Annotated in this window: 51 protein-coding genes (1 of these 51 running past the window's edge); 24 read left to right on the top strand and 27 right to left on the bottom strand. The window is 59.0% G+C overall.

The annotated features are described in order from the left end of the window. From NHU87_RS21215 to rpsU, 4 genes are all read right to left on the bottom strand, one after another. Positions 1-1,795, bottom strand: the start of a protein-coding gene (locus NHU87_RS21215; protein WP_253552253.1) for a bifunctional diguanylate cyclase/phosphodiesterase. 1,952 nt of this gene lie to the left of the window's left edge; only the first 1,795 of its 3,747 coding nucleotides appear in the window; its start codon is at positions 1,793-1,795; its stop codon lies off the left edge, out of view. A gap of 123 nt (positions 1,796-1,918) precedes the next feature. Beyond that, positions 1,919-3,766 carry an RNA polymerase sigma factor RpoD gene (rpoD, locus tag NHU87_RS21210; RefSeq protein ID WP_253552252.1) on the bottom strand — a complete coding sequence of 616 codons (1,848 nt, stop codon included), beginning with the start codon at positions 3,764-3,766 and terminating at the stop codon, positions 1,919-1,921. A 67-nt stretch (positions 3,767-3,833) separates the two neighbouring features. Continuing rightward, the gene (gene dnaG, locus NHU87_RS21205) at positions 3,834-5,807 is read right to left on the bottom strand and encodes a DNA primase (protein WP_253552251.1); all 1,974 of its coding nucleotides are present in this window, start codon (positions 5,805-5,807) and stop codon (positions 3,834-3,836) included. Positions 5,808-6,289: 482 nt separating this feature from the next. Next, the gene (gene rpsU / locus NHU87_RS21200) at positions 6,290-6,505 is read right to left on the bottom strand and encodes a 30S ribosomal protein S21 (RefSeq protein ID WP_002551877.1); all 216 of its coding nucleotides are present in this window, start codon (positions 6,503-6,505) and stop codon (positions 6,290-6,292) included. Positions 6,506-6,704: 199 nt separating this feature from the next. On the opposite strand from rpsU, the gene tsaD reads away from it, so the two are divergent. Further along, positions 6,705-7,730 (top strand): tRNA (adenosine(37)-N6)-threonylcarbamoyltransferase complex transferase subunit TsaD, encoded by a 1,026-nt coding sequence (gene tsaD, locus NHU87_RS21195; RefSeq protein WP_007904246.1) that lies wholly within the window; start codon positions 6,705-6,707, stop codon positions 7,728-7,730. A 23-nt stretch (positions 7,731-7,753) separates the two neighbouring features. On the opposite strand, the gene plsY is transcribed toward tsaD, so the two are convergent. Then, entirely contained in the window at positions 7,754-8,323 is a 570-nt protein-coding gene (gene plsY / locus NHU87_RS21190) for a glycerol-3-phosphate 1-O-acyltransferase PlsY (RefSeq protein ID WP_253552250.1), read from the bottom strand. Between the two features lie 74 nt (positions 8,324-8,397). On the opposite strand from plsY, the gene folB reads away from it, so the two are divergent. Beyond that, entirely contained in the window at positions 8,398-8,751 is a 354-nt protein-coding gene (gene folB / locus NHU87_RS21185) for a dihydroneopterin aldolase (protein WP_253552248.1), read from the top strand. Next, complete coding sequence (folK, locus tag NHU87_RS21180) at positions 8,742-9,260, top strand: 2-amino-4-hydroxy-6-hydroxymethyldihydropteridine diphosphokinase (RefSeq protein WP_253552246.1); 519 nt, start codon at positions 8,742-8,744, stop codon at positions 9,258-9,260. The genes folB and folK overlap by 10 nt, the downstream gene beginning before the upstream one ends. Positions 9,261-9,361: 101 nt before the next feature. Here folK and NHU87_RS21175 read toward each other — a convergent pair whose 3' ends face one another. From NHU87_RS21175 to NHU87_RS21125, 11 genes are all read right to left on the bottom strand, one after another. Continuing rightward, positions 9,362-10,591: a multifunctional CCA addition/repair protein gene (locus tag NHU87_RS21175; RefSeq protein WP_253552244.1), complete on the bottom strand. Its 1,230-nt coding sequence runs from the start codon at positions 10,589-10,591 to the stop codon at positions 9,362-9,364. Between the two features lie 65 nt (positions 10,592-10,656). After that, the gene (locus NHU87_RS21170) at positions 10,657-12,219 is read right to left on the bottom strand and encodes a SpoVR family protein (protein ID WP_253552243.1); all 1,563 of its coding nucleotides are present in this window, start codon (positions 12,217-12,219) and stop codon (positions 10,657-10,659) included. Then, entirely contained in the window at positions 12,216-13,487 is a 1,272-nt protein-coding gene (locus NHU87_RS21165; RefSeq protein WP_192344792.1) for a YeaH/YhbH family protein, read from the bottom strand. The genes NHU87_RS21170 and NHU87_RS21165 overlap by 4 nt, the downstream gene beginning before the upstream one ends. 197 nt (positions 13,488-13,684) lie before the next feature. Beyond that, positions 13,685-15,607 (bottom strand): PrkA family serine protein kinase, encoded by a 1,923-nt coding sequence (locus NHU87_RS21160; protein WP_007904259.1) that lies wholly within the window; start codon positions 15,605-15,607, stop codon positions 13,685-13,687. A gap of 297 nt (positions 15,608-15,904) precedes the next feature. Continuing rightward, on the bottom strand, positions 15,905-16,234 hold the full coding sequence (gene glpE / locus NHU87_RS21155; RefSeq protein ID WP_030130002.1) for a thiosulfate sulfurtransferase GlpE: 330 nt from the start codon (positions 16,232-16,234) through the stop codon (positions 15,905-15,907). A gap of 33 nt (positions 16,235-16,267) precedes the next feature. After that, the gene (locus NHU87_RS21150; protein ID WP_253552242.1) at positions 16,268-17,149 is read right to left on the bottom strand and encodes a symmetrical bis(5'-nucleosyl)-tetraphosphatase; all 882 of its coding nucleotides are present in this window, start codon (positions 17,147-17,149) and stop codon (positions 16,268-16,270) included. After that, positions 17,149-17,529, bottom strand: coding sequence for a Co2+/Mg2+ efflux protein ApaG (apaG, locus tag NHU87_RS21145; RefSeq protein WP_253552241.1), 381 nt, complete (start codon positions 17,527-17,529; stop codon positions 17,149-17,151). The genes NHU87_RS21150 and apaG overlap by 1 nt, the downstream gene beginning before the upstream one ends. Positions 17,530-17,644: 115 nt before the next feature. Next, entirely contained in the window at positions 17,645-18,463 is an 819-nt protein-coding gene (gene rsmA, locus NHU87_RS21140) for a 16S rRNA (adenine(1518)-N(6)/adenine(1519)-N(6))-dimethyltransferase RsmA (RefSeq protein WP_253552240.1), read from the bottom strand. Continuing rightward, entirely contained in the window at positions 18,460-19,449 is a 990-nt protein-coding gene (pdxA, locus tag NHU87_RS21135; RefSeq protein WP_253552239.1) for a 4-hydroxythreonine-4-phosphate dehydrogenase PdxA, read from the bottom strand. The genes rsmA and pdxA overlap by 4 nt, the downstream gene beginning before the upstream one ends. Then, positions 19,446-20,762 (bottom strand): peptidylprolyl isomerase SurA, encoded by a 1,317-nt coding sequence (gene surA, locus NHU87_RS21130; protein WP_253552238.1) that lies wholly within the window; start codon positions 20,760-20,762, stop codon positions 19,446-19,448. Before surA ends, pdxA begins: the two co-directional genes overlap by 4 nt. Next, positions 20,743-23,541: an LPS-assembly protein LptD gene (locus tag NHU87_RS21125; protein WP_253552236.1), complete on the bottom strand. Its 2,799-nt coding sequence runs from the start codon at positions 23,539-23,541 to the stop codon at positions 20,743-20,745. Before NHU87_RS21125 ends, surA begins: the two co-directional genes overlap by 20 nt. A gap of 130 nt (positions 23,542-23,671) precedes the next feature. Here NHU87_RS21125 and NHU87_RS21120 point away from each other — a divergent pair, with 130 nt between their 5' ends. From NHU87_RS21120 to NHU87_RS21110, 3 genes are read left to right on the top strand one after another with little or no spacing between them, the layout of a single operon-like run. Further along, entirely contained in the window at positions 23,672-24,691 is a 1,020-nt protein-coding gene (locus NHU87_RS21120; protein WP_253552234.1) for an aminoglycoside phosphotransferase family protein, read from the top strand. After that, on the top strand, positions 24,688-25,359 hold the full coding sequence (murU, locus tag NHU87_RS21115; protein WP_253552232.1) for an N-acetylmuramate alpha-1-phosphate uridylyltransferase MurU: 672 nt from the start codon (positions 24,688-24,690) through the stop codon (positions 25,357-25,359). Before NHU87_RS21120 ends, murU begins: the two co-directional genes overlap by 4 nt. A 1-nt stretch (position 25,360) precedes the next feature. Further along, positions 25,361-26,128, top strand: coding sequence for a TerB family tellurite resistance protein (locus NHU87_RS21110; RefSeq protein ID WP_253552230.1), 768 nt, complete (start codon positions 25,361-25,363; stop codon positions 26,126-26,128). A gap of 154 nt (positions 26,129-26,282) precedes the next feature. On the opposite strand, the gene NHU87_RS21105 is transcribed toward NHU87_RS21110, so the two are convergent. Beyond that, on the bottom strand, positions 26,283-27,275 hold the full coding sequence (locus NHU87_RS21105; RefSeq protein ID WP_253552227.1) for an alpha/beta hydrolase family protein: 993 nt from the start codon (positions 27,273-27,275) through the stop codon (positions 26,283-26,285). 73 nt (positions 27,276-27,348) lie between these two features. On the opposite strand from NHU87_RS21105, the gene NHU87_RS21100 reads away from it, so the two are divergent. The 10 genes from NHU87_RS21100 (at position 27,349) to trpE (ending at position 39,808) form a co-directional block, all read left to right on the top strand. Further along, on the top strand, positions 27,349-29,742 hold the full coding sequence (locus NHU87_RS21100) for a PAS domain-containing sensor histidine kinase (protein ID WP_253552225.1): 2,394 nt from the start codon (positions 27,349-27,351) through the stop codon (positions 29,740-29,742). A gap of 104 nt (positions 29,743-29,846) precedes the next feature. Then, entirely contained in the window at positions 29,847-30,476 is a 630-nt protein-coding gene (locus tag NHU87_RS21095; RefSeq protein WP_003210977.1) for a response regulator, read from the top strand. Between the two features lie 328 nt (positions 30,477-30,804). Further along, positions 30,805-31,929: an ABC transporter ATP-binding protein gene (locus NHU87_RS21090; RefSeq protein WP_253552223.1), complete on the top strand. Its 1,125-nt coding sequence runs from the start codon at positions 30,805-30,807 to the stop codon at positions 31,927-31,929. 48 nt (positions 31,930-31,977) lie between these two features. After that, positions 31,978-33,021, top strand: coding sequence for an ABC transporter substrate-binding protein (locus NHU87_RS21085; protein WP_253552221.1), 1,044 nt, complete (start codon positions 31,978-31,980; stop codon positions 33,019-33,021). A gap of 186 nt (positions 33,022-33,207) precedes the next feature. After that, positions 33,208-34,455 carry an ABC transporter permease gene (locus NHU87_RS21080; protein WP_253552219.1) on the top strand — a complete coding sequence of 416 codons (1,248 nt, stop codon included), beginning with the start codon at positions 33,208-33,210 and terminating at the stop codon, positions 34,453-34,455. Positions 34,456-34,467: 12 nt separating this feature from the next. Then, entirely contained in the window at positions 34,468-35,292 is an 825-nt protein-coding gene (locus NHU87_RS21075) for an ABC transporter permease (RefSeq protein WP_253552217.1), read from the top strand. 239 nt (positions 35,293-35,531) lie between these two features. Further along, positions 35,532-36,680: an iron-containing alcohol dehydrogenase gene (locus NHU87_RS21070; protein WP_253552215.1), complete on the top strand. Its 1,149-nt coding sequence runs from the start codon at positions 35,532-35,534 to the stop codon at positions 36,678-36,680. Between the two features lie 86 nt (positions 36,681-36,766). Next, a complete protein-coding gene (gene rpe / locus NHU87_RS21065; RefSeq protein WP_052967174.1) occupies positions 36,767-37,441 on the top strand; it encodes a ribulose-phosphate 3-epimerase in 675 nt (224 codons plus the stop codon). Continuing rightward, positions 37,438-38,256, top strand: a complete 819-nt coding sequence (locus NHU87_RS21060) for a phosphoglycolate phosphatase (protein WP_253552214.1) — start codon at positions 37,438-37,440, stop codon at positions 38,254-38,256. The genes rpe and NHU87_RS21060 overlap by 4 nt, the downstream gene beginning before the upstream one ends. Before the next feature lie 70 nt (positions 38,257-38,326). After that, entirely contained in the window at positions 38,327-39,808 is a 1,482-nt protein-coding gene (trpE, locus tag NHU87_RS21055; protein ID WP_253552213.1) for an anthranilate synthase component I, read from the top strand. Between the two features lie 186 nt (positions 39,809-39,994). Here the strand turns inward: trpE and estP are convergent, their stop codons facing one another. Further along, on the bottom strand, positions 39,995-41,908 hold the full coding sequence (gene estP, locus NHU87_RS21050) for an esterase EstP (RefSeq protein WP_253552212.1): 1,914 nt from the start codon (positions 41,906-41,908) through the stop codon (positions 39,995-39,997). A 409-nt stretch (positions 41,909-42,317) separates the two neighbouring features. Here estP and NHU87_RS21045 point away from each other — a divergent pair, with 409 nt between their 5' ends. The 4 genes from NHU87_RS21045 (at position 42,318) to NHU87_RS21030 (ending at position 45,757) form a co-directional block, all read left to right on the top strand. Further along, positions 42,318-42,911 (top strand): aminodeoxychorismate/anthranilate synthase component II, encoded by a 594-nt coding sequence (locus NHU87_RS21045; RefSeq protein ID WP_253552211.1) that lies wholly within the window; start codon positions 42,318-42,320, stop codon positions 42,909-42,911. A gap of 9 nt (positions 42,912-42,920) precedes the next feature. Further along, entirely contained in the window at positions 42,921-43,970 is a 1,050-nt protein-coding gene (gene trpD / locus NHU87_RS21040) for an anthranilate phosphoribosyltransferase (protein ID WP_253552210.1), read from the top strand. Continuing rightward, entirely contained in the window at positions 43,967-44,803 is an 837-nt protein-coding gene (trpC, locus tag NHU87_RS21035) for an indole-3-glycerol phosphate synthase TrpC (RefSeq protein ID WP_253552209.1), read from the top strand. Before trpD ends, trpC begins: the two co-directional genes overlap by 4 nt. Before the next feature lie 252 nt (positions 44,804-45,055). Beyond that, positions 45,056-45,757, top strand: coding sequence for a lipoate--protein ligase family protein (locus NHU87_RS21030; protein WP_253552207.1), 702 nt, complete (start codon positions 45,056-45,058; stop codon positions 45,755-45,757). 53 nt (positions 45,758-45,810) lie between these two features. Here NHU87_RS21030 and crp read toward each other — a convergent pair whose 3' ends face one another. Further along, the gene (gene crp, locus NHU87_RS21025) at positions 45,811-46,455 is read right to left on the bottom strand and encodes a cAMP-activated global transcriptional regulator CRP (RefSeq protein ID WP_007941656.1); all 645 of its coding nucleotides are present in this window, start codon (positions 46,453-46,455) and stop codon (positions 45,811-45,813) included. A 250-nt stretch (positions 46,456-46,705) separates the two neighbouring features. On the opposite strand from crp, the gene NHU87_RS21020 reads away from it, so the two are divergent. Continuing rightward, positions 46,706-47,128: an OsmC family protein gene (locus NHU87_RS21020; RefSeq protein ID WP_007941657.1), complete on the top strand. Its 423-nt coding sequence runs from the start codon at positions 46,706-46,708 to the stop codon at positions 47,126-47,128. A 116-nt stretch (positions 47,129-47,244) separates the two neighbouring features. Here the strand turns inward: NHU87_RS21020 and coq7 are convergent, their stop codons facing one another. The 6 genes from coq7 to hemJ all read right to left on the bottom strand — a co-directional run bounded on the left by coq7 (position 47,245) and on the right by hemJ (position 51,861). Further along, positions 47,245-47,892: a 2-polyprenyl-3-methyl-6-methoxy-1,4-benzoquinone monooxygenase gene (gene coq7, locus NHU87_RS21015; RefSeq protein WP_008008345.1), complete on the bottom strand. Its 648-nt coding sequence runs from the start codon at positions 47,890-47,892 to the stop codon at positions 47,245-47,247. A gap of 215 nt (positions 47,893-48,107) precedes the next feature. Next, a complete protein-coding gene (locus NHU87_RS21010; RefSeq protein WP_007906873.1) occupies positions 48,108-48,446 on the bottom strand; it encodes a histidine triad nucleotide-binding protein in 339 nt (112 codons plus the stop codon). Positions 48,447-48,528: 82 nt separating this feature from the next. Further along, on the bottom strand, positions 48,529-49,317 hold the full coding sequence (locus NHU87_RS21005) for an SDR family NAD(P)-dependent oxidoreductase (RefSeq protein WP_052967183.1): 789 nt from the start codon (positions 49,315-49,317) through the stop codon (positions 48,529-48,531). A gap of 62 nt (positions 49,318-49,379) precedes the next feature. After that, positions 49,380-50,357 (bottom strand): DUF805 domain-containing protein, encoded by a 978-nt coding sequence (locus NHU87_RS21000; RefSeq protein WP_253552306.1) that lies wholly within the window; start codon positions 50,355-50,357, stop codon positions 49,380-49,382. 70 nt (positions 50,358-50,427) lie between these two features. Continuing rightward, positions 50,428-51,396 carry an NAD(P)H-dependent flavin oxidoreductase gene (locus tag NHU87_RS20995; RefSeq protein ID WP_253552205.1) on the bottom strand — a complete coding sequence of 323 codons (969 nt, stop codon included), beginning with the start codon at positions 51,394-51,396 and terminating at the stop codon, positions 50,428-50,430. A 33-nt stretch (positions 51,397-51,429) separates the two neighbouring features. After that, positions 51,430-51,861 (bottom strand): protoporphyrinogen oxidase HemJ, encoded by a 432-nt coding sequence (gene hemJ / locus NHU87_RS20990; protein ID WP_253552204.1) that lies wholly within the window; start codon positions 51,859-51,861, stop codon positions 51,430-51,432. Positions 51,862-51,996: 135 nt separating this feature from the next. On the opposite strand from hemJ, the gene argC reads away from it, so the two are divergent. Together argC and erpA are read left to right on the top strand one after the other, a co-directional pair. After that, on the top strand, positions 51,997-53,031 hold the full coding sequence (gene argC, locus NHU87_RS20985) for an N-acetyl-gamma-glutamyl-phosphate reductase (RefSeq protein WP_253552203.1): 1,035 nt from the start codon (positions 51,997-51,999) through the stop codon (positions 53,029-53,031). A gap of 168 nt (positions 53,032-53,199) precedes the next feature. After that, positions 53,200-53,550: an iron-sulfur cluster insertion protein ErpA gene (erpA, locus tag NHU87_RS20980; RefSeq protein WP_007906865.1), complete on the top strand. Its 351-nt coding sequence runs from the start codon at positions 53,200-53,202 to the stop codon at positions 53,548-53,550. Positions 53,551-53,624: 74 nt separating this feature from the next. Here erpA and NHU87_RS20975 read toward each other — a convergent pair whose 3' ends face one another. Continuing rightward, positions 53,625-54,716, bottom strand: a complete 1,092-nt coding sequence (locus tag NHU87_RS20975) for an anhydro-N-acetylmuramic acid kinase (protein ID WP_253552202.1) — start codon at positions 54,714-54,716, stop codon at positions 53,625-53,627. A gap of 3 nt (positions 54,717-54,719) precedes the next feature. Next, complete coding sequence (locus NHU87_RS20970) at positions 54,720-56,150, bottom strand: peptidoglycan DD-metalloendopeptidase family protein (RefSeq protein WP_253552201.1); 1,431 nt, start codon at positions 56,148-56,150, stop codon at positions 54,720-54,722. Between the two features lie 210 nt (positions 56,151-56,360). Here NHU87_RS20970 and tyrS point away from each other — a divergent pair, with 210 nt between their 5' ends. Then, on the top strand, positions 56,361-57,560 hold the full coding sequence (gene tyrS, locus NHU87_RS20965) for a tyrosine--tRNA ligase (protein WP_253552200.1): 1,200 nt from the start codon (positions 56,361-56,363) through the stop codon (positions 57,558-57,560). Positions 57,561-57,671 lie beyond the last annotated feature (111 nt).

The following is a 57,671-nucleotide window of genomic DNA, read 5'->3' as shown; positions in this document are numbered from 1 at the left end:
TGAAACCGGTAATACGGCTGAAGCCTTCGTTAACCTCCAACAGCAAGCCGTCGCTCTGCCGGGACAGCAGCAAGCCGTCGGGGGAGGCATGAAAGGCCTTGGCGAATTTCTCTTCCGAGGTTTGCAGTTGTTGCTGGGTTTCCTTTAGCTGACTGATGTCCCGCACGACGACCACCAGGGCCGGGGTGGTATCGAGATCGAAAGGCTCGGCGGAAATCAGGCCGGTAAACACCTGGCCATTGCTGCGGCGAAAAGGCATCTCCAGGTTGCGGATGCTACCGGCCTGCAAGCGTTGCAACAAACCTGGCCCCACGCCGGGTACGCCCCAGATGTTCAGGTCGGTGGCGGTCTGGCCTATGACGTCTTCGGCCTTGAGGCCGATCTGTTCTTCGAACGCTTCATTGACTTCCAGCAGGCAACCGTCGGAAAGCCGCGCGATCACCAGAATATCCGGGCATTGCTGGAACACTGAAGCGAACTTCTGCTCCGACAGGCGCAGCGCCTCTTCGGTGCGCTTGGCTTCGCTGATGTCGATCATCAGCCCGCGCAGTACCGGTTCATGGGCGTGCTCGATAAGGCTGACGATATCGCGGACCCACAGGCAGCGGCCGTCAGCGGTGATGACCCGGTAATCGACGCTGTGATCGCGTCCGGCCGCCACTTCACGGTCGCAGAAGGTTTGGGCCCGGGTCAGATCCGCGGGGTGGATGATGTTGCGCCAGAAGCCTGGAATCAGCCAGTGGGGCAGGGGGTAGCCAAGGAGGTCTTGAGCGTGAGGTGACACGTAGCTGTAGGTGTAATCGCTGATACGGGCTTCCCAGGCGATGGCCGAAAGACTCTCCACCAGCCCGCGGTAATGGTATTCGCTGCTGCGCAGCTCCTGTTCCAGAGCGACCCGGCGGGCAATTTCCGAACTGAGTCGGCGGTTGATCCGGATAACCACTGCCAGCACGATCATCAGAAACAATAATCCTGGCAGGCCGTAAATCAGTACGTCGAGCCAGAAGGTTCGATGGTCCAGGACGTTACCGACCCAGTGTTCCTGGATGGAACTGATTTCACTCGGGGTCATGTCTGCCAGGACTTTGTCGAGGATGCTGACCAGCAGCTTGTTGTTCGGGGGCACGGCCATCGCCAATTGGTAGCGATAAGGTGTTTCACCGCTGACGTAGAGGCCGTCGAGCTTGAGCTGGCGCAGGCTCCAGACACTGGAGGCGAGATCGCCCACTACGGCATCCACGGCGTCGGTGGCGAGCGCCTGCAACGCCGAGCTGACGTTAGGCATTGCCACCAGATTCAGGTCGGGATGGTGGGTGCGCAATAGTTCATGGGGGGCATAGTTTTCCACCACGGCGATCTTCAGCCCATACAGGTCTTCGAGTTTGCGCGGTTGGGCGCCTCCGACGTGAGCCAGAATGACTATCGGAAAGTCGAGATAGGGGCGGGTGAACGATAGATACGTCTGACGCTCGGGAGTCGACATGATGCCCGGCAAGATGTCTAGCTTGCCTTGTTTGGCCTGCTGCAAGACTTCAGTCCAGCTGACCGGCTCGATGGGCGTGAGTTTGATGGCCAGCCGTTGACGGATGACGTTGATGTAGTCCGCCGCCAGGCCCTGATAGCGCCCATGTTCATCGCGAAATTCAAACGGCGGCCAGGACGCGTCCACGCCCAGGCGCAATTCCGGGTGAGCCGTTAGCCAGCTACGTTCTTCGTCGGTAAGAGTCAACGCGCCAGCCGTTGCGGTCCAGGTCATCAGCGACAGCAAAAAAAGCACGGTCGGCCATCTGGGCATAACGGTCTCGTTATGGCTTGGGGGAATGTTTCGAGTGTAGACGGGCTATGCGGCGGGGGGGATGTACGGGGCATTTAATCTGCATAAAGCAAAACCCCCGGCTTGGGCCGGGGGTTCTGTGGATCACTCGTCGAGGAAGGAGCGCAAATGCTCGCTTCTCGTCGGGTGGCGCAGCTTGCGCAGCGCCTTGGCTTCGATCTGACGAATCCGTTCACGGGTCACGTCGAACTGCTTACCAACCTCCTCGAGGGTGTGGTCGGTATTCATGTCGATACCGAAGCGCATGCGCAGAACCTTGGCTTCACGTGCAGTGAGGCCGGACAGAACTTCGCGAGTCGCTTCTTTAAGGCTCTCGACAGTGGCGACATCGATTGGCGACTGCATGGTCGAGTCTTCGATGAAGTCACCCAGATGAGAATCTTCGTCATCACCGATCGGGGTTTCCATGGAGATCGGCTCTTTAGCGATCTTCAATACCTTGCGGATCTTGTCCTCAGGCATTTCCATGCGTTCGCCCAGCTCTTCCGGGGTCGGTTCACGACCCATTTCCTGCAGCATCTGCCGGGAAATACGGTTGAGCTTGTTGATCGTCTCGATCATGTGCACCGGAATACGGATGGTGCGGGCCTGGTCGGCGATCGAGCGAGTGATCGCCTGACGGATCCACCAGGTGGCATAAGTCGAGAATTTGTAACCGCGGCGGTATTCGAACTTGTCTACCGCTTTCATCAGACCGATGTTGCCTTCCTGGATCAGATCGAGGAACTGCAGGCCACGGTTGGTGTACTTCTTGGCGATGGAGATCACCAGACGCAAGTTCGCTTCGACCATCTCTTTCTTCGCGCGGCGGGCCTTGGCCTCACCGATCGACATGCGACGGTTGATGTCCTTGATCTCGGCGATCGTCAAACCGGTTTCGGTTTCCAGCGCGGTCAGCTTCTGCTGGCAACGAATGATGTCCGGTTGCAGGCGACCAATGGCTTCAGCGTATTTGCTTTTGCCTTTGGCCAGTGCGTCGGTCCAGCTTTCGTCGACTTCGTGGCCCGGGAACTGGCGCAGGAAGTCGGCACGCGGCATACGGGCATCACGAACGCACAGTTGCATGATCGCGCGCTCTTGCTGACGCAGACGATCCAGGGCACTGCGAACACGCTCGACCAGGCCTTCGAATTGCTTCGGCACCAGTTTGATCGGCATGAACAGCTCAGCCAGGACTACCAGCTCGGCAATTGCCAGCTTGTTGCCACGACCGTGCTTTTTCAGGGCCTTGCGGGTGATTTCCATCTGATCGGCGACAGCGCCAAAGCGCTGTGCGGCGATGACCGGATCCGGACCGCTTTCGGCTTCTTCTTCGTCATCGCTCGCTTCGGCGTCATCGTCGTCGGTGTCGTCGGCAGCTGGAGCTGCTTTCGGGTCGACAGGCGGTGGCACTTCGGCTGCAGGCGGCGCAATGCCGTCGTCCGGGTCGATATAACCGCTCAGGACGTCGGACAGGCGGCCACCTTCGGTGGTGACGCGAGTGTACTCGGAGAGAATATGGTCAACCGTGCCAGGGAAGTGCGCGATTGCGCCCATCACTTCGCGGATGCCCTCTTCAATACGTTTGGCGATTTCGATTTCGCCTTCACGTGTGAGGAGCTCTACCGTACCCATTTCACGCATGTACATGCGCACTGGGTCGGTGGTGCGACCAATGTCGGTCTCGACCGCTGCCAACGCTGCTGCTGCCTCTTCGGCCGCGGCTTCGTCGGTATCGGCGTCGGCCAGCATAAGGGAATCCTTATCTGGCGCAACCTCGAATACGTTGATCCCCATGTCATTAATCATGCGGATGATGTCTTCCACCTGTTCCGGATCTGAAATATCCTCCGGCAGGTGGTCGTTGACCTCCGCGTAAGTCAGGTAGCCCTGCTCACGACCAAGTGTGATCAACTCTTTGATACGAGACTGCTGTTGCGCTTTTCCGGACATAACACCCTATCCACTGAAGGTCTTGGCGGGCAAAAAACAAGCCGAGGATTATACCTGAGCTATGACCTCACGCGCCAGTTGAGGTCGGGCTTGATGCGGAAACATTGCGACTTAAAAGGTCGCGCAGTTGATTTTTCTCTTCGGTGCTCAATTCACTTTGACGTGCTTTTCGAAGAAGTTGTTCCAGGTTTCGCTCGCGTTGACGGGCTGACAAGCTAGTAATGGTGTCGAAAAACTGTTGTTCAAGGTTATCTCCATCAATCAGCCATTCCTTTTCTGCCAGCGCTTTGAGCAGTCGGCCTTGTTCGGTGCCGTGCCAGCGCGCAATCAGTTGAAATGAGTTTAGCTTGGGATTCTTCTGTACGGCTTCGAGCAGAGCGACCAGCAGTTGCGTGTTGGTATGGTCCTCGGCGGCGAAGTGCCCGGCATCCTCGACTTTCTCAGCCAGTTGCGGGTGATGCAACAACGTGCGCAAGGCTGCCAGGGTGGGCGGCTCTACAGCGGCCGGCACCCGTGGCGCGCGCGGTTGATCGCGATCGCCGCCCCGTTTGCCATTCTTGTCCCACGGTTTCTTGTCCCATTTCTTGCCGCCTGCGCCAGGCTTCTTAGGCGTCCATTCCTGCTGCGGCGCATACATCTCTTGTGCCTGCGGCTGATGGTAGTCGCTGTAATCCGGCATGGCGTCGTAATCGATGCCTGGATCGTAAGCGGGTGGCGCTTCCTGAGGCTGAGGCTTGCTTTGCACGAGTTGGCTCACGGCTTCACCGCTAAGCCCGGTAATTTCGCTCAGGCGCTGGCGCATCAAGATGCGCAGGTTGGCGCCCGGGACTTTGTCGATCAGCGGCGCGGCGAGGGTGGCCATATGGGCCTTGCCTTCGAGGGAGCGCGGGTCCGATTCCTCGGTCAACTGTTGAAAAAAGTAATCGGCCAATGGCTGGGCGTGCTGATTGATTCGCGCGCGGAAGGCGTCAGTGCCCTCGGAGCGGACCAGGGTATCCGGGTCCTCGCCTTCGGGCAGGAACAGAAAGCGTGCCCGACGCCCGTCCTGCAAGCATGGCAGGGTTGCCTCCAGCGCCCGCCAGGCGGCATTTCGGCCTGCCTGGTCGCCATCAAAGCAAAACAGCACGCTGGGCACGACGCGAAACAGGCGCTTCATGTGCTCTTCGCTGGTGGCGGTGCCCAGGGTTGCGACGGCATTGCGCAGGCCTTGTTGGGCTAGGGCGATCACGTCCATGTAGCCCTCGACGACGATGATTTCGTCGAGGTTGCGATTGTTCTTGCGTGCTTCATAAAGGCCGTAGAGTTCCTGGCCTTTATGGAAAACCGGGGTTTCCGGTGAGTTCAGGTATTTCGGCTTGTCATCGCCCAGGACCCGGCCGCCGAAGGCGATGATGCGCCCGCGACTGTCGCGGATCGGGAACATCACGCGATCGCGGAAGCGGTCATAGCGCTTGCCGGTTTCGGCGTTCTCGATCAGCAGGCCGGCATCAATCATGGCCTTTTGCCGCAGAGTATCGCTGCTCAAGTGCTTGTACAGATTGTCCCAGCCAGGCGGAGCAAAACCGAGGCCGAAGTCTCGGGCGATTTCTCCCGTTAGTCCGCGACCTTTCAAGTAATCCACGGCGGCTTTGCGCGACGGATGGCTTTTCAGCGCCTGACGATAAAAGTCGGCGGCGGCGGTGAGCAGCGGATACAGCGGCGAATCAGTAGGTTGGCGCGGTTTATGGGGCCGACCGCTTTCTTCGCGGGGAATTTCCATGCCGGCGGCTTTGGCCAGTTCTTCGACAGCCTGGACGAAATCCAGGTTGTCATGGTCCATCATGAAGCCGAGGGCGTTACCGCCAGCGCCGCAGCCGAAGCAGTAATAGAACTGTTTGTCGGGGCTGACGCTGAAGGAGGGGGTTTTCTCTTTGTGGAACGGGCAGCAGGCAGTGTAGTTCTTGCCGGCTTTTTTCATTTGCAGGCGCGAGCTGACCACATCGACGATGTCGGTGCGGTTCAGAAGGTCGTCAATGAAGCTCTGGGGAATTAGCCCGGCCATGGCGTTCTCGTCATCTGCGCTGAAATGGACCCAAAACGAAGGGCGGCCGAACGCGGGTCGTTGTTTGAGGCGCGCAGGTTGTGCGGCTCGACCGGTGTCGTCTGCGTAATCGCTGTCGGGAAGTGTATCTGCCGAAAATCCACTGACGTTAGTACCAATCAGTATTCGACTATTTGAAAGTGTTTCGCTGAATCCGGCGACGGCCAGTCATTGGCCTCGGATAGCTCAAAAGCGGGCACGCAAGAAGGTGCCTTGGGCTGATCGTCGTGAGAGGAATCAGTGGGTGTGCTCGTCAGTAGCCTTGGAAGGCTCGTCAGAAAAGACGTGCACTGCTGGCAAAAGAGCCAGGTCTGACGCTGTGAAGCAGGTTTGTCTCGGTCGCGTCTGCGGCTTTGACGGTGAAGCATCAAGCGTTGTCCGCAAATGCCATTAGCCCGGCTGAGGGCCGGGCTTGGCAGAAGCTTGCTACGATCGTCTGTGTATTAGTACAGACGAACGGCGCGGCGCTGTTCGCGCTGAACTTTCTTGGCGTGACGCTTAACAGCGGCTGCTGCTTTACGCTTACGCTCAGAAGTTGGCTTCTCGTAAAATTCGCGGCTACGAACTTCAGCCAGTACACCGGCTTTTTCGCAGGAGCGCTTGAAACGACGCAGAGCTACGTCGAAGGGTTCGTTCTCTTTTACTTTGACGGCTGGCATCCAGAGCTACCTTCATTCATTACCGGGGTCAACATCCTCGCGGCAAAAGAGCACTTGAAGACGTCGGTTTTTAAGGGTTGCGGATGTTAACCCCTCATCGCTCGGAATGCAAAGCCTCTGATCGAAAACCGCTGGTCGGGGCATCACGCGACGACTATTATGCGCGCCTTCGAATTCAGCCTCTACAAGGCGCAAACCCATGCTAGTACTGGGATTAGAAACCTCTTGCGACGAAACCGGTGTCGCACTTTACGACAGTGAACGCGGGCTGTTGGCCGACGCGCTGTTCAGTCAGATCGATCTGCATCGTGCCTATGGTGGCGTGGTGCCGGAGCTGGCTTCGCGTGATCACGTCAAACGCATGCTGCCCTTGATTCGTCAGGTCCTGGCCGAGGCCGGCTGTGTGCCGACCGAGATCGACGCCATCGCTTATACCGCGGGTCCTGGCCTGGTGGGAGCCTTGCTAGTGGGGGCTTCGTGCGCTCAGGCGCTGGCCTTTGCCTGGGGCATTCCTGCGTTGGGCGTGCACCACATGGAAGGTCACTTGCTGGCGCCGATGCTGGAGCCGCAACCACCGCAGTTCCCGTTCGTCGCTTTGTTGGTGTCGGGTGGTCATACGCAGCTGGTTCAGGTCGACGGGATTGGCCAATACACGCTCTTGGGCGAGACCCTCGACGATGCTGCCGGCGAAGCTTTCGATAAAACCGCGAAAATGATGGGCCTGAATTATCCGGGCGGCCCGGAGATCGCGCGTCTGGCGGAGCAGGGCGTTGCGGGGCGTTTCACTTTTCCACGTCCAATGTGTGATCGTCCAGGCCTGGCTTTCAGCTTCAGCGGGCTGAAAACTTTCGCCCTGAACACCTGGCAGCAGAGCGTCAGCGCCGGGGACGACAGCGAGCAAGCCCGTTGCGACATCTCGCTGGCGTTCCAGCAGGCCGTGGTGGAGACTTTGACCATCAAGTGCAAGCGTGCCCTGAAACAGGCGGGTCTCAAGCGTCTGGTGATCGCAGGGGGCGTCAGCGCCAACAAAGCACTGCGGGTTTCACTGGAAAAAATGCTCGGCGACATGAAGGGCGATGTGTTTTATGCCCGTCCGGAGTTCTGTACCGATAATGGCGCGATGATTGCGTTTGCCGGCTGCCAGCGCTTGCAGGCCGGTCAGCATGAAAGCCTGGCGATCAGCGTGCAGGCGCGCTGGCCGATGGAGCAACTGTCGGCGCTGTAATGAGTGGCGCTCACGTGCGGTATTTAAAAATGCCGTTCGCGCCCGGCAAACAGGTCGCGTAGATTGCCGCGATGACGCCAGACGATCAGGCCCGTGAGCGTGCTCATTGGCAGCAGTGCCGCTGGTTCTTGCCAGGCAAGCAGTGGCAGGGTCAATGGTGTGGCAATCAGAGCGGCGAGAGAGCTGGTGCGGGTCAGGTAGAACGTCAGCGACCAGGCGCAGACCGCCAGCAGCGCGGCGGGCGGGTAGAGTCCCAGCAGCATGCCTGCCGCGGTGGCGACACCCTTGCCACCGCGAAAGCGGAAGTACAGCGGAAACAGGTGACCGATAACGGCACAGACGCCGATCCAGGCCTGTTGCTGCAGTGAAAGGCCCACTGCACCTGCGATCAATACGGGTAGCAGGCCTTTGTTCAGGTCGCCGAGCAAGGTCAGGATGGCGAGCTTCTTGCCGGCCAGACGCAACATGTTGGTGGCACCGGCATTGCCCGAGCCACTCATTCGCGGATCGGGGTTCCCGGTCAGGCGGCTGAGCAAAATGGCGAAGGACAGAGAGCCGAGCAGGTAGGCGAGAGTCGCCAGTAACCAAAACATGCTAACTATTCCGGGCGAGGACGCCCTGATTCTAACGGCGCATTGCGCCCTTGTCGTGCAGTGGAGAGAAGTGCTTGGACAGAGTGTTTATCGAGGGCCTGGAAGTCGACACCGTGATTGGTGCCTACGACTGGGAACGAGGCATCCGACAGTGTCTGCGACTTGATCTGAGCTTTGCCTGGGACAATCGTCCGGCCGCCGCCGGTGATGACCTCACCTTGGCGCTCGACTACGCGAGCGTTTCGTCGCGCATCCAGGCGTTCGCCGAGCAGGCGCAGTTCCAGCTGGTGGAGACCTTTGCCGAGCGTCTGGCGGAAGTGCTGATGAGCGAATTCAAGATCACCTGGATGCACCTCAAGCTGACCAAGCCAGGTGCCGTCCCGGCGGCCACGGGTGTGGGCGTGGAGATCGAGCGCGGATGTCGCTGACTCAGGTGTATCTCGGGCTCGGTAGCAATATCGAGCGCGAAACCCATTTGCAGGCAGGCCTGGACGCCCTGGCGGGTTTCCTGGTGGATATGCGCTGCTCGGCGGTATTCGAAAGCCAGCCGGTGGGGATCAAGAGCGGGCCGTTTTTCAACTTTGTGGTCTCGGCCTTCACCGATCTGCCGCTGATGGAGCTGGATCGACGATTGAAATTCATCGAAGCGGATAACGGCCGTTACGCGCCGGACCGCAAGGGCTTGCCGCTGGATATCGACGTGCTGCTGTTTGGCGACCTGGTGGGCAACTTCGATGGCTTGGTCTTGCCTCGGGCAGAGATTCTGAAAAATGCGTTCGTGCTGTGGCCGTTGTCGCTGATTGCGCCGGATCGTGTGCATCCGGGCGTAGGCAAAAGCTTTGCGGCTTTATGGGGTGAGGCGCAGATCGATCAGGTGCTGGCGCCGGTTGCTTTCGAATGGCGCGGTGAGCAGCTGACCCCTTTGAATTTGCTGTGACCCTACGGGCGTCTTCGCGGGCAAGCCTCGCTCCTACAGGTTGGCGCCGAATATGTGAACGGCGCCAAACCTGTAGGAGCGAGGCTTGCCCGCGAAGCTTTTCAAACAGACGCCGCCTCTTTGTAAGCCTTCAACGCCTTGAGCCGCTCGCCCTTGATCGCCTCGCCCAACTCCGGGCCCTTGAATCCCTTCTCCAGCAACGGCTGAACGGCAACACTGCGCGCCGCAGTTGCCGCGCCCCGCAAATAATCCGCCTGTGGATAACTTCTCTGCTCCAAGCCTTTGCGCCCTCGAGCGTCCATCTCGCACGCCGCAATAAACTCCTCAAAGCGCTGAGGTCGACGATAGACGTCGAAACTCTGCAGCAATTCCAGCAAGGTCGACGCTTTCAGCTCCAGGGCACGATGGCCATGGGTGTGATACTTGCCCACCAGAAGCGCTAGTTCCTGACAGTCCTTCGGTGCCTTGAAGCGCTCGTTGACTGCTTTGATCAGCTTCAAGCCTTTGTGCTCGTGGGCAATGTGGCGGGGCCATTCTTCCTCGGGCGTCAATCCTTTGCCCAGGTCATGCAGCAGGCAGGCCCAGCGTACGGTCAGCGGTTGTTTGTGCAGCGCCGCTTGCTCCAACACGCTCAGGGTATGCACGCCCGTATCGATTTCCGGATGATGGGCTTCGGGTTGCGGTACGCCAAACAGTGCGTCGACTTCCGGCATCAGTACCTTGAGCGCGCCGCATTCGCGCAGCACCTCGATGAACACCTGGGGCTGGTCTTCCATTAGTGCGCGGGCTATTTCTTTCCAGCTGCGTTCTGCGGTTAACGCCTCCAATTCACCTGATTCGCTGAGGTGACGCATCAGCTCCAATGTCTCGGGGGCGACGGTGAAGCCCAGTTCGGCATAGCGCGCGGCGAAGCGGGCAACACGCAGAACACGGAGCGGATCTTCGGCGAACGCGGGGGAAACGTGACGCAGCAAGCGAGCCTCGAGATCCCGTTGGCCATGGTACGGGTCGGTCAGGTTCTGCTGATCGTCCTCGGCCATGGCGTTGATCGTCAGGTCGCGACGAATCAGATCTTCTTCGAGGGTGACGTCGGGGCTGGCGTGAAAGATGAAGCCGCCGTAGCCGCGCCCGTTTTTGCGTTCGGTGCGGGCGAGGGCGTATTCCTCACCGCTTTTTGGGTGAAGAAACACCGGGAAGTCCGCGCCCACCGGACGAAAGCCCTTGGCGAGCATTTCTTCGGTGGTGGCGCCCACAACGACCCAGTCGATATCGGTGACAGGCTTGCCCAGCAGGCGATCGCGTACTGCACCGCCGACTTTATAAATCTGCATAAAAAACCTCCGTTAGCCCGACAGAATAACCTTTGCGTCGAACTTCCGGAGGCAGAAAAACAGGATCAAAGATGAATGACTGCCAAGTCCAGCCGGCCGTAATCCCCCTCGCCATGCTCGCCTCTGGGCGGAACATGGTGGGTTTTCATCACCTGATCCCCTTGCAGGGTTTCCAGGTGAATGTCGAAGCCCCAGAGGCGGTGCAGATGCTTGAGCACTTCGTCGGTGGAATCGCCTAGCGGTTTACGGTCGTGTTGCTGGTGACGCAAGGTCAGGGACCGGTCACCACGTCGATCGATGCTGTAGATCTGTATGTTGGGTTCGCGATTGCCCAGGTTGTATTGCGCCGCCAGGGTTTCACGAATGGTTCGATAGCCCTCTTCGTCGTGTATTGCCGGAACCAGCAGATCGTCCTTCTGATCGTCATCGAGGATGCTGAACAGCTTGAGGTCGCGGATCACCTTGGGTGACAGGTACTGCAGGATGAAACTCTCGTCCTTGAAGCTGCTCATGGCGAATTTGATGCTGGACAGCCAGTCGGTGCCGGCGATTTCCGGAAACCAGCGATAGTCCTCTTCGGTGGGGTGTTCGCATATCCGGCGGATATCGCGATACATGGCAAAACCCAGGGTGTAGGGGTTGATGCCGTTGTAGTAGGGGCTGTCGAAGCCGGGTTGAAAGACCACGCTGGTATGGGAAGTCAGGAATTCCATCATGAAGCCTTCGGTGACCAGGCCTTCGTCATACAAGTCGTTCATCAAGGTGTAGTGCCAGAACGTGGCCCAGCCTTCGTTCATCACCTGGGTCTGGCGCTGTGGATAAAAATACTGGGCGATCTTGCGCACGATGCGCACGATTTCGCGCTGCCAAGGCTCCAGCAATGGGGCGTGTTTTTCGATGAAGTACAGGATGTTTTCCTGAGGTTCGGCGGGGAAGCGTGCGTTGTCCTTGTCGCTGTACTTGTCCGCGCCTTTTGGAATGGTCCGCCACAAATCGTTGATCTGCTTCTGCAAATGCTCTTCCCGATCCTTCTGCCGACGGCGTTCTTCTTCGGCGGAAATCGGATAAGGGCGCTTGTACCGGTCGACCCCGTAATTCATCAGCGCATGGCAGGAGTCGAGCAAGTCTTCTACCGCATCGATGCCGTGGCGTTCTTCGCACTGCATGATGTACTGCTTGGCAAACACCAGGTAATCAATGATTGAACTGGCGTCGGTCCAGGTGCGGAACAGGTAATTGCCTTTGAAGAAACTGTTATGGCCATAGCAGGCGTGAGCTACCACCAGAGCCTGCATGCAGATGGTGTTTTCTTCCATCAGATAGGCAATGCAGGGATCGGAGTTGATCACAATCTCGTAGGCCAGACCCATCTGGCCACGGCTGTAGGATTTTTCGGTGCTGAGAAAGTGTTTGCCATAGGACCAATGGTGATAACCCAAGGGCATGCCGACAGAGGCGTAGGCGTCCATCATCTGCTCGGCGGTGATCACTTCGATCTGGTTGGGGTACGTATCCAGCGCGTAGCGGGCCGCGAGACGACTGATTTCGCGGTCGTAGGCCTGGATCAGCTCGAATGTCCATTCGGAGCCGGTGGAAATGGGTTGGCGCTTCTGCTCTTTGGCGGTCATGTCACTAACCTGCGCTGGAAGAGTTCACGAAAGACCGGATAGATATCCCCGGCCGAGACCAGTTGCTGCTGGGCAAAAGTGTCAGAGAAGGCTTCGGCGATGCGTTCATATTCGAACCACAGGGCCTGGTGTTCGCGCGGGGTAATCTCAACATAAGTGTAGTACTGCACGAACGGCATGATCTGATTGATCAGGATGTCGCGGCAGATCGGCGAATCGTCGTTCCAGTTGTCGCCGTCGGAGGCCTGGGCGGCATAGATGTTCCATTCGTTGCTCGGATAACGCTCGGCCATGATCTCCTGCATCAGCTTCAGGGCGCTGGAGACAATGGTGCCGCCGGTTTCCCGGGAATAGAAAAATTCTTCCTCATCCACTTCGCGGGCGCTGGTGTGGTGGCGGATGAACACGACGTCGATTTTGTCGTAGTTCCGCTTGAGGAACAGGTACAGCAAGATGAAGAAGCGCTTGGCGATGTCTTTGGTCGCCTGGGTCATGGAGCCAGACACGTCCATCAGGCAAAACATCACTGCTTTGGAGCTGGGGTTCGGCTGCTTGATCAGCAAGTTGTACTTGAGGTCGAAGGTGTCGAGAAACGGCACTCGGTGAATGCGCGCGCTTAGTTTCTCGATTTCTGCTTCGAGGTCCTGGATATCGCCGAAGTTATCCGGTTCTTCCCGCTTAAGCCGCAGCAGTTCCTCTTTGACTTCGCGCAATTTCGCACGGCTGCTGCCGGACAAGGCAATGCGCCGGGCATGGGCCGAACGCAGTGTGCGGATAATGTTGATCCGTGACGGGTTGCCCTCGTTGCTGATGCCCGCGCGTACGGTCTTGAAGGTGTCGGTGCCGGTCAGGTGGCGTTTGACCAGGTTAGGCAGCTCAAGGTCCTCGAACATGAATTCGAGGAATTCCTCCTGGGTAATCTGGAAGACGAACTCGTCCATCCCTTCACCCGTGTTACCGGCCTTGCCGGGGCCTCTGCCGCCGCCACCTCCGGGCGGACGGGCAATGTGCTCGCCGCTGGTGAATTCCTTGTTGCCGGGGTGCACGATGGTTTGCTTGCCGCCACGACCGTGGTGAAGCACTGGCTCGTCGATGTCGCGGCCGGGAATGCTGATCTGCTCGCCGTGTTCCATATCGGTAATGGAGCGCCGGCTGACCGCCTCTTCGACAGCCTTTTTGATGTGGTCACGGTAGCGCCGCAGAAACCGCTGGCGGTTTACCGTGCTCTTGTTCTTGCCATTGAGACGTCGGTCGATCACATAGCTCATGACTGCTCCTTAGAAGCTGTCCTGAAAGGGGCGAGCGTTAAAGCAGCATAAGCCAGCCTGAGGGTATTCACGCTCCTCCAAGCGCTTTTTGCTGCCTGAACCTCGCTACCGCATTTCGGACACCTCCAGAGGCCTGTGTAACAGAAAAAGCGTAAACAGGCCTCGGGCTAACGACAACCGGTCTGACCGGCAGCGGGTTACTGTGATTTTCTGACCCGCAGGTACCACTCGGACAGCAGTCGTACCTGTTTGTCGGTGTAGCCCCGCTCGACCATCCGTGTGACGAAGTCGTTGTGCTTCTGCTGATCCTCTTTGCTGGCCTTGGCGTTGAAGCTGATGACCGGCAGCAAGTCCTCGGTGTTGGAGAACATTTTCTTCTCGATGACCACCCGCAGTTTTTCGTAGCTGAGCCAGGTTGGGTTCTTGCCGTTGTTGTTGGCTCGGGCGCGCAGTACGAAGTTGACGATTTCGTTGCGGAAATCCTTCGGATTGCTGATGCCGGCCGGTTTTTCGATTTTCTCCAGTTCTTCGTTCAGGGCTACGCGGTTGAGGATCTCGCCAGTTTCCGGATCGCGGTATTCCTGATCCTGAATCCAGAAGTCGGCGTACAGCACGTAGCGATCGAAGATGTTCTGGCCGTACTCGCTGTAAGACTCGAGATAGGCAGTCTGGATCTCCTTGCCGATGAATTCGATATAACGCGGCGCCAGGTACTCTTTCAGGAAGCGCAGATAGCGTTCGCGGGTCTCGGCCTGGAATTGTTCCTGTTCGATCTGCTGTTCCAGCACGTAGAGCAGATGCACCGGGTTGGCGGCGATTTCGTGCGGATCGAAGTTGAAAACCTTCGACAGAATCTTGAAGGCGAAGCGGGTCGATAGACCGTTCATGCCTTCGTCGACACCCGCTGCGTCACGGTATTCCTGGATCGACTTGGCCTTGGGATCGGTGTCCTTGAGGTTTTCGCCGTCATACACGCGCATCTTGGAGTAGATGTTGGAGTTTTCCGGCTCCTTGAGGCGCGAGAGCACGGTAAATTGCGCGAGCATTTTCAGGGTGTCGGGCGCGCAATGGGCCTTGGCCAGCGAGCTGTTGAACAGAAGCTTGTCGTAGATCTTCACCTCGTCGCTGACGCGCAGGCAATACGGTACTTTGACGATATAGATCCGGTCGATGAACGCTTCGTTGTTCTTGTTGTTCCGGAAGGTGTGCCATTCCGATTCGTTGGAGTGGGCGAGCAGGATCCCGGTAAACGGAATCGCCCCCAGGCCTTCGGTGCTGTTGTAGTTGCCTTCCTGGGTGGCTGTCAGCAATGGGTGCAGCACCTTGATCGGTGCCTTGAACATTTCGACGAACTCCATCAGGCCCTGGTTGGCCCGGCACAGCGCCCCGGAGTAGCTGTAGGCATCGGCGTCGTTCTGTGGGAACTCTTCCAGTTTGCGAATATCGACCTTGCCCACCAGTGCCGAGATATCCTGGTTGTTTTCATCTCCCGGCTCGGTTTTCGCGACCGCGATCTGGTTGAGGATCGACGGGTACAGTTTCACCACGCGGAACTGGCTGATGTCGCCGCCGAATTCGGCCAAACGCTTGGTGGCCCATGGCGACATGATGGTATTGAGATAGCGCCGGGGAATGCCGAAGTCTTCTTCGAGGATCGCGCCATCTTCGGTGGCGTTGAACAGACCCAGAGGCGACTCGAAAACCGGCGAGCCCTTGATTGCATAGAAGGGCACTTTCTCGATCAGTTGTTTGAGCTTTTCGGCCAGGGACGACTTACCGCCACCGACAGGGCCGAGCAGGTAGAGGATCTGTTTCTTTTCTTCCAGACCCTGAGCGGCATGCCGGAAATACGACACGATCTGGTCGATGCATTCTTCCATCCCGTGGAAGTCTTCAAAGGCCGGATAGCGGCGGATCACCTTGTTGGAAAAGATTCGCGACAGCCTCGAGTTGGTCGAGGTGTCGAGCAGCTCCGGTTCACCGATGGCCAGCAAAAGACGCTCAGCTGCGGAAACATAGGCGCTGCGGTCCTTTTTGCACAGCTCCAGGTACTCTTGCAGAGAGAGTTCTTCCTGGCGCGTGGACTCGAAGCGTTGTTGGAAGTGGCTAAAGATACTCATGACGTCACCTCGCTCGATACGTGGAGCCGACGCCGGATCAGTCAGTCGATGCTGGCAAGCAACTGAATATGCAGTTGCTGTTTACCCCCCAGAACACCTCCAGAGTATCAACCCTGAAAGCTACTCCCGATGACCCGCGCGCCGGTGTACCGGCTCTCCCCTGTTTTGGATGGCCTGCGCTTAAGGATAGTTCGGAATCTTGAAGGCAAAGGCGCAATAAGTAATTAGTTGTGGCAGACCGTTCGTCAGCCAGCGCGCAAGCCCGCGGGGGCCGGGCCTTGCACGCCTTGAAAAAAATTATTCGGAAGTGCCTTGCGCCGTTTCCGAAGGATAGGTCGTACGCCACAGCTCAAAACCGCCATCCATGCTATAGACGTCGGAAAAGCCCTGACTGATCAGGTAAGCGGCTGCGCCTTGGCTGGAATTGCCGTGATAGCAGACCACTACCGTCGGCGCGTCCAGGTCGGCGCCCTGAATGAAAGCATGCAGAGAATGGTTGTCCAGATGCTTGGAGCCGGCAATGTGCAGCGCGGCAAACGTTGCCGGGTCGCGGACATCGACCACCACCGCGCCTTGTTCGCGCAGGGCCTGGGCTTGCTCTGGGGGGATACGTTTGAATTCGCTCATGGCGGGCTCCTGTGGCTCGGCTGAAAGCGCAGTCTAGCGCGGGGCGCTGGCTGACGTTTGTTCGGGAATGGAGGCGGCGACTGGCGGTTGAAGGTTGCCATGGGCGTCGCATTTACATTGCAGGCGCTCGCCAGTGTCGACGTTCATCAGGGTCATGGCGCCACCCCAGACGCAACCGGTGTCGAGGGCAAACAGACCCGGCTCGTTGCACTGGCCTTCGAGCGCAGCCCAATGACCAAAGATGATCTTCAGGCCTTTGGTCTTGCGCTCTTTGTGGGTGAACCACGGCGCATAGCCCGGCGGCGCGGTGTCGATGCCTTCCTTGCCCTTGAGATCCAGCTTGCCGTCGCTGGTGCAAAAACGCATCCGGGTGAAATAGTTGGTGATGACTCGCAAGCGCGCCGCGCCTTTGAGGTCGTTGTCCCATTTCACCGGCTCGTTGCCATACATGCCGTCAAGGTAAGGCGCGAAGCGATTGTCGTCGCGCAGGGCTTCCTCGACTTCGGCGGCGCACTTCAAGGCTTTGCGCAGCGACCATTGAGGCGGAATGCCGGCATGGACCAGGGCGATATCGCGCTGTTCGTCATAGTGCATGAGCTTTTGCTGGCGAACCCACTCCAGCAGCTCCCCGCAATCGGGTGCTTGAAGAATCTCGCGTAGCGTGTCGGCCTTCTTCAGGCGTTCGATGTTTTGCCCGACGGCCAGCAAGTGCAGGTCATGATTGCCGAGCACGCAGATCAGCGATTCGCGGATGTTATAGAGGAAGCGCAAGGTTTCCAGCGACTGCGGGCCTCGGTTGATGAGGTCACCCACCAGCCACAGACGGTCCCGGGCGGGGTCGAAGGCGACTTGCTTGAGCAGGCATTGCAGCGGTTCAAGGCAACCTTGCAAGTCGCCGACGGCATACGTCGCCATCAGTGCAGGGCTCCGGGTACTGCCAGACGGAATGGTGCGATGACAGCATCGAAGTGTTTACCGTCGGAGGCGACCATTTCATAAGTGCCTTGCATCGTACCGACCTTGGAGGTCATGACAGTGCCGCTGCTGTAAGTGTGGCTCTTGCCCACATCGATCAGCGGCTGCTGGCCGACGACGCCTGCACCGCGAACCTCCTCGACATGCCCGTCACCGTCGGTGATCACCCAGTGCCGTGAAAGCAGTTTGGCGGGCACCAAGCCATTGTTCTGCACGGTGATGGTGTAGGCGAAGGCAAAGCGATTGTGCTCGGGTTGCGATTGTTCTGCCAGATAGCGGGTGACGACGCTGACGTCGACCTGATAACGAGGATCGGACATGCAAAAGGCCTTAGAAACGAAGCGGGACGCGGGGCGTAGCTGATAGAACTCAGTCTAGGCCAAGTATCGGGTAGTAAACCAGAGTGGCGTCCTACCCGATAGCGCTCATCGCCTGTCAGTCGGTGGCAGGCTTTTGTAGGACTTGTTCGCTGAGCTTGTCGGCCAGGCGCACGAAGGCAGCCAGATCGAGCTGCTCGGGCCGCAGGCTGCCATCAACGCCGGCGGCTTCGATTTCAGCGTTGCTCAGCAGCAGTTTGAGAGTGTTGCGCAATGTTTTGCGGCGCTGGTTGAAGGCTTCGCGCACGACGCGCTCCAGCAGTTTGTGATCTTTGGCTGGATGCGGGAGTACCGCGTGAGGCACCAGGCGCACGATGGCCGAATCGACCTTCGGCGGCGGATTGAATGCGCCAGGGCCAACGTTGAACAGATGTTCGACCCGGCAGTGATACTGAACCATGATCGAAAGGCGACCCCAGTCACCGCCACCAGGGCCGGCCGCCATACGTTCGACCACTTCCTTTTGCAACATGAAGTGCATGTCGCGGATCAGGCTGGCGTTATGCAGCAGGTGGAAAATCAGCGGCGTAGAGATGTTGTACGGCAGGTTGCCGACTACCCGAAGACTGCCCGGTGCTGCGTTCAGACTGGTGAAGTCGAACTTCAGCGCATCACCTTGGTGCAGGTTGAAATTGCTCCTGCCGGCGAACTGCTGATTGAGGATCGGAACCAGGTCTTTGTCCAGCTCCACCACGTCCAGCTGGGCGCCGCTGTTGAGCAGGCCCTGGGTCAGCGCACCCTGGCCCGGGCCGATTTCCAGCAGACGGTCTTCGGATTTTGCGTGAATGGAGCGCAGGATACGGTCGATAACGCCGGCATCGTGCAGGAAGTTCTGGCCGAAGCGCTTGCGCGCCCGGTGTTGGTAATGTTCGGTCATAAACGGGTCTCGGCCATCTGGTAGGCGGTTTCCAGGGCGACTTGCAGGCTGCCGGTATCGATTTTGCCGCTGCCGGCCAGATCCAGGGCAGTGCCGTGGTCGACCGATGTGCGAATGATCGGCAAGCCGAGGGTCACGTTGACTGCCGCGCCGAAGCCTTTGTATTTCAGCACGGGCAGGCCCTGGTCATGGTACATCGCCAGCACCGCGTCGCAGTGCTCCAGATATTTGGGGGTAAACAGAGTGTCGGCGGGCAGGGGGCCGCGAAGGTCCATGCCCTCGCCGCGCAGGCGCTCTAATGTAGGTTCGATGATGTCGATTTCTTCATGGCCCAGATGGCCGCCTTCACCGGCGTGCGGATTAAGCCCGCAAACCAGGATGCGTGGCTGGGCGATGCCGAATTTTTCTTGCAGGTCGGCGTGCAGAATCCGCGTGACCCGTTCCAGACGCTCCGGCGTGATTGCATCAGCAATCTCGCGAAGGGGCAGGTGGGTGGTAACCAGCGCCACACGCAAACCGCGGGTGGCGAGCATCATCACCACTTGCGCGGTATGAGTCAGGTCAGCGAGGAATTCCGTGTGCCCGGAAAAGGCGATTCCGGATTCATTGATCACGCCTTTGTGCACAGGGGCGGTGATCATGCCGGCGAAATGCCCGTCCAGGCAACCCTTGCCAGCACGCGTCAGGGTTTCCAGGACGAAAGCCGCATTGGCTTTGTCCAGTTGCCCGGCGGTGACCTTGGCGTTGAGCGGCGTATCCCACACATACAGGCTGTTGGCCGGGGCGGGAGCATCTGGCCAGCTGTCCGGCGTTACCGGCAGCAGATCGACAATCACACCCAGCTGCGCGGCCCGCTCGAGGAGCAGGTCGCGGCTGGTAATGGCAATCAGGGGGTGTGGCTGGGCTTGCGAGGCGAGCAGCAGGCACAGGTCAGGACCTATGCCGGCCGGTTCGCCGGGGGTCAACGCGAAACGCTTGGGTTTCACTGCGTTGCCTGGTCTGCACCAGGGAGCTTGATTTCGACGTACGCTTCGTCACGGATCTGACGCAGCCAGGTTTGCAGCTCTTCGTCGTATTTGCGGTTACGCAGTACGGTCATCGCTTGTTGCTCACGGGCCTGGGTGGTGCTGTCGGTGGCGCGACGGCCAAGGACTTCCAGAACGTGCCAGCCATATTGAGTCTGGAACGGCTTGGACAGCTGACCTTGTGGGGTCTTGGCCATCACTTCGCGGAATTCAGGCACCAGTGAATTCGGGTCGATCCAGTTCAGATCGCCACCGTTGAGAGCGGAACCCGGATCTTCCGAGAAGCTTTTCGCCAGCTCGCCAAAGTCTTCGCCCGCTTCGATACGCGAGTAGAGCGATTGAGCCAGGGCTTTGGTTTTTTCTTCGTCGCGGATCGGGCTTGGTTTGACCAGGATGTGACGAACGTGCACTTCATCCCGCACCTGGGCTTCGCCGCCACGCTTGTCGAGGATCTTCAGGATGATGAAGCCGCCCGGTGTGCGCATTGGCTGGGTCACATCGCCAACTGCCATGGTGCCCAGCAGGCGATCGAACGGAGGTGGCAGTTGGGCGGCTTTACGCCAGCCCATATCGCCGCCTTCCAGCGCGGTTTCACTGGCGGATTTGGCGATTGCCAACTGACCGAAGTCAGCGCCTTGCTTGAGCTGCTGGTAAACCGCATCGGCTTGTTTGGCGGCATTCTGAATCGCGTCGGAGTTGGCGCTTTCCGGCGTAGGAATCAGGATGTTGGCCAGACGAAATTCTTCGGACAGCTGCATCTTGCCCAGATCGGACGCCAGGAAGTTCTTCACTTCCTGCTCGGACACCTGGATGCGTTCAGCTACACGGCGCTGACGCACACGGCTGATGATCATTTCGCGGCGGATCTGGTCACGAGCGTCGTCATAAGACAGACCGTCGCGAGCCAGGGCGGCGCGAAATTGTTCGATCGACATGTTATTGCGCTGGGCAATGGTGCCGACTGCCTGGTTCAGTTCTTCGTCGGTGATGCGGATGCCGGAGCGTTCGCCGATCTGCAGTTGTAGGTTTTCGACGATCAGACGCTCGAGCACCTGCTGATCCAGTACGCCTGCAGGCGGTACGGCAGCACCGCGTTTGGCGATGGTTTGCTGAACTTCATGAACACGCTGGTCCAGTTGGCTCTGCATGACCACGTCATTGTCGACGATGGCCACCACTTTATCGATGGACTGTACCGCGGCGTTGGCCGCGGTACCCAGGAACAGCGCGCCCAGCATTAGCGGGCGCAGACAATCAGAAAGCTTGGTCTTCACGTTCACGATAACCTTGGATGCCTTTGTCGAGGAAACTCTCTACCTTGGCGCCGGTGAGGCCGCCGAGTCCCTTCAGAACAATTTGGAGGAAGACGCCGTGGTCGCCTTTTTCGTTTTCCGGGGCGTTCTGACTGAACTCTTCATAGTCGACCCAGTAACGGTTGATCAGGCGCAATTTCCAGCAGCAGTTGTCGTATTCGAAACCACCGAAGGCTTCCAGAGTACGGTTGCGGTTGTAGTCATACTGCCAGCGGCTGATAGCATTCCACTGCGGCACGATCGGCCAGATCACCGAGAAATCGTGCTGCTTGATCTTGTAGTAGTCCTTCACATAGCCAGGTTGGCCAGGGGTGCCATAGTCACCGCCGCCCACCTGCCATCTACCCGTGTTCTGATCATAACGGACCTGGTCGTTGCGGTAGCGATAACCGGCGTTGATGACCTTGTTCGGGTTGTCTTCAGGCTGGTAGTGGAACATCGCGCTGCCCGAGCGAGGGCTGCGGCTGTCCGGGTCCCAGTTGTAGTCGGCCGTGGTGCGCCAGTCGCGGTTCCAGCGATATTCGTATTCCAGCGCGTACGGTGAAACGTTGGCTTGAGCATCGGCGCGGGTTTTCGCATCGATACCTGGCAACTGGACTTCGCGGTCCTTGAAGTACAAGGCCTGGCCGACGCTGATGCGTTGACGTTCGAAGCCGTTTTCTTCGATCCAGCGGTTGGTCACGCCCAGCGACAGCTTGTTCTCGTCACCGACACGGTCGGAGCCGGAGAAGCGGTTGTCGCGGAACAGCGAGGCGTAGTTGAAGGTGTATTCGCCTGTATCGAAAACCGGAATGTCTTCCTGATCAGTCTCTGGGACGTAGAGATAGAACAGGCGCGGTTCGAGTGTCTGGCGATAGTTCTTGCCGAACCATTGCGTATCGCGATCGAAGTACAGGCCGCTGTCGATGCTCGCGATCGGCACACCACGATTCTGGTTACGGCTGTAGGTGCCGTTGAGCCGGTCCGCTTCTGCGCTTTGTGCAGCAACCTGATTTTTGCCGGTACCATCCAGATCCAGATCGTACTGGGTGTACTGGTACTTCAGGGATGGTTTCAAGAAACCATAAGTCCAGTTCAGCGGCAGGCTGACACCCGGCTTGAGGTTCAAACGGTTGCCGTTGGCACGTGCCAGGCCAGTCACGTTGTTATCAAGACGCGACTCGACGGTACCGTCTTCATTTACGAAGTCGCCGTTCTTCAAGTCACGCTCAAACCGCACGGCCTCTGTTTCGTAATCGAAATCCAGACCTTGCGGATGGTAGGGCAGTTGTCCGTTAAAGGTGATCTGCGGCAAACGATCATAAGGCGTGATGTTCGAAACAGTCGCCAGCTGATAAGCCTGGGCATTCAAGCGAGCGGTATAGCTGTCGCCACGATAGGTGACAGAACCTTGCTGATTCACGAAATCGGCACTTTTCACACCAATCTGATCAGACTGCAGATCCTGGAAGTAATACGGGTCGCTGATCTTGGTGTAATCGACCTGAGTCATTACGCGCGAGTCCAGACCACCCTTGTGCTGCCAGTTGTACATGTAGCGGGTTTTTTCGTAGTCGGTCTGCAGCTTGCGATCGTCGTTCTCGTCGTTGAGGTACGCGGCGCCGAACTGACCTTCGCTGGACTTGGTCAGGTAGCGGAACTCGCCTTCCATCAACAGGCCACGCTTGCTCATGTAGCGCGGGTACAACGTGGCATCGTAGTTCGGTGCCAGGTTGAAGTAGTACGGTGTAACCAGCAGGAAGCCGGTATCGCTGCCGGAGCCTATGGTCGGCGGCAGGAAGCCGGACTGGCGACGGTCGTCGATCGGGAAGTAGATGTACGGCGTATACAGAACCGGAATGTCCTTGACCCGCAACGTCACGTTGGTCGCGGTACCGAAGCCGGTCGCCGGGTTCAAGGTGATGTTGTTGCCCTTGAGCTGCCAGGCGTTGCTGTCCGGTTCGCACGTGGTGTACGTACCATCCTTGAGACGGATGATCGCGTTCTCGGCACGCTTGGCATACAGCGCGTTACCGCGGATACGCGATTTGTGCATCACGTATTCGGCGTTGTCGACCTTGGCTTCACCGGTGTCGAGCTGCACGTCGGCGTGGTCGCCCACGATCAGGGCGCCATTGTCGCGAATGCGCACGTTGCCGCTCAGTTCGCCACGACTTTCGGCCTGGTACAGGTTCGCTTCGTCGGCTTCGGCCTGCATGCTGCCCTGACGCATGACCACGTCACCGGCCAGGGTAGCGATCTGTTCTTCCTGCTTATAGCGGGAGGCTTTGGCGCCGATAAAGGTAGGTGCGTCACTTTTATCCGTCTTGTCATTCATGCCAGGACGAATCGGTTCGATATAGGAACCAGCGCAGTAAGGACCTGTTTCGGCCAATTGCGCTGCGGTGAGCTTCTCGCGCGGAACCCAGTCGAGGTGACTGTAGTCTTCACTACGCGACTTCAGGCCGCGACCCTTGGACTCGGTAACCAGCACGGGTTTGGCGCCGGTGTCTGCGCTGGAACCGGTGTCTGCCGCAGCTTCACCCGTGGCGGAAACTGCGCTGCCCTCATGGACGGGGCGTGGCGGCAATGCAGCCGCCGGCGCCTTTGGCGCACAGTCCCAGGCACCCGAAGCAGAGACGGAGCAGTCATACTGTTCCGCGGCGACCACGAACGAAGTGGCTAGAGGTTGCAGGGCCAGCAGACTGCCGGTCACCAACAACGGAAATTTTTTACGAAACGCGGGGGATTTCAATGCCATCTTATTAGTCCGGGCTTCCTGCGTGCCATCTGCCCGCGGTGTGGGCCGCACGCCTCTCGATGGTCTGAAAAAGATGCTGGATAATAAAGCATGACCCGCTTGACGGCTAGCGCCGTCGGAGACCCTTGCAATGCCTGACCAAGATGTACGCTTGCAACACCTGAAAGTTTGGCTCGATGAACAGTTGGCTATCCTCTTTGCAGCACAAGGTTGGGGCACCGTGCCCCCGGCCACGTTGACTGCGGCCAGTAGCGACGCGAGTTTTCGGCGCTATTTCCGCTGGGAAGGCGAAGGCAGAAGTTTTGTCGTGATGGACGCGCCGCCGCCCCAGGAAAACTGCAAACCCTTTGTGGATATCGCTTTTCTGCTGGCGAAATCCGGAATAAACGTGCCGAAAATTTATGCCGAAGACCTCGAACGTGGTTTTCTTTTACTCAATGACCTGGGCAACAAGACTTATCTGGACGTGATCGACAGCGAAAATGCCGACGATTTGTTCAAGGATGCCCTGCAGGCGCTGCTGGCTTTCCAACAGTTGCCGATGGTGGCGCCGCTACCGAGTTATGACGTGGCGCTGCTGCGTCGCGAGCTGGAACTGTTCCCCGAGTGGTACGTGAAGCGCGAACTGGGCATTGAGTTCGACTCGGCGCAGCAAGCGCTCTGGCAGCAGGCCAGCGACTTGCTGATCGATAGCGCTCTCGCTCAACCCAAAGTCCTGGTGCATCGCGACTACATGCCGCGCAACCTGATGCTCAGCGAGCCGAATCCCGGCGTGCTGGATTTCCAGGACGCGGTCTACGGGCCGGTGACTTATGACGTGACTTGCCTGTTCAAGGACGCCTTCCTCAGCTGGCCTGAAGAGCGCGTGCGTGCCTGGCTGGAGGATTACTGGCAGCAAGCAGGCGCGCTGGACATCCCGGTTCAGCCAGACTTTGAAGACTTTCTGCGCGCCAGCGACCTGATGGGCGTGCAGCGCCACTTGAAAGTCATCGGCATTTTCGCCCGCATCTGCCATCGCGATGGCAAACCGCGCTACCTCGGCGATGTGCCGCGCTTCTTTGCTTATATAGACGCGGTCATCGCCCGTCGCCCTGAACTGGCGGAGTTGGGTGAATTGCTGGTCAGTCTGCGTGCTGGAGCGACTGCATGAAGGCAATGATTCTGGCCGCGGGTAAAGGCGAGCGCATGCGTCCGCTGACCCTGACCACACCAAAACCGCTGGTTCGCGTCGGCGGTGTACCCTTGATCGAGTATCACCTGAGAGCATTGACCGCTGCAGGATTTACCGAGATCGTGATCAACCATGCCTGGCTCGGTCAGCAGATCGAAGATTATCTGGGCGATGGTTCGCGGTATGGCGTGAGCATTCAGTACTCGGCGGAAGGTGAACCGCTGGAGACCGGTGGCGGTATTTTCCGTGCGTTGCCGTTGTTGGGTGACGAGGCTTTTGTGGTGGTCAATGGTGATATCTGGACCGACTACGACTTCAGCGTGTTGCATCAGCCCATCGTCGGGCTCGCTCATCTGGTATTGGCGGACAACCCGGCGCATCACCCGAGTGGAGATTTCACTTTGGTCGATGGCCATGTGCAGGACGGTCAGCCGGATGCATCAACCCTGACCTACAGCGGTATCGCCGTGTTGCATCCGCAGCTGTTTGACGGGTGCTCGGCCGGTGCCTTCAAGCTTGCGCCGCTGCTGCGCAAAGCGATGGCTGACGGGCAAGTGACCGGCGAGCGCCTGAATGGGCATTGGGTGGATGTCGGCACCCACGAGCGCCTGGCTGAAGTCGAAACTCTGATAGAAGCGAGACGCTGACATGTTGTGGCCAGGGACTCTGATTGGAGCCGGAGCGGGCTTTGTCATAGCCGACATTCCGGGGGCCATGCTCGGCGCTTTATTGGGACAGGCATTGGATCGGCGCCTGCACCTGCAGAGTTGGGCGCATTTATGGGAAAAATTCGGTGGCCGCTCGGTGCTGCGCAACGATGAACTGCTATTCGTGTTGCTGGGCCGATTGGCCAAGAGCGATGGGCGGGTAGTGGATGGTCACATCCAGCAGGCGCGGCAGGAAATGCGCTCGCTGGAAATGACCGAATCGGCGCAACGTCGGGCGATTGCGGCGTTCAATCGCGGTAAGTCGGGACATGACCGGTTGCGCGGTTATCTGCGACGCCTGAGTGCTCAACCCCATGCGGCGGAAGGCGTGCTGCGTGCCTGTTGGCGGATGGTCTGGGCCGATGGTCGCGCTGGTAGCAGTGAGCGCGAGCTGATTGCCCAGTGGGGCAAATGGTTGGGCTGGACGCGGCTACAGGTGCAGGCCTTGGCGACTGACTATGAACCGCACCAACGCCCGTCGGTCAGCAGCGCTGTCACTTATCAAGACGCCTTGCGGCTATTGGGAGTATCGGCGACCAGTGAGCCGGCGCAAATCAAGCGCGCCTATCGACGCCTGCTCAGTCGTCATCATCCGGACAAGATTGCCGGCAGCGGTGCGACGGCGTTGCAGGTTCGCGAGGCCACGGACAAGACTCGTGAATTGCATACTGCCTATACGTTGATTCGTGAGCGGCGGGATTTTCGTTAGCAGGGCAGAGTTGTATTGCCAGTGATTCCGTCTTCGCGGGCAAGTCGGATCGCCGCACCGCTCGCTCCTACAGGTTTTGTGTCGTGCCCAATTATGCGGCGATCATAAAACCTGTAGGAGCGAGGCTTGCCCGCGAATGGGCCAACCCGGTCTATCAGTCCGCCGCAGGTTGAGGATTCAACCAACCCCGCACCCGACGGACCAATTGCTCTTGCTCGGCCTTGGCATTCCCCGGCAAAGCCTTGAGCGACACCTGACTGAACCCCGTAGTTTTCAAGCGCTTGCTGGCCTGCAAACGTTCCAGCGCAGCGTTACGATCCACCGGCTTATCCATATAAAAGATATCCGCGGTAGGCAGCTTCAAGGTAGGTGTGAGCTCAGCCAGCCCCGGCGTCGCTGTAACAGGCGTCTGCGCGGCGACCATCACCAACTTCTCGACTTGCGATGGCTGCTTCTCGCTCAGATAACGCGTGGCCCAGTAAGCGCCGGTACCGTGGCCCAATACGACGATACTGCGAGCGCTTTGCTGTTCGGCGTAGGCGATAGCTGCATCGATGCGCGCGAAGATTCGCTCCGCGTCGGCTTTGGCCTGGTCTTCGGCAGTTTCGACGATGGCCTTGTCGGCCACATCTGCTTCGCCGCCGGCCGCCTGTTCGATGGGCGCCGCGGTCGTGGCGTCTTTGCTGCCGGCATCAGGTGTTTTCGGCGCTGGCGCCACTTCGACGATACGTGGCGCAATGGCTTCGCTTTGCAGGTCCGGCAAGGTGATACTCAGGCTGCTCCACTCGACGTCCGGCAACTTGCGCCGCAATGGGCTGATCGCTTGCGGCCAGTCAGCTGTTTCGCCGGCGCCCGGGATGATAATCACCGCGCCTTTGGGTTCGGCGGTATTGGCCGGTTTCCACAAGGCGAGAAAGTTGTCAGTGCCGGCTTGCAGTTTTTGCTGTTCCTGCGCAGGGATTTTTCGCTCAAGTGCGCTCGCTTCTTCCTGACTACGCTCAAGCAGCGGCTGACGTTCGACCGGTTTTTCTTCTGCGGGTTTTTCCGCAGCGGCAGGTGCCGGAGCGGCCGCCTCGACGGAAAACGCGCAAGGCAGGATCAACGACAGGCACAATGCTGGCAGTGCCAGGCGGTAGACAGGGGGCATCGGATATTCCAGGCCAGAAGTTATTCCGGCAGCCTAATGGGTTGGTCAGTATTTGTCAGTGTGTGAGACTTCGATGATGCATTTTCGCTGCCTGTGGGTTATCGGCTGTTTATGGTTTCCCTTGATGGGCTGGGCGGCGCCCGCGCCACCGGCGCATGTCGTGCACCTGTCGCCAACGCAACAGCAATGGCTGGCGCAGCATGGCGAGTTGCGGGTCGGAGTGGTGTTGCAAACGCCTTATGCCCAATACGATCGCCGCTTGCAGCGCCTGTCCGGGGTGAACATCGAGCTGATGAAGTGGCTGGCCAAAGCGCTCAAGGTCGAACTGAACTGGCGTAATTATCCTGATCTTGCGCAACTGGAAGCTGCCGCCCGTGAAGGCGATATCGATATCGCGCCAGGGCTGACGCAAACCCCTGCGGCATTGCGGCTCTGGCAATTTTCCGACCCTTACATGCGAGTGCCGCAACTGGTGGTCAGCGACCAGAAGAGCACCGGTGCGGTAGAGCTGGAAAAACTCGACAGCCAGACCCGCGTCGCTGTGCGCATGCCCAGCGTCACTGCCGATTATCTGCGCAGCAATTATCCCCATCTGAACCTGCAAGGTGTGCCCCTGGAGCGCCAGGCGCTGCAGTTGTTGTTGAGTCAGCAGGCCCGTTACGCCGTGGTCGATGAAGCGCAGTTCGGGCGTCTGTCTGCCGAGCCTGAGTTCTCCGGGTTGGCCGTGGTGGGCGATATCGGTTTCCCGCAACTGTTGCGAGTGGCCACGCGCCGGGACTGGCCGGAGTTGGCCGGCATCGTCGAAAGTGCGCTGCGGGCGATCCCGGCCAAGGACCTCGAACAACTGCACAATCAATGGCTGCAACCCAAGTACCCGCGACTGTCCGAGTCGCCGGGTTTCTGGCAAAACCTCAGCCTGCTCTTGGTGGTGTTACTGCTGAGCAGCATGGCCATTGTGTTCTGGCAGCGTCGTCAGCAACACAGTCTGGAGCAACGATTGCTGGCGGCGCGCGAAGACATTGCCCTGCGCGAGGCCAGCGAAGAGGCCTTGCGCCTTACGCAGTTTTCCATCGATCAGAGCACCGTCGGCATCCTCTGGGTCAACTGGGACAGCCATGTGCGCTACGCCAACCGGGCGGCCGAAACCATGCTCGGCTACCCGGCAGGCGGGATCATTGATCGACCATTGATCGACTTCGAGCCCGGCTTGCACATGGACCGCTGGCTGAGCCTGTGGAAACGCGCTCGGGCCAGTGACGAAGGGCCGCAAAGTTTCGAAACCAATTGCGTGCGCGCGGACGGCAGTATTCTGCCGGCGGATGTTTCGTTGAGCTTCTTGCGCTTTCGCGATGGCGAATACCTGGTGGTTTACCTCAATGACGTCACCGAACGTCGTCGCGCCCTGGCCGCATTGCAGGAAAGCGAGGCGCGGCTACAAGGGATCGCCGCCAACGTTCCCGGCCTGGTCTTTCGTCTGGAGCGCGCTCCGGTGACGGGCCAGATCGACTTTGCCTACATCAGTGAAGGCAGCGAAAGTCTGGTGGGCTACTCGCCGGCCACTCTGGCCCATCGGGACAAAGGCCTGCGCAGTCTGGTGCATCCGGATGACAGGGCCAGTTATCACCAGACTCAGGATCACGCACTGGATACCGACAGCGACTGGTCGTGGCAGGGACGAATTCTGACCCGTCAAGGCGAGCAGCGCTGGGCCGAGATCAAGGCCATTACCCGCCGGCTTGAAGATGGCGCTTATGTCTGGGACGGGATCGTCTGGGACATCACCGAGAGCAAGCGCATCGAATTGGAACTGGCCAGTTCCCGCGAGCAATTGCGCGAGTTGTCCGCCCACTTGGAGAGCGTGCGGGAAGAGGAAAAGGCCCGCATCGCCCGGGAAGTTCACGACGAGTTGGGTCAGATGTTGACCGTGTTGAAGCTGGAAACGTCCATGTGCGAACTGGCCTACGCCCAGCTCGATCCGGGCCTGCATGAGCGCTTGAACAGCATGAAGCGGTTGATCGCTCAGCTGTTTCAGCTGGTGCGCGATGTGGCCACGGCTCTACGGCCGCCGATTCTCGATGCCGGGATCGCCTCGGCCATCGAATGGCAGGCCCGGCGGTTCGAGGCGCGCACGCAGATCCCGTGCCTGGTACAAGTGCCGGATAACTTGCCGGTGCTCAGCGATGCCAAGGCCATCGGGCTGTTCCGGATTCTTCAGGAAGCGTTGACCAATGTCATGCGCCACGCCCAGGCGCATACTGTTGAACTGACGCTGGCCCTTGAGGGCAATGAACTCTGTCTGACCGTCAGCGATGATGGCGTAGGATTTGTCGCCGCTACTGGCAGGCCGACATCCTTTGGGGTGGTCGGCATGCGTGAGCGGGTGTTGATCATGGGCGGGCAGTTGTTGCTGGAGAGTGAGCCGGGGGAGGGCACGACCCTGAGTGTGCGAGTGCCGTTGGACCTCTAAAAGATCGCAGCCTTCGGCAGCTCCTACGCCGAACGCGTACCCCTGTAGGAGCTGCCGAAGGCTGCGATCTTTTCGGCGACAAAGCAATTATTGAGGAGAGGCAAGTGATTCGTGTACTGGTAGCCGAAGACCACACCATCGTTCGTGAAGGCATCAAGCAGTTGATCGGCCTCGCCAAGGACTTGCTGGTGGTAGGGGAGGCGAGCAATGGCGAGCAGTTGCTCGAGACCTTGCGCCATGTTCCCTGCGAAGTGGTGTTGCTGGATATCTCCATGCCCGGGGTCAACGGCCTGGAAGCGATCCCGCGGATTCGCGCCTTGAACAATCCGCCGGCGATTCTGGTGTTGTCGATGCACGACGAAGCGCAAATGGCCGCTCGGGCGTTGAAGGTCGGCGCCGCAGGTTATGCGACAAAAGACAGCGATCCGGCATTGCTGCTGACGGCAATCCGCAAAGTCGCGGCGGGCGGACGATACATCGACCCGGACCTGGCCGACCGTATGGTCTTCGAAGTCGGCCTGACGGATTCGCGGCCGTTGCACTCATTGCTGTCGGAGCGTGAATTCTCGGTGTTCGAGCGCTTGGCCCAGGGCGCCAACGTCAACGACATCGCGCAACAACTGGCCCTGAGCAGCAAAACCATCAGCACCCACAAGGCGCGGCTGATGCAAAAACTCAACATCACCTCCCTGGCCGAACTGGTGAAGTACGCGATGGAACACAAACTTCTCTAAATCTGAACGCGATCCCCCGTAGGAGCGAGGCTTGCCCGCGAAGCTTTTAGCGTCAGTGAGGACGCCTTCGCGGGCAAGCCTCGCTCCTACAGGGACCGTGTCGGCATGCCCATTTGCGACATGCCTTCAACGCTGCTTTTGCCTGTTCTTGCGGCTTGCAGCTTCAAGCTTGCCGCTGCTCCTATCCATCCCCGCCATCCTTGTAGGGCGATCCCTACCCCCAACCTTCCATCCGGCTGAGGCGATTCTCTCCTGCGCCCCGATTTGCGTGGCTCCCAGCGTCCACTAGGCTTAATCCACAGCAGTCATCAATAACAAAGGTGTGGGTATGAGCCAGGTTGATTCAAGCGCAGGGGCCAGCGATATTCTGGTCAGCTTTCGTGGAGTGCAAAAGAGCTACGACGGCGAGAACCTGATCGTCAAAGACCTCAACCTGGATATTCGCAAAGGCGAATTCCTCACCTTGCTCGGGCCGTCCGGCTCCGGCAAGACCACCAGTCTGATGATGCTCGCCGGTTTCGAAACGCCGACCGCCGGCGAAATTCAACTGGCCGGGCGCTCCATCAACAACGTGCCACCGCATAAACGCGACATCGGCATGGTGTTCCAGAACTACGCTTTGTTTCCGCACATGACGGTTTCCGAAAACCTGGCGTTCCCGCTGACCGTGCGCGGCTTGAACAAAAGCGATGTCGGTGACCGGGTCAAACGTGTGTTGAGCATGGTTCAGCTCGACACCTTCGCCCAGCGTTATCCGGCGCAACTGTCCGGCGGTCAGCAGCAGCGTGTGGCCCTGGCCCGTGCGTTGGTGTTCGAACCGCAACTGGTGCTGATGGACGAACCTCTCGGCGCCCTGGACAAACAACTGCGCGAACACATGCAGATGGAAATCAAACACCTGCACCAGCGCCTCGGTGTGACCGTGGTCTACGTGACCCACGACCAGGGCGAAGCCCTGACCATGTCCGACCGTGTGGCGGTGTTCCACCAGGGCGAGATTCAGCAGATCGCGCCGCCGCGCTCCCTCTATGAAGAACCGAAAAACACCTTCGTCGCCAACTTCATCGGCGAGAACAACCGTCTCAATGGTCGCCTGCACAGCCACACCGGCGACCGCTGCGTGGTTGAGCTCGGTCGCGGTGAAAAGGTTGAAGCCCTGGCGGTCAATGTCGGCAAGACCGGCGAACCCGTCACCCTGTCGATTCGCCCGGAGCGCGTGAGCCTCAATGGCTCGAGCGAGTCCTGCGTCAACCGCTTCTCAGGGAGGGTGGCGGAATTCATCTATCTGGGCGACCACGTCCGGGTTCGCCTGGAAGTCTGCGGCAAGACCGACTTCTTTGTGAAACAACCGATTGCCGAGCTCGATCCCGCGCTCGCCGTCGGCGATGTGGTACCGCTTGGCTGGCAGGTCGAACACGTTCGCGCGCTCGACCCACTTTTAGAGGCGCATTGATCGCCCCCCTGCTTCACCAACACTAACCCTGCAGTTGGAGAACAATAAATGTTGAGATCCCTGAAATTCACCGCCCTGGTCGTCGGCATGATGGGTGCGGCGCACGCGATGGCGGCGGGCCCGGACCTGACCGTGGTGTCCTTTGGCGGGGCGAACAAGGCGGCGCAGGTCAAAGCCTTCTACGCACCGTGGGAAGCGGCGGGCAACGGCAAAATCATCGCTGGCGAGTACAACGGCGAGATGGCCAAGGTCAAAGCCATGGTCGACACCAAAAGCGTGTCCTGGGACCTGGTGGAAGTTGAATCGCCAGAACTGTCCCGTGGTTGCGACGAAGACATGTTCGAGCAACTCGACCCTGCGCTGTTCGGCAAAACCGAAGACTACGTCAAAGGCGCTATCCAGCCGTGCGGCGTGGGCTTCTTCGTGTGGTCGACCGTATTGGCCTACAACGCCGACAAGCTGAAAACCGCTCCGACCAGTTGGGTCGATTTCTGGGACACCAAGAAATTCCCGGGCAAACGCGGGCTGCGTAAAGGCGCCAAGTACACCCTGGAATTCGCCTTGATGGCCGATGGTGTTGCGCCGAAAGACGTCTACAAAGTGCTTGCCGGCAAGGACGGGCAGGACCGTGCGTTCAAGAAGCTCGATGAGCTCAAGCCAAGCATCCAGTGGTGGGAAGCCGGCGCACAGCCGCCGCAATACCTCGCCTCCGGTGATGTGGTCATGAGTTCGGCCTACAACGGCCGGATTGCTGCGGTACAGAAAGAAAGCAATCTGAAAGTGGTGTGGAACGGCGGTATCTACGACTTCGACGCATGGGCGATTCCAAAAGGTCTGGATAAGACCCGTGCTGAAGCGGCGAAGAAATTCATCGCGTTCACGGTGGCTCCGCAGCAGCAGAAGACCTACTCGGAAAACATCGCTTACGGCCCGGCCAACACCCAAGCCGTGCCTTTGCTGTCCAAGGATGTCCTGAAAGACATGCCGACCACCCCGGAAAACATCGCCAACCAGGTGCAGATCGACGTCAGCTTCTGGGCTGACAACGGCGAGCAACTGGAGCAGCGCTTCAATTCCTGGGCTGCAAAATAAGATCACCCCGTGGGCTTATGATCGTTCCCACGCTCTGCGTGGGAATGCCGCCCGGGACGCTCCGCGTCCCTGTGACGCAGAGCGTCACTGGATGCGTTCCCACGCAGAGCGTGGGAACGATCAGCAGCAAAAGTTCGAGGCGGCGCTTGCCACCTTTGCAATGACCAAAGATTTCCGGAGTACGCCATGGCTATCGCCGTTCCCGTGAACGCGGGCACTGACCCCACCTTGAAGCAGCGGCTCAAGCACGCCGAGCGGATCAACCGCTGGAAAGCACAAGCCTTGATCGCGCCGTTGGTGCTGTTTCTGTTGCTGGTGTTTCTGGTGCCGATCGTGGCGCTGCTCTACAAAAGCGTCGGTAACCCGGAAGTGGTCGGCACCATGCCGCGCACCGTGGCAGCCATCGCCAGTTGGGATGGCCGAGGCCTGCCGTCAGAGCCTGTGTACAAGGCCGCCAGCGAAGACCTCGCCGAAGCCCGCAAGAATCAGACCCTGGGCGACTTGTCCAAGCGCTTGAACATGGAGTTGGCCGGCTACCGAAGCCTGTTGACCAAAACCGCACGCGCCTTGCCGTTCGCCACCGAACCAGCCTCCTATAAAGAAGCACTGGAAGCGCTGGATGAGCGTTGGGGCGATCCGGCCTATTGGCAGGTCGTGCGCCGCAATACCAGCGACGTGACGCCTTATTACCTACTGGCGGCCCTCGATCACCGCATTGACGACCTCGGCGAAATCGCCCCGGCCACCCCCGATCAGGCGATCTACCTCGATATCTTCGCCCGGACCTTCTGGATGGGCCTGATCATCACCGTGATTTGCCTGGTGCTGGCCTATCCGTTGGCCTACCTGCTGGCGAACCTGCCATCGCGGCAAAGCAACCTGCTGATGATTCTGGTGCTGTTGCCGTTCTGGACCTCGATTCTGGTGCGGGTCGCCGCGTGGATCGTGTTGCTGCAATCGGGTGGTTTGATCAACAGCGGTCTGATGGCCATGGGCATTATCGATAAACCGCTGGAGTTGGTGTTCAACCGCACCGGGGTCTACATCTCGATGGTGCACATCCTGCTGCCGTTCATGATTCTGCCGATCTACAGCGTGATGAAAGGCATCTCGCCAACCTACATGCGCGCGGCGATTTCCCTCGGCTGCCACCCGTTCGCCAGTTTCTGGCGGGTGTATTTCCCGCAGACCTATGCCGGTGTCGGCGCCGGTTGCCTGTTGGTGTTCATCCTCGCCATCGGCTACTACATCACCCCGGCGCTGCTGGGCAGCCCGAACGATCAGATGGTCAGTTATTTCGTCGCCTTCTACACCAACACCAGCATCAACTGGGGCATGGCGACCGCGCTCGGTGGGCTGTTGCTGCTGGCGACCGTGGTGCTTTATCTGATTTACAGCTGGCTGGTGGGCGCCAGTCGCCTGCGCCTGAGCTAAGGGGAGAATGAAATGCTGAGTCCTTATATGTCGCCCATCGAACGGGTGTGGTTCTACAGCTTGCGGATTCTCTGCGGCCTGATTTTGTTGTTCCTGATCCTGCCGGTGCTGGTGATCATTCCGCTGTCGTTCAACTCAGGGAGCTTTCTGGTCTATCCGCTGCAAGGCTTCTCGCTGCACTGGTATCAGGACTTCTTCGCCTCGGCGGAATGGATGCGTGCGTTGAAGAACAGCATCATCGTTGCCCCGGCAGCGACCGTGCTGGCGATGATTTTCGGCACGCTGGCGGCGATTGGCCTGACCCGGGGCGACTTTCCGGGTAAACCGCTGGTGATGGCGCTGGTGATTTCGCCGATGGTGGTGCCGGTGGTAATCATTGGTGTGGCGAGTTATCTGTTCTTTGCACCATTGGGATTGGGCAACAGCTTTTTCTCGCTGATCGTGGTGCATGCGGTGTTGGGCGTGCCGTTTGTGATCATTACGGTATCGGCGACATTGCAGGGGTTTAACCAGAATCTGGTGCGGGCGGCCGCAAGCCTTGGAGCATCGCCGCTGACCGCGTTCCGCCGGGTGACCTTGCCGTTGATTGCGCCGGGCGTGATCTCCGGTGCGCTGTTTGCCTTCGCCACCTCGTTCGATGAAGTGGTGGTGACGCTGTTCCTCGCCGGCCCCGAACAAGCGACCTTGCCTCGGCAAATGTTCAGCGGCATTCGCGAGAACCTCAGCCCGACGATTGCCGCTGCCGCGACGCTGCTGATTGCGTTCTCGGTGATCCTGTTGCTGACGCTGGAATGGCTGCGCGGGCGTAGCGAAAAACTACGCACTGCGCAGGTATAAAGCAGCGCCCCGATCAACCTGTGAATGATCGTTCCCACGCTCCGCGTGGGAATGCAGCCCGGGACGCTCTGCGTCCCTTCTAAAGCTGGAACGCGGAGCATCCCTTGATCCATTCCCACGCAGAGCGTCGGGAACGATCGGTCAGGGAGTCTTCGGTCATTTATGATCTGAATAGCAGACAAACCCCAATCCCCAGCTACTATTGTGCCCAGCTCCCCTATCTATAAGAGGCTGCGCACATGAGTCTTTCTTCTTTCAAAATCGCTCACAAACTGATCACCGGCGCAGGTGCCATCGAGCAACTGGCGGCCGAGCTCACACGCCTGGATGTCGACAATCCGCTGATCGTCACCGACGCCGCACTGGTCAAGTCCGGCACGGTAGAGCTGGCGCTGGCGCAGCTGGGCGAGCGCAGTTACGAGATTTTCGACCGGGTGTTGCCGGACCCGGAAATCGCCATCGTTGAAGACTGCATACGGGTTTACCGTGAAGGCGGGCATGATGGGCTGATTGGCCTCGGTGGCGGCAGTGCCATCGACATCGCCAAGAGTGTTGCAGCCTATGCCGGTTACCACGGCGCGCTGGAGGATTTGTTCGGTGTCGATCAGGTACCGCGCAAAGGCCCGCCGCTGATTGCGATCCCGACCACTGCCGGCACCGGTTCGGAAGTGACCAACGTGGCCATCCTCTCCGACAAGGTCGCGCAGTTGAAGAAAGGCATTGTCAGTGACTACCTGTTGCCGGACGTGGCGCTGGTCAGCCCGCAAATGACCCTGACCTGCCCGCGCAGTGTCACCGCCGCCAGTGGCGTCGATGCGCTAGTGCACGCCATCGAGTCCTACCTGTCGCTCAATGCCTCGCCAATCACCGACGCCTTGGCCATTGGCGCGATCAAGCTGATTACCCAGGCGCTGCCCAAGGCTTACGCCAATCCATCCCATCTGCAAGCCCGCGAAGACATGGCCACCGCCAGCCTGATGGCCGGCATGGCGTTCGGCAATGCCGGGGTCGGCGCGGTGCATGCGTTGGCGTATCCGCTGGGCGGGCGTTTCAACATTGCCCATGGCGTCAGCAATGCCTTGCTGCTGCCGTATGTCATGACCTGGAACAAGATGGCTTGCGTGGAGCGCATGCAGGATATTGCCGAGGCCATGGGGGTTAAGACCGCTCACCTGAGCGCCAACGAAGCGGCGGACAAAGCCGTGGAGGCGATGACCGAGTTATGTGCAGCGGTGGAAATCCCGCTGGGCCTGCGCAGTTTCGGGGTGCCCGAAGACGCGATCCCGGCCATGGCCGTGGAAGCCGCCGGCATCGAGCGCCTGATGCGCAACAATCCGCGCAAATTGACCGCCGTTGATATCGAGAAGATCTATCGGGCGGCCTATTAGGACCCAATCATCGCAGCACGGTGCGCGTGTCAAAGCATGAGGTATACAATGCGCGCCATCGTGATTCTGCTCAAAAAAGGTGCGTCATGCAGCCCTTCGTCATTGCTCCGTCGATTCTCTCCGCCGATTTCGCCCGCCTGGGCGAGGAAGTGGACAACGTCCTGGCCGCCGGCGCCGACTTCGTGCACTTCGATGTCATGGACAACCACTACGTGCCCAACCTGACCATCGGCCCGATGGTGTGTGCCGCGCTGCGCAAGTACGGCGTGACCGCGCCGATCGACGCGCACCTGATGGTCAGCCCGGTGGACCGCATCGTCGGCGACTTCATCGAGGCCGGTGCGACCTACATCACCTTCCACCCGGAAGCCACGCAGCACGTCGACCGTTCCCTGCAATTGATCCGCGAAGGCGGCTGCAAAGCGGGCCTGGTGTTCAACCCGGCGACTCCGCTGGACGTGCTCAAGTACGTGATGGACAAGGTCGACATGGTATTGCTGATGAGCGTCAACCCGGGCTTTGGCGGGCAGAAGTTCATTCCCGGTACCCTCGACAAGCTGCGTGAAGCGCGGGCGCTGATCGATGCCTCCGGTCGTGACATTCGCCTGGAGATCGACGGTGGAGTGAACGTGAACAACATTCGCGAAATCGCTGCTGCTGGCGCCGACACCTTCGTCGCTGGCTCGGCGATCTTTAATGCGCCGAACTACCAGGAAGTGATTGAAAAAATGCGCTCCGAACTGGCACTGGCTCGCCCATGAGTGGTTTTGAGCAGCTGTTCCCCGGGCGTCTGCCGCGGCTGGTGATGTTCGATCTGGATGGCACGCTGGTCGATTCGGTCCCTGACCTCGCGGCGGCTGTGGATAACATGCTGCTCAAACTCGGGCGTCAACCTGCCGGTATCGAACCGGTGCGCGAGTGGGTTGGCAACGGCGTACACATGCTGGTGCGCCGGGCCTTGGCCAACCACATCGACGCCGAGGGTGTCGATGAGGTCGAGGCCGAGCATGCCCTGGAATTGTTCAACGGCTTTTATGAGGACGGTCACGAACTGACGGTGGTTTACCCCGGCGTGCGTGACACCCTCAAGTGGCTGAACAAACAAGGCGTCGAAATGGCGCTGATCACCAACAAGCCGGAACGCTTCGTCGCGCCGCTGCTGGATCAGATGAAGATCGGCCGTTACTTCAAATGGATCATCGGTGGCGACACCCTGCCGAACAAGAAACCCGACCCGGCCGCGCTGTTTTTCGTGATGAAAATGGCCAACATTCCGGCGTCGCAATCGTTGTTCGTCGGCGACTCGCGCAGCGATGTGCTGGCGGCGAAAGCGGCGGGGGTCAAATGCGTAGCACTCAGTTATGGCTATAACCACGGTCGGCCGATTGCCGAAGAATCGCCGGCGCTGGTGATCGATGATCTGCGCAAACTAATTCCCGGTTGCCTGGATCCGGCCGCTGGGATAACGTTGCCCGACGCTGTTCAATCCCCTCCTGGAAACGCCATCGTGGTGGTCACTCGCAAACTCTGGATGAAAGTCATCAAGGCCCTGGCCCGCTGGCGTTGGCGCGCCTGACTTGTTCCTGGCCGGCGTACCGGCGCGTTTGCACACCTGACCGTTAGACCCTCAAGCCACGAGGCACCTCATGATCCACGAAGAATTCCTGCGTTTGGCCGCTGCCGGCTACAACCGCATCCCGCTTGCCTGCGAAACCCTGGCCGACTTCGACACGCCGCTGTCGATCTACCTGAAGCTGGCCGACGAGCCGAACTCCTACCTGCTGGAGTCGGTGCAGGGCGGTGAGAAATGGGGCCGCTATTCGATCATCGGCTTGCCGTGCCGCACCGTGCTGCGGGTTCACGATCACCACGTCAGCGTGACCCACGACGGCGTCGAGATCGAAAGCCACGACGTTGAAGACCCCTTGGCCTTCGTCGAAACCTTCAAGGCGCGCTACAACGTGCCGACCATCGCCGGTCTGCCGCGCTTCAATGGCGGTCTTGTGGGCTACTTCGGTTATGACTGCGTGCGCTATGTGGAGAAGCGTCTGGGCAAATGCCCGAACCCGGATCCACTGGGCGTGCCGGACATTCTGCTGATGGTGTCCGACGCGGTGGTGGTGTTCGACAACCTCGCCGGCAAAATGCACGCGATTGTCCTGGCCGATCCGTCGCAGGAAGACGCTTTCGAGCAAGGTCAGGCACGTCTGCAAACGCTGCTGGAACAACTCCGCCAGCCGATCACTCCACGCCGTGGCCTGGACTTCAGCAAACAGCAATCGGCGGATCCGGTGTTCCGTTCGAGCTTCACCCAGAGCGATTACGAAAAAGCCGTCGACACCATCAAGGAATACATCCTGGCCGGCGACTGCATGCAGGTCGTGCCGTCCCAGCGCATGTCGATCGACTTCAAGGCTGCGCCTATCGATCTGTACCGGGCGCTGCGCTGCTTCAACCCGACGCCTTATATGTACTTCTTCAACTTCGGCGACTTCCACGTCGTCGGCAGTTCGCCGGAAGTGCTGGTGCGGGTCGAAGACAACCTGATCACTGTGCGCCCGATTGCCGGTACTCGTCCGCGAGGCGTCAACGAAGAAGCTGACGTGGCGCTGGAAAAAGACCTGCTGTCAGACGACAAGGAAATTGCCGAACACTTGATGCTGATCGATCTGGGCCGCAACGACACCGGTCGCGTTTCGGAAATCGGTTCGGTGAAACTCACCGAGAAGATGGTGATCGAGCGTTATTCCAACGTGATGCACATCGTGTCCAACGTCACCGGCCAACTGAAGGCCGGGCTGACGGCGATGGACGCATTGCGGGCGATCCTTCCGGCCGGCACCTTGTCTGGCGCGCCGAAGATTCGCGCGATGGAAATCATCGACGAACTTGAACCGGTCAAGCGTGGCGTCTACGGCGGCGCGGTCGGTTACTTCGCCTGGAACGGCAACATGGACACCGCGATTGCGATCCGTACCGCGGTGATCAAGAACGGCGAACTGCACGTGCAGGCCGGTGGCGGCATCGTCGCCGATTCGGTGCCAGCACTGGAATGGGAAGAAACCCTGAACAAACGCCGCGCCATGTTCCGCGCCGTGGCCTTGGCCGAGCAGACGCCGGACAACTAAGTACGCAAACCCTGTGGGAGTGGGCTTGCTCGCGAAAGCGGTGTATCAGGCGACATTAATGTTGACTGTGCTGCCGTCTTCGCGAGCAAGTCGGATCGCCGCACCGCCGCTCCCACATGGATTTTGCATACACCATAAAAAACGCGGCGCCTGTGTAAGGGCGCCGCGTTTTTTATTGCCTGCGGTTTAGAAATCCAACGTCACCCCAACATTGATGCCCTGCTGAGTAAAGTCATCATCCTTGCGGAACGTATAACCACCACGCAATGCCAGGTCGGCGGTCAACTTGTGGCTGACCCCCAGGCTCACGCGGTTCAAGTGACTCTGCGGCGTATAACCTTCCAGCGTAAAGTCGTTCGCCGGCAGGCTGTTGAGGGCGATGTTTACCTTCTGAACGTCATCTTCGTACTCGTACTCGCGCTCGTAGGCATATTCGCCAAACACCTGGGTCTGACGGGTGAAGTTGTATTTGCCTTGCAAGCCGACCCCCAGGCGTTTCGAGTCTCGGGTCTGATCATCGAAGGTCAGCGCGGTGGCGCGGTTGCTGTTTTCCGAGTAGCCATCGACTTCCACTTTGGCGTAATCGGCGCTGATGAACGGTGACAGGTGCCATTCGCTGCCTGGTTGCGCAATGTCATAGCCAAGGCGAGTACTGAAGGCCCAGAGATGGCCATCGGTATCACCCTTTTCCGATCCTTCGCTGACACCCAGGTCGAATTTGCGTTCGAGATTGTCGTAATCCAGTTTGCCACCGGTCAGTGCGGCATCGGCCCACCAGCGATTCTGCTGGAACTGGGCGAAAGCGGTCGCCAGATAGCTATTGAGTTTGTAGTCCGAATCGTTACTACCGGCGTCCAGGTTCTGACGATAGAAGCCTGCTGCCACACCGACGCGCCAGGCTTCATTGAGGCGATAGCTACCGCCGATATTCAGGTTGTAACCGCTGCCATCAGCGCTGGCGCCGCTGCTTTGGCTGTCGACATCCAAATGCTGACCACTGCCGGCGACAATCGCGCGCCATTGGCCGATGGCCTGCCAGTTCTCCCAGTCGGCTTGCCACTGGCTACGCAGTTCATCCTGATGAGCGCGTAAGGTGGCGTGGGCCATTTCCGGCAGCAACGTCAGTTCCCAAGGTGCCGCCAGCAAGGAATAGGCGTAATCGGCAATCAGCTTTTGCCCTGCTTCAGTGGGGTGAACCGAGTCGTTGTAAATCAGCTTGCTCGGATCCGGGGTGGCACTGTTGATGCCATACACGGGGTTTTCCGTGCAACCGCTGCCGCTGAAGCAGGTCGCCGTCAGATTCTGCCCGGTGGCGAGGCCGAATCGGGCTGGGTCGGCGAAGGTTTCCTGCAACAGCAGTGGAATGTTCAGCGGGATGATTTCGGCATTGATCCCCGCGAGTCGGGTGACCAACTGCTGGTTGAAGTCCGTACTCAGTTGCGAAATCGTTGTTTGCAATGGACTGCCGTTAATGGCTGGCGTCAGGCCCAGGTCCGGCAGTAACCAAACCACAATATATTTGGCGCCAGCGGTTTGCAGGGTTTGCACGCTGTCGGCCAGGCGATTCGCCGCGGCATTGGCCTGGGGGGTATTAAGCACGAGGCCCTGAAGGAAGTCGTTGCCGCCCCCGGAAATGTAATACAGCGCATTGGGGTCGGCGCGGAAGTTGTTCGTCGGCAGATAACCTGCCCGTGTTCGTTCGCCCGTGGCGGATTCGGTAGTGATCGAGTCCAGAATCTGGTCGGTACGATAACCGCCGACCGCCCAGTTGTTGCCATCCGCCAGCCCTTGATTCGCTCGCGCAGCCGACGTCGAGGCGGCGGTCTGGTCAGGTGAAAAACCGAGACGTCCACCCAACAGTTGCGTGGAGTTCAGCGAGCGTAATTCACCACTGCCATCCAGGTAGACCGGCCCGGTTCGGTTGGTAAAACGCTGGGTCGCACCGGCAGGGCCGCCCGTGTCGGTAAACTGCCCGGCATCGTTGAGGCTGTCGCCGAAGACGACGAAATTCGAATAAGGGTTGGGCGCGGCGATCGCCTGGGCACAGGCAGCAGCGAGCAGGCATCCGGCGAGCGGTACAAACAACGTCTGTTTGATCATGAGCAAGTCCGTTTATTTATTGTTGTTGTAAACGAAACGACAGTACCAAAAACTTCCGGCCCTTTGCCATCTATCGCGAACCCTTCGCTTGTTTCGCGACCTGTCGCCCCGACCATATTGCACGCTCTGCCCAGCTAAGTTACTGTGCCGAGACGTATGAATGAGACCTTCCCCGTGTCGATCGTCAGCAAACTCCTGGATCAAGTCATCAAGGCACACGCCCGTTGGCGTTGGCGCGCCTGAATCTTTTCTGCCGGCCTGGCCGGACCTGTACCGCTTTGCCTTCTTTACCTGTATGAAATGCCGCTTTGCTGGCGCCACTCCAGCACCTGACAAAGCGCAGCGCACTGCGGGTAAATCATTCGAAGGCCGTATTAAAAGTCAGTGAATTCACGAGGTTCTTAACGCCATGTTGCTGATGATCGATAACTACGACTCTTTTACTTACAACGTTGTGCAATACCTTGGCGAGCTGGGCTCCGAGGTCAAAGTCGTGCGCAACGATGAACTCACCATTGCCGAAATCGAAGCCCTCAACCCTGAGCGCATTGTCGTGTCCCCCGGTCCTTGCACCCCGACCGAGGCCGGTATTTCCATCGAAGCGATCAAGCACTTCGCCGGCAAGTTGCCGATTCTTGGTGTTTGTCTGGGTCACCAGTCCATCGGCCAGGCTTTTGGTGGCGATGTGGTCCGTGCCCGTCAAGTCATGCACGGTAAGACTAGCCCGGTATTCCACGAGGACAAGGGCGTGTTCGAAGGCCTGAATCGCCCGCTGACGGTCACCCGCTACCACTCGCTGATCGTCAAGCGCGAAACCCTGCCCGATTGCCTGGAGCTGACCGCCTGGACCCAGCTCGAAGACGGCTCGGTCGACGAGATCATGGGCCTGCGCCACAAGACACTGAACATCGAAGGTGTGCAATTTCATCCTGAGTCTATCCTCACCGACCAGGGCCACGAGCTGTTCGCCAATTTCCTCAAACAAACCGGCGGCACGCGCTAAGGACTTTCCATGGATATCAAGACAGCCCTGAGCCGTATCGTCGGCCATCTCGACCTCAGTACCGATGAGATGCGCGATGTCATGCGCGAAATCATGACCGGGCAATGCACGGATGCGCAGATCGGCGCGTTCATGATGGCTATGCGCATGAAGAGCGAAAGCATCGATGAGATCGTCGGCGCCGTGACGGCGATGCGCGAGTTGGCGGACAAGGTTGAACTCAACACCCTCGACGGCGTGGTCGATGTGGTCGGCACCGGCGGCGACGGTGCGAACATTTTCAACGTCTCCACCGCTTCCTCGTTCGTGGTCGCTGCGGCCGGTTGCACCGTGGCCAAGCACGGTAACCGTGCGGTGTCGGGCAAAAGCGGCAGCGCTGATCTGCTTGAGGCGGCGGGTATCTACCTGAACCTGACGCCGGTTCAGGTGGCGCGTTGCATCGACAACGTTGGCATAGGTTTCATGTTTGCCCAAACTCATCACCGCGCCATGAAGCACGCCGCCGGCCCACGCCGGGAGCTGGGCTTGCGCACCTTGTTCAACATGCTCGGCCCGCTTACGAATCCGGCCGGTGTGAAACATCAGGTGGTGGGTGTGTTCAGTCAGGCGTTGTGCCGGCCATTGGCCGAAGTTTTGCAACGTCTGGGCAGTAAACACGTGCTAGTGGTGCACTCTAAAGATGGCCTGGACGAGTTCAGTCTGGCGGCACCGACCTTTGTGGCGGAATTGAAGAATGACCAGATCACCGAGTATGGGGTCGAACCCGAAGACTTGGGGATGAAGAGCCAGAGCCTGCACGGTCTGGCGGTGGAAAGCCCGGCGGCCTCCCTTGAGCTGATTCGCGATGCCTTGGGCAAGCGCAAGACCGAGAACGGTCAGAAAGCCGCCGAGATGATTGTGCTTAATGCCGGTGCCGCGCTGTACGCCGCCGACCATGCCAGCAGTTTGAAAGAGGGCGTTGCCCTGGCGCACGATGCGCTGCACACAGGCCTCGCTCGGGAGAAACTTGAGGAGTTGGGTGCATTTACCGCGGTATTCAAAGTGGAGAATGAGGGATGAGTATACCGACGGTTCTGGAAAATATTCTGGCCCGCAAAGTTCAGGAAGTCGCCGAGCGTAGCGCTCGTGTGAGTCTCGCGGAGCTGGAAAATCTGGCCAAGGCGGCCGATGCACCCCGTGGTTTTGCCAAGGCATTGATCGATCAGGCCAAGACAAAACAGCCGGCGGTCATTGCTGAAATCAAGAAGGCTTCGCCAAGCAAAGGCGTGATTCGCGAGAACTTCGTGCCTGCGGACATTGCCAGGAGTTACGAAAAGGGCGGGGCCACTTGCCTGTCGGTGCTCACCGACATCGATTACTTCCAGGGCGCCGACGCGTATCTGCAGCAGGCCCGGGCGGCGTGCAAGTTGCCGGTGATCCGCAAGGACTTCATGATCGATCCGTATCAGATCGTTGAGTCCCGCGCTCTGGGTGCTGATTGCGTGCTATTGATCGTCTCCGCTCTGGACGACGTCAAAATGGCCGAGTTGGCAGCCGTGGCCAAAAGCGTCGGTCTCGATGTGCTGGTGGAAGTCCATGACGGCGATGAACTCGAGCGGGCCTTGAAGACCCTCGACACGCCGTTGGTGGGCGTGAACAACCGCAACCTGCACACCTTCGAGGTCAATCTGGAAACCACCCTCGATCTGTTGCCGCGTATTCCGCGCGATCGTCTGGTGATTACTGAAAGTGGCATTCTCAATCGGGCCGATGTCGAACTGATGGAAATCAGCGACGTGTATGCGTTCCTGGTCGGCGAAGCGTTCATGCGCGCCGAAAGCCCGGGTAGCGAATTGCAGCGCCTGTTCTTTCCCGAGCGGGGCATTCCAGTGAGCGGTACTACGCTCGACTGATTACATCCTCACGGGTAACCCGCTCACCCTGTGGGAGCGGGCTTGCCCTAATGCCTGTCAGTTAAGGCGGAATCTGTAGGAGCGAGGCTTGCCCGCGAAGAATGCACCGCGGTTTTTCAGGTATTACGCGTCATCGTTCTTCGCGGGCAAGCCTCGCTCCTACAGAAATTTCGCTTAACTGACCGGCATTGGGGCTTGCCCGCGATGGCGGCATGAGCAACACCTCAAACTGCCCGTCTTACGGAAATCCATATGTCTCCAGTGACGTCTCTGACTATCGAAGCCGGCCTGCAAGCCGAACAGGACCTGTTGGCCTCGGTTTGTGCCGATGAGTCGGAGTTCGGTCTGCTGTTCTGGCAACCCACTGACCGCGCATTGGTCATGCCCCGTCGCTTGAATCGTCTGCCACAGTTCGAGGCTGCGTGCGAAGTCTCCGCTGCCGCCGGCTGGCCGGTATTGCTGCGTGAAACCGGCGGTGAGCCGGTACCGCAATCGGCCTCGACCATCAACATCGCACTGGTTTATGCGCCACCGCGCAGTGAAGGCGATCTGAACCGCATCGAAACCGGCTACCGGCGTTTGTGCGATCCGATCTGTCAGTTACTGGATGAGCTGGGCGGTACTTCGTCGTTGGGCGAAATCGAGGGCGCGTTCTGCGACGGTCGTTTCAACGTCAATCTCGATGGTCGAAAGATGGTCGGCACCGCTCAGCGTTGGCGCCAGAGCAAGGGCGGTCAGCGTCCGGTCGGCCTGGTACACGGGGCGATGTTGATCGACAACGAGCGAGAGTCGATGGTCGCGGCGGTCAATCGCTTCAATGAAGCCAGTGGCCTGGAACAGCGGGTTCGCGCTGAAAGCCACATCGCCCTGCATGAGAAGTTTGCCGCTCCTGATGCACTGGAACGGCTCGATGCGCTGTACCGACAGTTGCTGGCGGAAATGCTCGGAGCTTAGTTCTCGGAGCTTAAGTTCTCGGAGCTTGAGTTCAGGCGCTTTGGTTTTCGAGCTTAACGCGTACCGAAGACCACCATGGTCTTGCCTTTGACGTCGACCAGGTTGCGCTCTTCCAGATCCTTGAGCACGCGGCCAACCATCTCACGCGAACAACCGACAATCCGGCCGATTTCCTGACGGGTCACCTTGATCTGCATACCGTCCGGGTGAGTCATGGCGTCTGGCTGCTTGCACAGTTCCAGCAGGCAGCGTGCAACGCGACCGGTCACGTCGAAGAACGCCAGGTCGCCAACCTTGCGCGTGGTATTGCGCAGACGCTGTGCGATTTGTCCGCTGAGCACGTAAAGAATGTCTGGATCTTGCTGGGACAGCTCGCGGAATTTCGCGTAGCTGATTTCCGCGACTTCGCATTCGACCTTGGCGCGCACCCAAGCGCTGCGTTCCTGTTCCAGGCCGGCTTGCTCAAACAGACCCAGCTCGCCGAAAAAGTCCCCGGAGTTGAGGTAGGCAATGATCATTTCACGGCCGTCGTCATCCTCAATCAGGATGGTCACCGAACCTTTGATGATGAAAAACAGCGTGTCCGAGCGGTCGCCGGCACAGATGATGTTGCTCTTGGCGGCATAGCGACGGCGCTGACAGTGCATCAACAGTTTGTCGAGGTTCTTGATTTTGGGTGTGGGGGTAATAGCAACCATGGTTGTATCCCGAAAAGACTGCACGGTGTGTTTGTTTTTTGTAGGCGCTGGCGAGGCCTGCGATCCCTTTTATTCGCTGCAAAAGCTGGCTATGCGCCATTGAATTGGCGCCAGCTTAACAGACACATTCCTTCAAGATTCGAGAATTTGCCTACGCCGCAGATGGTTATGTCCTAGGAAGGCGAAGCGCTGTCAATCAAGGGCCCTGTGCTAAGCTGGCGACCCTTTTTTAGACAGTGGAGTCTTGGCGATGAAGGCACGCATCCAATGGGCTGGCGAAGCCATGTTCCTCGGTGAATCTGGCAGCGGTCATGTCGTGGTCATGGATGGTCCGCCCGATGCGGGCGGTCGTAACCTGGGTGTCCGGCCGATGGAAATGCTCCTGCTGGGTGTTGGCGGCTGCAGCAATTTCGATGTGGTCAGCATCCTCAAGAAGTCCCGTCAGGCCGTCGAAAGCTGCGAAGCCTTCCTCGAAGCCGAGCGTGCGACCGAAGATCCGAAGGTTTTCACCAAGATCCACATGCACTTCGTGGTCAAGGGCCGTGGGCTGAAAGAAGCCCAGGTCAAGCGCGCCATCGAGCTGTCGGCCGAGAAGTATTGCTCGGCCTCGATCATGCTCGGCGCGGCTGGCGTGGCGATTACCCACGACTACGAAATCATCGAACTCGGTTGAATCGACATTAAAAAGGCGACTACCTTGCGGTAGTCGCCTTTTTTATTTGTTGGAATACAGAACCCCTGTGGGAGCGTGGCTTGCCCGCGAAGAGGCCCTGTCAAACAACGCAACCGTCAAATGCGATAGGTACTCTTGGTCATCACCTTGGCCAACAAACTCATCCCGAATTTCACCGGCGCCGGAAAACGAAAACCACCGGCATCCAGCGCACTTTCAGCATGATGCTCTTCATCGATGCGCATCTGCTCCAGGATCGCCCGGGATTTTTCGTCCTCGGCTGGCAGTTGCTCGAGGTGTTCGTTCAGGTGTTTGCAGACCTGATGCTCGGTGGCGGCAACGAAACCCAGGCTGACTTTGTCGCTGATCAACCCGGCGACCGCGCCAATCCCGAACGACATGCCGTAGAACAGCGGATTGAGAATGCTGGTGTGGCTGCCCAGCTGATGAATGCGCTGTTCGCACCACACCAAGTGATCAATTTCTTCTTCGGCGGCGTGCTCCATGGCGGCGCGCACTTTCGGCAGCTTGGCGGTCAGGGCCTGACCTTGATACAGCGCCTGGGCGCAGACTTCGCCGGTATGGTTGATGCGCATCAAACCGGCGACGTGTCGGGTGTCCTCGTCGCTCATTTGCGCATCCGGCTGCACGATGGCCGGCGACGGACGGTAGGGCTGACCACTGAAAGGCAACAAAGTCCGCATCGCGGCATCGGCTTGCAGCAGAAGACGGTCAATCGGCGAGTAGTGACGTTGGGTAGTCATGCTGACCTCCGGGAAGAATCTCGGCGGCCAGTTTAACCCAATCGGCCGGGGGAGGGTTTGCGTTGGGTCATGGCTGGTAATGGATTCATCTGACCCGGGTAAAAACGATCTGTAGGAGCGAGGCTTGCCCGCGAAGGCGTCCTCATGTGCGCTAAAAGCTTCGCGGGCAAGTCGGATCGCCGCACCGCTCGCTCCTACAAGGGGCTGGCGTGGAATCAGCCCGGCGGCCAGTGCATCTGGCGCTGACCGAGCACGTGCATATGAATGTGATAGACGGTCTGCCCGCCCAATTCATTGCAGTTCATGACCACCCGGAAACCTTCTTCACAGCCCAATTCCAGAGCCAGACGCTGGGCCGTGAACAATATATGCCCGGCCAAAGCCTTATCATCCTCGGTTAGGTCATTAAGCGTGCGCACCGGTTTCTTCGGGACTACCAGAAAGTGTACGGGGGCCTGTGGCGCGATATCGTGGAAGGCCAGTACCTGGTCGTCCTCGTAAATAATCTTCGCCGGGATTTCCCGGTTGATGATCTTGGTGAACAGAGTATCCACAGCTGTTTTCTCCGTTGTTTGGGCTGGCCTGAGTGTAACCATGGGTTAAGTCAGAGCCCAGTCTTTTGCCTTGAGGATTTGATCAGCGCGGACAATAGGCCTTGTTGACCATGCCCGCGATTGTCCGGGTCAGCCAACGTGAGCCGAGCCGCGGCAGGAACGCGAACCAGCGGTTCAGGCGGCCGGGAATAATAATGGCGCGATTTTTCTCCAGGGCGCGCACGGTATAGAGCGCGACTTCTTCCGGACTCATCAGCAGTTTGCTCTCGACCAGTTTGTCGGTGTCCAGTTGCGCGGTGCGGAAAAACGCCGTGCGTGTCGGGCCGGGGCAGAGTACCGACACCTTGACCGCGCATTTCTTCAGTTCGACGCGCAAACCTTCGGAAAAATGCAGTACGTAAGCCTTGCTCGCGTAGTACGTGCTCATCCATGGACCGGGATGGAATGCCGCCATCGAGGCGACGTTCAGAATCTGCCCGCCGCCCTGCAAGGCCATGCTGTTGCCGATGGCATGGCACAAGCGAGTGAGGGCCAGGATGTTCACTTCGATCAAGTCCTGCTCGGTCATCCAGTCCTGGGCCAGGAACGGGCCGCAGGTACCGATGCCGGCACAGTTGACCAGCAAATCTATCTGCCGGTCGCCTTCCTCCAGCTCCAGCAAAAATCCGGACAGCCTCAGCGGCTCGCCCAGATCACAGGCACGAAACAGCACCTCCACACCAAAACGTTGAGTCAGTTCAATCGCAATGCTTTCCAGCTGATCACGCTGTCGGGCCACCAGAATCAGGCTGCGGCCGCGCCGGGCCAGCGCTTCGGCCATCGCCAGGCCGATGCCGCTGGAAGCGCCAGTGATCAGAGCGTAACGGGTCATGCAGTTCTCCATCGCAACAGCTCCGCGCCGACGACGCAGGTGTCAAGGGCGGGGAGCGCTGTTCATTCTTTCGCAGAGTCTACAGAAGGCTCGGCTGCTTCGGCTGCATCATCGGCTGAATTTGCCGCTTGTTCCGCCGCATCGGCCGGCGCCACTTCAACTTCGTCGGTGATCATCGCGCTGCTTTGATAGGTGCTTTCGGTGGCGCTTTCGTACTCATCCTGGATCGCGGTGAGGCCTCCAGTCAGCCCGCCGACGAACATGATCGCGATAAACACCAGCCACAGCGAAGCCAGTACCCTGACCGCGTTGCTGTTGGGCGGTGGTGGTGCGCCATATCGGTTGGCTGTGTTGTTACCCGGCACGATCATTATTACAAACGGAAAAACGCTGCCAACGACCGGTACAAGGTTCAGCAGCCAGAGCCAGCCGGACCAGCCGATATCGTGCAGGCGCTGCACACTGAACTGGATGCTGATGAAGGCGAGCACCACGACCAGGATAAAGGCCAGCAGGCCCGCGAGGATCAAGCCAGCAGTCGAGTCCGTGCTGATGAGCGCGAAGCCGAAAACAGCCAGCACAGAGCCAACACCAAGCGTCACCAGCGTCAGCGCCATCGTCCAGGCCAGAAAGCGCAAGCGACCGATACGGCCAACGAAACTGAATGGCTTGAGTGCAGAAAACTCCGGCAATGCTTCGCCGACAGAGGCTCGGGGTGGTGCATAGGGAGAATCGGGATCTGCCGTGACAGGCTGGTTGTTGGCAGGGGCGTGCTCGTGAACGTCGGACAGGTTCAGCTCAATCGAGGTTTCTGTTTCGATTCGGGCATCGATGCCGGTTTTCGTCAGCGCTTGAAGGTAAGTCTGCGCATCGGCGTGTGACAGGTCCCGTTTGAGCGCAACCTGCCGGCCACTGAACAGGCGTTCGATGGCCGCGACATCGCTTTTGAACAGCTCGGCGAGGTTGAGCTTCGCGGTGGTGGCGTCAACACCTGGCTGCAGAGCGCCATCGAAGACGATCTTGAAACGGTTTTCGCTCATGGCCGAGGCATCCTTGTCGCGAGAGTTTGTAATAGACGGTGTTGCAGCTATGGAGTGTAAGGCCCGCCTGTCAGCGCGGCCAGCGCTTGGGCAGCGCCGCCGCCAGTTCCAGCGCCTTGCGGTACTCGGCATCGAGACGGGCGACCAATTGATCGACACTTGGCAGGTCCTCGATTTCTCCGACGCCCTGGCCTGCGGACCACACGGTTTTCCAGGCTTTGGCTTCATCGCTCAACGGCTTGAGCTTGGAGCCGAAATTCACCTCGCCCTTGCCTTGCAGGGCTGCCATGTCGAACCCGGCGGCCTCCAGGCTCCGACGCATGAAGCTCGCCGGTACTCCCGACACCGCTGGAGTATGGACGATGTCTGCGGCTCTGGAAGTCAGGAGCATCTCCTTATACGCGTCAGGCGCATGACTTTCAGTGGTACCGATAAATCGCGTACCGAAGTAGGCCAAATCCGCACCGAGCAACTGCGCGGCAAGAATCTCATGACCATGGTTCAGGCAGCCGGCCAGCAGCAGGGTCTTGTCGAAAAACTGGCGAATCTCGGCGATCAGCGAAAACGGGCTCCAGGTCCCGGCGTGTCCCCCGGCGCCCGCAGCCACGGCGATCAAACCGTCCACACCCGCTTCGGCGGCTTTTTCCGCGTGGCGACGGGTCGTCACGTCGTGGAACACCAAGCCGCCATAGCCATGCACGGCATCGACCAGTTGCTTCACGGCACCGAGGCTGGTGATCACGATCGGTACTTTGTGCTCGATGCAGATCGCCAAGTCCGCCTGCAATCGCGGGTTGCTGTTGTGGACGATCAGGTTCACCGCGTAAGGCGCGGGATTTTCCAGTATCGACAGTCCTGCTTCGATCTCTTCCAGCCAGGCCTTGAAACCGCTGCTCTCACGCTGGTTCAGCGCAGGAAAGCTGCCCACCACGCCATTACGGCAACAGGCGAGCACCAGCTCGGGGTTGGAAATCAGGAACATCGGCGCCGCCACCACGGGCAGACGCAAGCGTTGTTCGAGCAAAGTGGGCAGCGACATTGGAAGTACCCCGGGTAAATTGCACTTGTTGGATTAAAACGGCCGAACGACGACCAGAATTACAATAGCCAGCAATATCAGAACCGGCACTTCATTGAACCAGCGATAAAAGACATGGCTGCGGGTGTTTTCGCCACGGGCAAAACGTTTTACCTGTGCGCCGCACATGTGGTGATAGCCGATCAGGATCACCACCAGAGTCAATTTGGCATGCATCCATGCGCCCTGGGTGAAGTAGGCACTTGGGTTGAGGCTGATCAGCCAGATGCCGAATGCCAGAGTGGCGATCATCGCCGGGCCCATGATGCCCCGGTATAGCTTGCGCTCCATGATGCTGAAGCGTTCCTTGCTGACGGTGTCTTCGCTTTGGGCGTGATAGACGAACAGGCGCGGCAGGTAAAACAGGCCGGCAAACCAGCAGACCAAGCTGACGATATGAAGCGCTTTGAGCCATAGATAAAGCATTTTCAGGTATTCCCAGGTTCACGGTAGCGGGAATAGTAGAGGCTTGAGCCGCCGCACGTCACCTTGACGGTTGTCGCAGGGCCCCGCGGCCCCTATTATCGACGGCTTTCCAGTGGGTTCGTTGAGGGCAGGTTTATGGTCAAGGTCGGTATCGTCGGCGGCACGGGTTACACCGGTGTCGAACTGCTGCGTCTGTTGGCACAGCATCCGCAAGCTGAAGTGGTAGTGATCACTTCCCGATCCGAGGCCGGCCTGGCCGTGGCCGATATGTACCCGAACCTGCGAGGCCATTACGACGGCTTGGCTTTCAGCGTTCCGGACATCAAGACCCTCGGGGCCTGCGATGTGGTGTTCTTCGCCACGCCGCACGGTGTCGCCCATGCGCTGGCCGGTGAACTGTTGGCGGCCGGGACTAAGGTCATCGACCTGTCGGCAGATTTCCGTCTGCAAGACGCCGAGGAGTGGGCCAAATGGTACGGTCAGCCGCACGGCGCGCCAGAACTGCTGGAGGAGGCGGTCTACGGCTTGCCCGAAGTCAATCGTGAGCAAATCAAACAGGCGCGCCTGATTGCTGTGCCGGGTTGCTACCCGACTGCCACGCAATTGGGATTCCTGCCATTGCTTGAAGCCGGTCTGGCCGATACCACGCGTTTGATTGCAGACTGCAAATCCGGCGTCAGCGGCGCCGGTCGTGGCGCTTCTGTAGGCTCGCTGTACTCCGAGACGTCGGAAAGCATGAAGGCATACGCCGTCAAAGGGCACCGTCACTTGCCGGAAATCCGCCAAGGCCTGCGTCGTGCTGCGGGCAAGGACGTGGGGTTGACCTTCGTTCCGCACCTGACGCCAATGATTCGCGGCATTCACTCGACGCTCTACGCGACCGTCGTGGATCGCTCGGTGGATCTGCAAGCGTTGTTTGAAAAGCGCTATGCCAACGAACCGTTCGTCGATGTGATGCCTGCCGGCAGCCATCCGGAAACTCGCAGCGTGCGCGGTGCCAACGTTTGCCGTATCGCGGTGCATCGTCCGCAGGATGGTGACTTGGTGGTGGTATTGTCGGTGATCGACAATCTGGTCAAAGGCGCGTCGGGTCAGGCGGTGCAGAACCTGAATATCCTGTTCGGTCTGGATGAGCGTCTGGGCTTGTCCCATGCGGGCATGCTGCCGTAAAGCTTTATCCCGCTCAGCAAAAAGGCCCGTCGAACGGGCCTTTTTGCATTTTGGTCTGGCGATTGGGTTGATTGATATACCGTAACAATAGTTGACCGATTTTCTGGGAGAAGCGGATAATGCGCGTCATCACGCATTATGGCGGCGTAACGCCGGGAGATAGTCAGCATGAGCGTCGAATCCTTCACCCCCACGGCTTTGCAATTCACCCACGGTGCCGCGCACAAGGTGAAGAGCCTGGTCGATGAAGAGGGGAATGATCGCTTGAAGCTGCGCGTATTCGTTACGGGCGGCGGTTGTTCAGGGTTTCAGTACGGCTTCACCTTCGATGAAGAAGTGGCCGATGACGACACCATCGTCGAGCGCGAAGGCGTCAGCCTGGTGGTGGATCCGATGAGCTTCCAGTACCTGGCAGGTGCCGAAGTGGATTACCAGGAAGGTCTGGAAGGTTCGCGTTTCGTGATCAAGAACCCGAACGCTACCACCACGTGTGGCTGCGGCTCTTCGTTCTCGATCTGATCGCACCCTCATCGCATTACCAGGCGCCGCAGAATCTCAGGACTCTGCGGCGTTTTGCTGTCTGGGGTTCAGGTTCAGGCGGGGTAGATGGCGCCAAGTACGCGTAAGCCGCGGGCACCGGTGACGCTCGGGCGGTTGGCCGCGATGCCTTCCAGGCAGCAATGGGCCAGCCAGGCAAAGGCCATGGCTTCGACCCAGTCCGGATCTACACCGTACGCAGCGGTACTGCTGACTTTCGCATTCGGCAACAGACTGGCCAAGCGCTTCATCAGCGTGGCGTTGTGCGCGCCGCCACCACAAACCAGCAGCTCCCGGGTATCCGATTGGGCGCTTTGCAATGACTCGACGATGGTCAGCGCAGTCAGCTCAAGCAGCGTGGCCTGTACGTCTTCGGCAGCGAAGGTCGGTAGCTGCGACAGATGCTGCATCAGCCATGGCAGATTGAACACTTCGCGGCCGGTGCTCTTCGGGCCTTGGGTCACAAAGAATGGATCACTGAGCAACTCGTTCAATAGAACCGGTTCAACCTTGCCGCTGGCGGCCCATTGGCCGTCACGATCAAAGTTGTCGCCGCGCTGCTGGTGAATCCAGGCATCCAGCAGGACGTTGCCGGGGCCGCAGTCAAACCCTGCAACAGGCTTGCCGGGTTCGATCAGGCTGAGGTTGCTGAACCCGCCGACGTTCAATACCGCGCGGTTGCCCGGCCGTTCTTCAAACAGGGCTTCGTGAAAGGCTGGAACCAGTGGCGCGCCTTGTCCGCCAGCGGCTACATCGCGGCTGCGGAAATCGCTGACCACGGTGATGCCGGTCAGCTCGGTGAGCAAGGCCGGGTTGCCGATTTGTACCGTGAACCCGCGCGCCGGCTCGTGGCGAATGGTCTGGCCGTGGCTGCCAATCGCGCGAATGTCGGCGGGTTTCAGATTTTGTTGGTCGAGGAGGGTGTGAATGCCCTGTGCGGCCAGTTTCACCCAGTTCTGCTGGGCGATGGCGGAACGGGCAATCTCATCGGGGCCGCTGGCGCACAAGCCAAGCAGCTCGGCGCGCAGGGAATCAGGCATAGGGATGTAAAGGGTGGCGATCAGCTTGATCGCCGGGGTTTGCTCGATCAACGCAATGTCCAGGCCATCAAGACTGGTCCCGGACATCACACCTATATAGAGCGCCATGGCTTAGCGTTTACTCGAAGCCAGCTGGGTGGTTTTCTCTTGATCCATGCGCGCCATCAGCGGTTGGCTTTGCGCGAGGAAACGTGAGCGTTCAGCTTTGGAGATCGGATCGGCCATCGCTACTTTCTGGCCCAGCGGATCGACGTGTACGCCATTGACCTGGAACTCGTAGTGCAAGTGCGGGCCGGTAGAGAGACCGGTGGTACCGATGTAGCCGATCACCTGGCCTTGCTTGACGCTGCCGCCAGTCTTGACGCCTTTGGCAAAGCCCTGCATATGGCCGTACAGCGTGCGGTAGGTATTGCCGTGCTGGATGATCACGGTGTTGCCGTAACCGCCGCGGCGACCCGCCAACAATACTTTGCCGTCACCGGCAGCCTTGATCGGCGTACCGCGTGGTGCCGCGTAATCGACACCCTTGTGGGCGCGGATCTTGTTCAGGATGGGGTGCTTGCGGCCCATGGAAAATTTCGAGCTGATGCGGGCGAAATCTACCGGGGTACGGATAAACGCCTTGCGCATGCTATTGCCGTCAGCCGTGTAGTAGCTGCTATTGCCTTGTTTGTTGGTGTAGCGCACCGCGGTGTAAGTCTTGCCGCGGTTGGTGAAGCGCGCGGAGAGGATTGGGCCGTTGCCGACGGCTTTGCCGTTGACGACCTTCTGTTCATAGATCACATCGAACTCGTCACCCTGGCGAATATCCTGGGCGAAGTCGACGTCATAGCCAAACACACTGGCCATATCCATGGTCAGGCTGTGGGACAAACCGGCTCGGGCGGCAGATTGCGACAGCGAGCTGTTGATCACGCCATGAACGTAGGCGGAGCGTACGGTGGGCTTGGCGGTAATGCGATTAAACGTATAACCCTTGTCATTCTTGGTCAGGCTGATGCTTTCCATGTCGCTGACTTTGCTGTGCAAATTGGTCAGTTGGCCATCCGGGCCTAGTTCGAACTCAAGCTTCTGGCCATGTTTGAGTTGGCTGAACTGCTTGGCTTGCTTGTCGCTCGCCAGTATTTCATGCACCGAAGTGGCCGGAAGGCCGACTTTCTCGAACAAAGTCGAGAGCGTGTCGCCTTTGCTGACAATCACTTCTTTATGGCCTGGCGCCTTCTTCTCTTCGACGACTGGCGCGGGAACAGGGGCGGGGGCAGCCTGGGCGGTTTCCTGGGTGTCTTCGGCGCTGTTTTCGATCTGCGCGAAGGGGGAGGCTGCCGGCTCATTTGTGGCTTGGACGACGTCGGCGGCGTCTTGATCTTGTGTCAGTTGTTCTGCAGGGCTTTCCAGTTCAAGACTCAGGGTCGTCTTTTTGGCTTCAACATCACTGGAAGGGAACACCAGAAGCGCCAGGCTGAGAAGGGCGGCGATGCCACTTGCTGCGAGCAGGTGGGTCTTCGGGTAAAGCGGCGGCGCTTTAGACGGTTTTGTGGTCATAGGTAATTTTGACTTTGAAAAGATGAATTGGAAAAGATGAATGACATGATGAAGACGAAATAACTGTATAAAATATAACCAAATCATCTCTGAAGCAAGTCTGCGAACACTCTGTCCGTGGATTGGCGTCCGTGCGCCGGGCAAAACTTGTATTTGGTGCGCGATCTTGTATGGTTGTCCCCCTTTGAATCTGAGCCTTGCGGGTCTGTTATGAAGTCGGTTGAAGAGCAGCTAGCGCTGATCAAACGTGGTGCAGAAGAACTGTTGGTCGAGTCCGAGCTAATCGAGAAACTCAAGCGTGGCCAGCCGCTGCGTATTAAGGCAGGCTTCGATCCGACCGCGCCGGATCTGCACCTGGGTCACACCGTGCTTATTAATAAGCTGCGCCAGTTCCAGGATCTGGGGCATCAGGTTATCTTCCTTGTCGGTGACTTCACCGGGATGATCGGTGATCCGAGCGGCAAGAGCGCCACGCGTCCTCCGCTCACCCGTGAGCAGGTTCTCGAGAATGCCGAGACCTACAAGACTCAGGTCTTCAAGATTCTTGATCCGGCCAAGACCGAAGTGGCGTTCAACTCCACCTGGATGGATCAGATGGGGCCGGCCGACTTCATTCGCCTGACTTCGCAATACACCGTGGCTCGCATGCTTGAGCGCGACGATTTCGACAAACGCTACACAACCAATCAGCCAATCGCTATTCACGAGTTCCTCTATCCGCTGGTTCAGGGTTATGACTCGGTCGCGTTGCGCGCGGATGTCGAGCTGGGTGGCACCGATCAGAAGTTCAACCTGCTGATGGGGCGCGAACTGCAACGTGGTTATGGTCAGGAGGCTCAATGCATTCTGACCATGCCGCTGCTCGAAGGGCTGGATGGCGTGAAGAAGATGTCCAAGTCGCTGGGCAACTACGTCGGTATCCAGGAAGCGCCGGGTGTCATGTACGGCAAGTTGGTCTCTATCCCGGATGCGCTGATGTGGCGTTACTTCGAGTTGCTCAGTTTCCGCTCCATGGAAGAGATCAATGCTTTGCGGGCTGACGTCGAGGCGGGTGCGAATCCGCGTGACATCAAGATCAAGCTGGCCGAAGAGATCGTTGCGCGTTTCCATGGTGAAGAGGCTGCGGCCAATGCTCACCGTGCGGCGGGTAACCGTATGAAAGACGGTGAGCTGCCGGATGATCTGCCGGAGATCGAATTGACTGCCGCCGAGGATATGCCGATCGCTGCCGTCCTTAATAAAGCAGGGTTGGTGAAGAACTCTGCCGTGGCGCGCGATCTTCTGGGCTCTGGTGGTGTGCGTATAGATGGGGAGGTTGTCGATCGCACCTTTATATACGTACTGGGCGCGACCCATGTTTGCCAGGCCGGGAAGAAGGCATTTGCGCGTATTACGCTCAAATCCGAATAAAGCTGAAATCAGGGGTTGACGGCAGATTCTGGAGGCCTATAATTCGCCCCACTTCCGGCGCAGTCGAAACGGAAAACTCCTTGGTAAACAAAGAGTTACGCAGTTTTCGAC

Source organism: Pseudomonas mandelii (assembly GCF_024138395.1).
GTDB lineage: Bacteria > Pseudomonadota > Gammaproteobacteria > Pseudomonadales > Pseudomonadaceae > Aquipseudomonas > Aquipseudomonas mandelii_E.
Note: the sequence above shows the minus strand (reverse complement) of the source record. Positions and strands in the feature narration are given on the sequence as shown.

Bases quoted from the DNA above. Each gene is read 5' to 3' on its own strand.
- rpsU (WP_002551877.1), bottom strand. From the start codon at position 6,505: ATGCCAGCCGTCAAAGTAAAAGAGAACGAACCCTTCGACGTAGCTCTG.
- plsY (WP_253552250.1), bottom strand. From the start codon at position 8,323: ATGTTTTGGTTACTGGCGACTCTCGCCTACCTGCTCGGCTCTCTGTCC.
- NHU87_RS21165 (WP_192344792.1), bottom strand. From the start codon at position 13,487: ATGAGCTATGTGATCGACCGACGTCTCAATGGCAAGAACAAGAGCACG.
- NHU87_RS21175 (WP_253552244.1), bottom strand. From the start codon at position 10,591: ATGCAGATTTATAAAGTCGGCGGTGCAGTACGCGATCGCCTGCTGGGC.
- trpD (WP_253552210.1), top strand. From the start codon at position 42,921: ATGGATATCAAGACAGCCCTGAGCCGTATCGTCGGCCATCTCGACCTC.
- NHU87_RS20995 (WP_253552205.1), bottom strand. From the start codon at position 51,396: ATGTCGCTGCCCACTTTGCTCGAACAACGCTTGCGTCTGCCCGTGGTG.
- NHU87_RS21030 (WP_253552207.1), top strand. From the start codon at position 45,056: ATGTCTCCAGTGACGTCTCTGACTATCGAAGCCGGCCTGCAAGCCGAA.
- NHU87_RS21110 (WP_253552230.1), top strand. From the start codon at position 25,361: ATGTTGTGGCCAGGGACTCTGATTGGAGCCGGAGCGGGCTTTGTCATA.
- erpA (WP_007906865.1), top strand. From the start codon at position 53,200: ATGAGCGTCGAATCCTTCACCCCCACGGCTTTGCAATTCACCCACGGT.
- NHU87_RS21070 (WP_253552215.1), top strand. From the start codon at position 35,532: ATGAGTCTTTCTTCTTTCAAAATCGCTCACAAACTGATCACCGGCGCA.
- rpe (WP_052967174.1), top strand. From the start codon at position 36,767: ATGCAGCCCTTCGTCATTGCTCCGTCGATTCTCTCCGCCGATTTCGCC.
- NHU87_RS21045 (WP_253552211.1), top strand. From the start codon at position 42,318: ATGTTGCTGATGATCGATAACTACGACTCTTTTACTTACAACGTTGTG.
- tyrS (WP_253552200.1), top strand. From the start codon at position 56,361: ATGAAGTCGGTTGAAGAGCAGCTAGCGCTGATCAAACGTGGTGCAGAA.
- NHU87_RS21020 (WP_007941657.1), top strand. From the start codon at position 46,706: ATGAAGGCACGCATCCAATGGGCTGGCGAAGCCATGTTCCTCGGTGAA.
- coq7 (WP_008008345.1), bottom strand. From the start codon at position 47,892: ATGACTACCCAACGTCACTACTCGCCGATTGACCGTCTTCTGCTGCAA.
- rpoD (WP_253552252.1), bottom strand. From the start codon at position 3,766: ATGTCCGGAAAAGCGCAACAGCAGTCTCGTATCAAAGAGTTGATCACA.
- NHU87_RS20975 (WP_253552202.1), bottom strand. From the start codon at position 54,716: ATGGCGCTCTATATAGGTGTGATGTCCGGGACCAGTCTTGATGGCCTG.
- NHU87_RS21150 (WP_253552242.1), bottom strand. From the start codon at position 17,149: ATGGCGACGTATGCCGTCGGCGACTTGCAAGGTTGCCTTGAACCGCTG.
- folK (WP_253552246.1), top strand. From the start codon at position 8,742: ATGTCGCTGACTCAGGTGTATCTCGGGCTCGGTAGCAATATCGAGCGC.
- murU (WP_253552232.1), top strand. From the start codon at position 24,688: ATGAAGGCAATGATTCTGGCCGCGGGTAAAGGCGAGCGCATGCGTCCG.
- NHU87_RS21060 (WP_253552214.1), top strand. From the start codon at position 37,438: ATGAGTGGTTTTGAGCAGCTGTTCCCCGGGCGTCTGCCGCGGCTGGTG.
- NHU87_RS20970 (WP_253552201.1), bottom strand. From the start codon at position 56,150: ATGACCACAAAACCGTCTAAAGCGCCGCCGCTTTACCCGAAGACCCAC.
- hemJ (WP_253552204.1), bottom strand. From the start codon at position 51,861: ATGCTTTATCTATGGCTCAAAGCGCTTCATATCGTCAGCTTGGTCTGC.
- NHU87_RS21075 (WP_253552217.1), top strand. From the start codon at position 34,468: ATGCTGAGTCCTTATATGTCGCCCATCGAACGGGTGTGGTTCTACAGC.
- crp (WP_007941656.1), bottom strand. From the start codon at position 46,455: ATGGTTGCTATTACCCCCACACCCAAAATCAAGAACCTCGACAAACTG.
- NHU87_RS21125 (WP_253552236.1), bottom strand. From the start codon at position 23,541: ATGGCATTGAAATCCCCCGCGTTTCGTAAAAAATTTCCGTTGTTGGTG.
- NHU87_RS21105 (WP_253552227.1), bottom strand. From the start codon at position 27,275: ATGCCCCCTGTCTACCGCCTGGCACTGCCAGCATTGTGCCTGTCGTTG.
- NHU87_RS21160 (WP_007904259.1), bottom strand. From the start codon at position 15,607: ATGAGTATCTTTAGCCACTTCCAACAACGCTTCGAGTCCACGCGCCAG.
- NHU87_RS21090 (WP_253552223.1), top strand. From the start codon at position 30,805: ATGAGCCAGGTTGATTCAAGCGCAGGGGCCAGCGATATTCTGGTCAGC.
- argC (WP_253552203.1), top strand. From the start codon at position 51,997: ATGGTCAAGGTCGGTATCGTCGGCGGCACGGGTTACACCGGTGTCGAA.
- NHU87_RS21000 (WP_253552306.1), bottom strand. From the start codon at position 50,357: ATGAGCGAAAACCGTTTCAAGATCGTCTTCGATGGCGCTCTGCAGCCA.
- rsmA (WP_253552240.1), bottom strand. From the start codon at position 18,463: ATGACCGAACATTACCAACACCGGGCGCGCAAGCGCTTCGGCCAGAAC.
- NHU87_RS21085 (WP_253552221.1), top strand. From the start codon at position 31,978: ATGTTGAGATCCCTGAAATTCACCGCCCTGGTCGTCGGCATGATGGGT.
- dnaG (WP_253552251.1), bottom strand. From the start codon at position 5,807: ATGGCCGGGCTAATTCCCCAGAGCTTCATTGACGACCTTCTGAACCGC.
- NHU87_RS21120 (WP_253552234.1), top strand. From the start codon at position 23,672: ATGCCTGACCAAGATGTACGCTTGCAACACCTGAAAGTTTGGCTCGAT.
- estP (WP_253552212.1), bottom strand. From the start codon at position 41,908: ATGATCAAACAGACGTTGTTTGTACCGCTCGCCGGATGCCTGCTCGCT.
- NHU87_RS21005 (WP_052967183.1), bottom strand. From the start codon at position 49,317: ATGACCCGTTACGCTCTGATCACTGGCGCTTCCAGCGGCATCGGCCTG.
- NHU87_RS21100 (WP_253552225.1), top strand. From the start codon at position 27,349: ATGATGCATTTTCGCTGCCTGTGGGTTATCGGCTGTTTATGGTTTCCC.
- trpE (WP_253552213.1), top strand. From the start codon at position 38,327: ATGATCCACGAAGAATTCCTGCGTTTGGCCGCTGCCGGCTACAACCGC.
- NHU87_RS21170 (WP_253552243.1), bottom strand. From the start codon at position 12,219: ATGACCGCCAAAGAGCAGAAGCGCCAACCCATTTCCACCGGCTCCGAA.
- tsaD (WP_007904246.1), top strand. From the start codon at position 6,705: ATGCTAGTACTGGGATTAGAAACCTCTTGCGACGAAACCGGTGTCGCA.
- apaG (WP_253552241.1), bottom strand. From the start codon at position 17,529: ATGTCCGATCCTCGTTATCAGGTCGACGTCAGCGTCGTCACCCGCTAT.
- glpE (WP_030130002.1), bottom strand. From the start codon at position 16,234: ATGAGCGAATTCAAACGTATCCCCCCAGAGCAAGCCCAGGCCCTGCGC.
- NHU87_RS21080 (WP_253552219.1), top strand. From the start codon at position 33,208: ATGGCTATCGCCGTTCCCGTGAACGCGGGCACTGACCCCACCTTGAAG.
- trpC (WP_253552209.1), top strand. From the start codon at position 43,967: ATGAGTATACCGACGGTTCTGGAAAATATTCTGGCCCGCAAAGTTCAG.